Below are 57,671 nucleotides of genomic sequence, written 5' to 3'. Positions count from 1 at the left end.
GTCCGTCACCGTCTCCGGCATGGGCTCATAGCGGAACACCTGGATTCCCAGCGGAGCTGCTTTAATGGTAATAGACTGCTCCCGCTCATCTGTCTCTGCCGCCTTGCTCTGCTTTACCCTGGGGTTCACCACGCCGGTTCCGCCGTATTTTTCCGCATCGCTGTTGAAAATTTCTTTATATTTCCCACGGAACGGAACGCCGATCCGGTATGCCTCATGGGCCACCGGAACGAAATTGCAGACTGCCAGGAGCGTATCCTCCGGATTTCTGCCCTTTCGCAGGAACACCACCATGTTCTCCTCCGCGTTGGTGCAGTTGATCCACTCAAAGCCATCACTTTCATCGTCCAGCTCCCAGAGTGCCCGGTTCTCCTGATAAAAATGATTCAGATCCTTCACATACTCCTGCATATGACTGTGGATCTTATATTTTAACAGATACCACTGAAGCTCCTCCTTCTCATTCCACTCATCCATCTGGGCAAATTCCTGGCCCATGAATAACAGCTTCCTCCCCGGATGGAGCATCATGAAGCCGTAGGCCGCCCGCAGGTTGGCAAACTTCTGCTCGAAGGTCTCACCCGGCATCTTTCCGACCATGGAGCCCTTCCCATGGACCACCTCATCATGCGACAGCACCAGAATAAAGCGCTCACTGTAGGCATAGACCATGCTGAAGGTCAGCTCTCCGTAATGATACGTCCGATACAACGGATCGCACTGCATATAGCCAAGAAAATCGTTCATCCAGCCCATGTTCCATTTATAATCAAAGCCGACTGCCCCATCGTCCACATCGCCGGTGATCCGCGGCCATGCCGTTGATTCCTCGGCAATGAGCACCGTTCCGATCTTCTTCTTTTTAAAGATCGAATTCAGATGCTTCAAAAGCTCCAGCGCTTCCAGATTTTCGTTACCGCCGTAAATATTCGGGAGCCATTCCCCGTCATTTTTTCCGTAATCCAGATATAACATGGAAGCCACCGCATCCATGCGGATTCCGTCGGCATGATACTCCCTTGCCCAGTAAAGGGCGTTGGCAATCAGGAAATTGGAAACCTGCGGACGGCCGTAATCAAAGATCAGGGTGCCCCAGTGGGGATGCGCGCCCCGTCTCGGATCTCCATGCTCATAAAGAGGCTCCCCGTCAAAAGCCGCCAGTCCGAAGGCATCTCTGGGGAAATGGGCCGGAACCCAGTCCAGGATCACGCCGATCCCCGCCTGATGCATCATATCCATAAAGGCCTTGAAATCCTCCGGCGAGCCGTAACGGCTGGTGGGCGCATAATATCCGGTCACCTGATAGCCCCAGGATTCATCGAGGGGGTGTTCCATGACCGGCATAAGCTCCACATGGGTATAACCCATCTCCTTCGCATAAGCCGCCAGCTCCGGCGCGATCTGTCGGTAATTCAGGAATTCTTCTTCCGGTTTCGTATCATGATCTGAGCCGGAGGCTGTTTTGTTCGTCCCGTCCTTTTCGGCTTCCGTTGTTTTCTCCGCCTTTTCCGGCTTTCTCCATGAACCTAAATGGACCTCATAAATATTCATGGGACCGCTTGTCAGGGTTCCGTGCTCCAGCCGTTTTTCCTTATCCTCCTCCCAGTCCTTATCCTGCCAGGAATAGCCGGAGACATCGCAAACCACCGATGCATTGGCCGGACGGACCTCGGAAGAAGATCCATAAGGATCTGCCTTCAGGAAGGGCAGCCCGTTTTTCCCCTTAATCTCATATTTATACAGCGCCCCGGCTTCCACACCCGGAACAAACAGTTCAAATATCCCGGAATCTCCCAGCTTTTCCATCTGGTGACGTCTGCCGTCCCAAAGATTGAAATCGCCGACCACGCTCACGCGCATGGCGTTCGGCGCCCAGACCGAGAAGGAAACGCCGGACACGCCATCCAGGGTCATGGGGTGCGCCCCCATTTTCTCGTAAATCTCATAATGGATTCCTGCCGCAAACCGCTTCAGATCCTGCTCCGTATATACCGATGGAAACCGGTACGGATCCTCCTCACTCCGGCGCGTGCCGTCCGCCCAGAGCACCTCATAATGATAGGACGGAAGCTTTGTTCCCGGGATCAGCGCCGCAAAAAAGCCTGCCTCGTCCACCTGCTCCATGGAAATATGCTTCTTTTTATTCGTCACAATCTCCACGGTTTCTGCCTCCGGGAAAAAGGCCTGAACCAGAATCCCGTGTTCTGTTCTATGAGCGCCGAGAAGCTCCTTTGGCCTCTGGCTTTCCGAATATACAACGGCCTCGATTTCCGGCCAGTCCATCAGTTCATATAATTGTTTCTCCATAATCTGCCCTCCTGCCGCCTCCCGCTGTGAGACAGCCCCTCGTCCAGTCCGATCCATACAATTTGTGATATGTTTACTTCTCTTTTCAGTATACGTTTTTTTTCGGACAAACACAAGGTGAACATGATCCGGTTAAACTCAAAAACACCCATTCCTCTCTCATGCTCCATCAGGAAACACTGAAAAAAGATCAGGTGTTTTTTGTATTATGACACTTCCAGAACACTGTTTATGAGGTGTCTGGTATAGGAATTCTCAGGATCATTAAGCACTTTTTTTGTTTCTCCCGCTTCAATGATCTTTCCGTCTTTCATGATCATAAGCCGTTCACACAATCCCTGCACCAGTGCCAGATCATGGGAAATAAACAGCATAGCCAGTCCGTATTCTTCACGAAGTCCGTACAGAAGCTCCACGATCTGAGCCTGCACACTCACATCAAGTGCACTTGTTACTTCATCGCAGATCAGAAGTTTCGGTTGTACCGAAAGAGCCCTTGCAATGGCCGCTCTTTGGCACTCTCCTCCGCTCATTTCTCCCGGATACCGATTCATAAAATTTTCTTCCAGCCCGACTCGTTTTAAAAGTGAGACTGCTGTTTTGGCCGCCTGCTGTCTGGAAATCCCAAAATTTTTCTGCATGGCGATCATACTGTTCCCGATGGTCTTTCTCGGATCAAACGAATCGGACGGAAGCTGAAAGATCATCTGAATGGTCTGATAAACAGCTCGCGGAAACGGATAGGCGACTTTTTTCCCATCAAGCATGATCCGGCCGCGATCCGGTTTTTTCAATCCCAGAAGCAGCCTGGCAAGGGTACTTTTCCCGCAGCCGCTTTCTCCTGCCAGTCCGAGGAACATTCCCTCTTCCATGGAAAACGAAACCGTATCGACCGCATGGACCATTCTTCCTGCTTTTCCGGAATAAAAACAAAGATCCAGATCATTGACTTCCAACAGCTTCATATCATGCCTCCTCACTCAGCTTTGCTGCACCGCACAAAATGTCCGGGCTTTATTTCTGCCAATTCCGGCATTTCCGTAAAACAATGTGTTTCTGCACACGGACAACTTCTCTGATACGGACAGCCCTGCAGTTCTTTTTCTCCCTCTGTGATCCGAATTCCTCTCGGTGCTTTTCTTTTCATCGAAGGAACCGCCAGAATCAGATTTTTTGTATATGGATGAATCGGATCCCGGATCACCTCTTCTTTCTTTCCATATTCCAGCACAAGTCCGTGATACATGACCGCGATCCGGTCCGCCATGTAAGAAATCACTCCCATATTATGAGATACAAGAAAAATTGCTGTCCCGGATTCCCTGCGGATTGCCAGCAGTTCATCTGCCACTTGTTTCTGGATCGCCGCGTCCAGTGCGCTGGTCGGTTCATCTGCGAATAAAAGCTGCGGACGAAATACCGTCGCCATGGCAATGGACACACGCTGGCTCATTCCACCAGACAATTCAAACGGATAACTTTTTAAAAGCTTTTTTCCGTCACGAAGATTCATTTTCTCCATGGCTGAAAGCATCCGTTCCTCTGCCTCCCGATAGGACAGCCCTCCATGGCTCTTTACCAGATCTTTTAACTGGCTTCCGATCTTTCTCACCGGATAAAAAGCTTCCTGTGGATTCTGCGCGATCAGTGCCATTTCTTTTCCGCGCAGTCCGCGAAGAGCCTCTTTTTTCTGTTCCATAAGATCACTCTGCTTATAGCAGATAGTTCCGTTTTCTATTTTCCCTCCGCTTCCGAGAATTCCCAAAGCGGCATAGATTGTGGTACTCTTTCCGCTTCCGGACTCACCGACCACACCGAGGATCTCACCACTGTCCACAGACAGGGAAACACCCCGGAGGACCGGGGTACTTCCATAACTCACACAAAGATTATCAATCGTCAGTATTCTACTCATCTTTTTTATCAAACTGCCATAACAGCATACTGTTTCCATTATCGCTTCCAAACATAGGAGTCATTCCCTCTACATTGGAGCGTACCACATTGTAACGGTTAATATGAAGCAGGAATACATGCTGATCCGCAGCAAATACTTTTTCCTGGATCTGTTTTGCCAGCTCCGCTCTCTTGTCAGTATCCGATGTTTCTTTCATCTCGTCCAGAAGTGCATCCACATCCGGATTGGAAAATCCGGTAAAGTTCGCAGTTCCGCCGGTGTGGAAAACCGGATTCAGGAAATTATAGCAGTCTCCCAATGTCTGGGTATTATAGCCATAGGTAGCGATATTGTATTCTCCTTTATTACAGTCGTCAACAATCGCATCCGAAACGGTAATCTCCGAATCAATTCCGATTTCCTTCAGCTCAGCCTGAAGCACTTCACTCAGCGTCGGAAAATTGTTTGCGGAATAACAAAGAATCTTTAAATGGACCTTTTCACCATCCTTCTCAAGGAATCCATCAGCATCTGTATCTGTATATCCAGCATCCGCAAGAATCTGTTTCGCCTGATCGATATTGTAATCGATTCCGCCTGCCTGTGCCGTATAATAAGCAGAATCCTCCGGGAAAATTCCCTTTGTAGCCGTTCCTCTTCCGCTGTAAATGCCATTCAGAATCGCTTCCCGGTCAAACGCACAGGTCAGTGCCTTCCGCAGTACATCATCTTCTGTAAACGTATATCCGGGATTCAGATAGAGATAATACACACGGCCGGGGTTATAGGTAAGTACTTCGTACTCCGGATTATTTTCAAACAGCGGAAGATCCGAGGTCTGAATTCCTGCCCAGTCGATCTCCTTGGACTGAAGTGCCAGAGTCAGCGCAGACGCATCCAGATTTGATTTCGTATGGATTCTGGAAGCCACCGGTTTTCCCTGCCAGTATGTTTCGTTTCTCACCAGTTCACAGTTTCCATCACCATCAACGCTCTCCAGAATATACGGTCCGGTACCGATCACACCTTTTGAATAATCATCTGAAGCTTCTGTATCAAAAATTACGGTATTCTGCTCCGTTAAGATTCTGGGCATGATTGCCACGATTCCGTTAGTCTTTATGGTCAGAATCTGTCCGTCCGCTTCCATAGACGCACAGTCAGCCATCGTTCCGATCCGGGTATTGTTGGTAAAAATATAATCCAGTGCCTGTTTCACGGCTTCCGCATCCAATACTTTTCCGTTACTGAATGTGATGCCGTCCCGGATTTTGATCTCCCAGGTCGTATCATCCTTCTGTTCAATGCTTTCTGCCAGATGAGGGCATACCTCTTTTGTCTCATCATCCAGCACAAACAAGGTTTCCCCGATTCCCATGGTTACTGTTTTCTGACTCTGATAATCTACTGCAGGATCAAAGGAAAATCCGGCAGTTGTATTGCTGTTTCCTTGTGCAAACGTGAATTCCACATCATTTGTTTTTGTGTCACCGGCACTTTTGGTTTCTGCCGATCCTGCTTCTGCTTTTCCTGTTCCGCTTTCTGCCGCCTGTTTTGTTCCTCCGCAGCCTGCGAGTACTCCAAGCACCATGACTGCCGCACAGAGAAGCGCTGTTCCTTTTCTTTTCACGTTCATTCTTCTTTTCACGTTCATTCTCCTTTTCTCTTTCATGTTTCTGATTGTCTTTTTTTCTTCCGGATCAGGGCATTGACACTGTCCCCAAACATTCCCATGATCACGACCACCAAAAAGATTGCCAGTCCTGGATACAAGACTGTCCAAGGCGCTGTCTGGAAGCTCTGTTTTCCGTCATTTAACATGGTTCCCCACTCCGGATAGGGCGGAGCAGTTCCCAAGCCTAAAAATGACAGTCCGGAAAACCCAAGAATGGCGTTTCCGATGTGCATACTGGCCTCCACGATCAATGGTGTCAGACTGTTCGGCAGAATCGTCCGAAACAGGATCTTTGTTCTTCCGGCTCCTGAAATTCTGGCAAAACTAACATACGTTTTTTCCTTGATCTGTAGCACCTTGCTTCTTGCCAGTCTTGCATAGCTGGTCCAGCCGACTGCCGACATGGCAATGATACAGTTTCCTATTCCGGTTCCCAGCATGGCTGCCACCGAAATCGTAAACACAAGCTGCGGAAACGCCTGAACGGCATCCACAAACCGCATGACCAGCGTATCAAACATACCGCCGATATAACCGCAGATGCTTCCTACTGCTGTTCCGATCACAAACGTGATCAATACAACTGCCAGCGCTGCAAAGATCGAACGTGCAGCTCCCTTTAACAGCCGGCAGAAAATACATCGTCCCAGATAATCGGTTCCCATAAGGTATCCGTTTCCCGGCGCCTTGTTTACCTGAAGAAGATTTACCTCGAACGGATCATGTCTGAGAAAATACGGTGCCATGCATGCTGCCAGAAACAGCAGCAGCACAAGGATCAGCCAGAACCAAAACCGTATACGCGAGGTATTATACTGCCTTTTTTTCTTTTTCATTTGTTCCTCGCTTTCGATTTTCTTCCGTCAGTTTCTGTCTGATCCGCGGATCGGCCCAGGCATGAAGAAGATCCGTGATCAGATTTACCAGCACATAGATCACCGCCATCGCCAATACAAAGCCCTGCATCAGTGGATAATCCCGATTGGTGATTGAATTGACCGCCAGCCGCCCAAGTCCCTGATAGGTACAGACTATTTCAATGATTGCCGTTCCTCCCAAAAGCCGTCCGACTCCCATACCGACGATTGTGATCAGCGACGGACCGACACTGCGCAGCACTCCCCTGTACAGGATCAGCCGCTCCCGGATTCCTCTCGCTCGGGCCATGCGGACATATGGTTCCTCCAGTTCCTGAAGCACCGCTCCGCGGATCTGCCGGATATACCCCGGTGACAGCGTAAGCATTAAGGTAAGTGCCGGAATCCAGATTCCCCGGGGTGAGCCGCTGCTTACAGTCGGAAGCCAGCGAAGCTTCACTCCAAGAACATAAATCAAAAGAAACGCTGCAAAAAAACCGGGAAGCGATCCAAACAAAAAGCAGATTCCCCGAATCAGATGATCCAGAATTCCATTTTCCCTCACGGCCAGAAAAATACCGACCGGAATTGATATCATAAGCGTAAGAAAAATTCCCAGGACGGTCAGCCGCAGCGTATTGGGAAAATACGTGGTAATCTCCTGGAGCACCGGATTTCCCGTGAAGATCGAGGTTCCAAGATTCCCATGGAGCACATTGACCAGCCAGCTTCCATACTGTTCCCAGACCGGTTTATTCAGTCCCAGTTTTTCCGAAAGCTCTGCCACGGCTTCTGCCGTCGGCACATCACCGCCCTGGGATAAAAAAATCCTGGCCGGATCTCCCGGTGACAGATACATCAGGAAAAATGTGACAAACGAGATCAGAAGCAATACCGGAATCAGCCAAAGCAGACGTTTTACCACATACCGTCCCATATTCAGTCCGCTTCCTTTCCATTTTTCGCTGCAATAAAGAATTCGGTATAATATCCTTCCGCAATTCCGTATTTCAAAAGATTCTGAGGTCTCCGGATTTCTTCTGCAATCAGGTCAAATCCCATTCTGGGAAGTACCTTTTCATCCCAGGCTGCCGGTCTGTCAAATTTTGACAGAGGAAGTTCCGGTGCTGTGCTGTCACACAGGCTGTAATCCACCTGTTTTCCTGCATCATCTCCATGAACGGTTCCTACAAGCTCCTGTAATTTTTTTCGGTTGATCCGGTCTTCCTCATTAAACAGATAGTAATAATGATTTGCATCCCAATAGATCAGATAACCGCCCGGCTTTAACACTCTCTGCCACTGTTTTAATACTGCCTCCGGATCCGGAAGTGCCCAGGTCACATTTCTGGAGATCACAACATCAAAGGTATTATCCGGAAACGGGAGTTCTCCCGCCGGCGTGCAGATAAATTCCGCAGAAAGCCCCATGGATTTCAGATTTTCCTCTGCACGCTCAATCATGTGGGAACACAGATCCACACCAGTCACCTCATGTCCCAGAAGTGCCATGGACGCCGCGATGATCCCGGTTCCTGTTCCGGCATCAAGCACCTTTAACGGCTTTTCCGGCACATAACGGGCAACTGCTGCGCCCAGTGCGGCAAAGCTTTCGGAATCTCTGCGGAATCCAAAAGTCTCCGCCCGCTTCTGCCAGTAAGTTTTCATATTCTTCTGTGCATGATCTGCCTGTTTTTTCACCGCACAGACCTCAAACAGTGGTGATTCTCCATACAGCTGTTTTTCCCACTCTTCGTATACCTCACGCCCGATATCCTCCCGGATTGAAACCTCCATTCCCAGTCTCCCGGAAAGCATTTCCATGTCCCATGCCGGACGCTCAATTTTTGTCAGCGGCGCCGTAGCGTAATATTCCAGGTCGCCGGAAGACACAACTTCTCTCGTTCCGTATTTTTCAAAATGATGCTGTTCCCGCTCCCGTACCCGTTTTAATTTTTCCGGATCAAAGAAGTGCATCTGCCAGTTTGCATCATAGATCAGAAGTTTTCCTCCCGGTTTTAAAATACGTTTGAATTCGGTATAAACCAACTCCGGCTGCTCCAGTGTCCAGGTCACATTTCTCATGACCAGTGCATCGAAGGTATCATCCGAAAACTCCAACTGGTTCACATCCATCTTTTTAAACTCCGGGTTAACCCCTAGCTTTTCTGCATTTTTCCTTGCATGTGCCAGCATCCCTTCCGAACTGTCGATTGCCGTCACCAGCTGTCCCTCTTCCGACAGAATACAAGCAAAAAATCCGGGACCGGTTCCGACATCCAGAATCTTAAGTCCTGCTCCGGGCTCCAGATGATATGCCAGCTGTTTTTTCCATGCGTTCTTACGAAACGAATGAAACTCTTCCGTAATGTATCGATTATAGCCATCTCCGCCGGCCCAGCGTTTTTCTCGTTCAAGCTTCTCCATTGGTTTTCTCCTTTTGTTTAAAACTGCGAAATACCCTCAGATAATATATACTCATACAGATTGCCGTAAGCGCCCAGGTGATCGGATAGGTCACCGCTACTCCGCGGATATCATTGACCCTCGGCACGATCAGGAACAGAAGTCCCGTCCGGATCAGGCAGATATTTATCAGAATGATATACATCGGCTGCTTTACCTTCCCGGCTCCGCGCAGGCTGTCCCCCAGTACCTGTAAGATACAGTAGATAAAATAGAACGGAAAGGTAATTCCGATCAGACGGCATCCAATTGCAATCACTGATTCCTCTTTATTAAAAATCCGGAATAATTCCCGGCCAAATACCAACGCCAGCATACTGGTTACTGCCGCAGTAATGATGCTCATAAGAAGACATACTCTGGTTCCCTCCCGCATCCTCTCATACTTCTTTGCGCCCATATTCTGGCCTGAAAATGCCATGATCGCCTGTCCAAAGGCCACAATCGGAAGATAAATGATCAGCTCCACTTTAAAATAAGCCGTAAATGCAGCAATGGAGTCCTCCCCAAAGGAATTGATATGATACTGCGCCATCACATTGGAAAGGGTGATCACAAGAGACTGGGCACCTGCCGGTATTCCAACCCGAAGAACCTCTTTCAGAATCGGAATATCAAACGAAAGTTTCTTCAGTCTGAACCGGTATTCCGGCTCCAGCCTCGTAAGAAAATACAATACCATCACAGCTGCCATTGTCTGTGAGATCAGCGTTGCCCAGGCTACTCCGTTGATCCCGTTTGAACATAACCGGATAAACAGATAATCCATCACGACATTGACAAGTCCGCCGACTGCCTGTGCATATAACGGTGATCTGGAATCCCCCATGGCCCGAAGGACTCCGGAGCCAAGATTATAAATGAACATGGACACCAGCGAACACAGATAGATCCGGAGATAGGATACCGCCATTGGCTGAAGCGTTCCGGGCGTATTGACCAGATGAAGATATACCGGAGCCAGAAAATATCCTCCCACACAGAGAAAGATCCCGCCGACAAGACTGAGTGCCATGGCATTATGAACTGCTCTGGAAAGGCCGGATTTATCTCTTGCTCCGAAAATATGGGAAACAACCACACCGGATCCAACCGACATTCCACCGAAAAATCCCACCAGACAGGTGATCAGAAGACTGCTTGCTCCAATGGCCGCCGATGCGGATTTGTCAATAAAATTCCCGACAAAAATCAGATCAACCGTATTATATAATTGCTGAACCAGACTGCTTAACAGCAGCGGTATTGCAAATAAGATAAGATTTTTCCAGAGTTTTCCTGTTGTCAGATCCGTTGTCCTAGCCATAGCCGTTTCCTCTCTGTCATTTTTCGCACTTACTATAACAGACTCGATCTGAGTTTGTAAGCCCTGGGGGGGGATTTTTTCTTTCATGACAGCTGTTTTCATCTTTCAATTTTGTTTTTCATTCATTTTATAACCCCCCTGGGAGCTTGTCGGAAGTTTTTTCTTCTGTTATGATACAGACATGACCGCGGCAAGCATACCACAATAACACAAAATGATTCCCTGGAAACGGCTGCCGTTTCCTTGCCGGATCGGCGGAAAGGAGCGCTGGTACATGACAGAAGAAACGAATCACCGTCATCATGGCCACGTTCATGATCCGGCAGAAAAACGACGGCAGATCAACCGTCTGGCCCGGATCATCGGCCATCTGGAATATGTAAAACGGATGTTAAATAACGATGAGGACTGTTCTGCAGTTCTCATGCAGATAGCTGCATCCAGATCTGCTCTGAACGGTCTTGGAAAAGAGATCATCAATGATCATATTTCCCACTGCATTGCCCATGCACTGGAGGATGGCGATACCAGTGCCATTGAAGAATTTCAGAAAGCAATCCAGAAATATATTTAAGGAGGATCCCCGATGCCGTCAGAACCGTTTAATCCATGGAAAAACTTCGATGAATTTGATCCGACACAGTTTTCGGAGCAAAGCAGTGAGTTGATACAGTGGCCGATCAAGCTCTGGAAAGCACCGATCGTGTCTCCATATTATCACGGTGCCCACCTGCTGATTGCCGCCGACTGTACGGCTTTTGCCTGTCCGGATTTTCACGAACATTACAGCCGTGGAAAGCTTACGCTGATCTGCTGTCCCGAGGCGGACTTTGATATTATGACGAATCTGAGCCACATTCTCGAGCATAACGATATCAAGAGCATCACCATCGTCAAAACCGAAAAAAGCTGCTGCAAAGACCTTCTGGAATATGTCCGGCAGGCTGTTTCTTCCAGCAGGCTTCCTGTTCCGATCCAGGTTTCTACCGTTTTTATTGACGCTGAAGATGTTACGGAATCCTTTTAATTTTTACAGGCTGCTTCTTTATCTATTCACTTATATACCTCCGGAAAACGGAAATCACAGTATTTTGGGGAAAGCTGCTGTGATTTCCGTTTTTCCTGCATTTTCGTGATTCTGCCTGTTTTTATCTTATCTGCTTTTATCTTATCTGTTTTTATCTTATTTTTTTATCCCGTTTATCGTACCTTTTCTGCCGATCAGCAGCAGCTCATGAGCCAGAAGGGGCATCGCGGAGAGCGTCAATAGCATTCCCCACTCTCTTCCTTCCAGATGCACAGTTCCGAACAGTCCGATAAATACCGGAATCTCGGTCACCAGAAGCTGCATCAGGATTCCCAGTCCGAAGGAAAGGAGCATCAGCCGGTTTGCCAGATGGTTCATGCAAAAGACCGAGGTTTCGGTATCGCGCATGCCGACTGCATGAAACAGCTGGGACATACCGAGTACCGTAAAGGCATAGGTCTGGCTTTTTGTCAGAAGCTGTGGATCGGAAAGAGCCACCCGGATCTGTTCCGTGGAAAGCGGCTGTCCCGCCGCGAGAAGCTGCCCGATGGGGATCTGCAAAAACGCCGTCAGACTGATCAGCGCTATCAGGATTCCGTAAAAAATCGTGCAGGAGCCCCCGCCTCCGGCAAACAGGCTTTCCGATTCCGGCCTGGGCGGCCGCTCCATATAGCGCTGCTTCCGGTTCACATCAACTCCGAGAGCCAGGGCCGGGAGGGAATCCGTGATCAGATTGATCCACAGGATATGACTTGGCTTCAGCGGGGACGGAAGGATCAGAAGAAAGGCGGCCATCATGGTCAGGATCTCCCCAAAATTGGAGGACAGAAGAAAAATAACAGACTTTCGGATATTTTCATAAATTCCCCTGCCCAGGGCAATCGCTTTCTCAATGGTCGAGAAGTTGTCGTCTGTCAGAACCAGGTCTGCCGCATTCCTTGCCACATCCGTTCCGCCGCGCCCCATGGCGACTCCCACATCGGCTGCCTGCAGCGAGGGGGCATCATTCACGCCATCACCGGTCATGGCCACCGTTTCGCCGCTTTTCTTCAGTGCCTTTACGATCCGGACCTTATGCTCCGGCGACACATGAGCAAAAACCCGGATCCCCGGAAGCGCCCGCAGAAAAGCTTCCTCATCCATGAGCGACAACGCTTCCCCCGAAAGGCACTCCCGCCGCTCTCCGGCGATTCCCAGTTTCTTTGCGAGGGCAAAGGCCGTATCCTCTCTGTCACCGGTGATCATCACTGTCCGCACGCCGGCATTCCGAAAGGTTTCCACGGCCGGAGCCGCCTCCGGGCGGAGCGGATCCTCCATACCGGCAAAGCCTAAAAAGGTCAGTTCCCGTTCTGCAAAAACAGTCCCGTTATTCGTACTGTTTCCCATTTCCTTTAAGGCGCTGTTTTCTTTCATGGCCAGTGCCAGAACACGCAGTCCAGCCCCGGTAAATACCTGCAGCTCCTTTTTTAACCGGATCCGTTCTGCTTCCCGAAGCGGCAGCCTCCGTCCGTCCCGCAGGATTCCGGTACAGCAGGCCAGCACCTCGTCCGGCGATCCTTTTGTATAAGCGATCAATGTTTCGCCCCGCCTGTGAATGGTCGTCATGCACTTTCTTCCGGAATCAAAGGCAATTTCCCCGCACCTTGGATACCGCCGCTCCAGTTCATGACGGTACAGTCCGAAGCCGGCCGCCAGATCAAGAAGCGCCAGCTCCGTCGGATCTCCGATTCTGGACGCTTTCGTCAATTCCCCGTCATTACATAAGGCAATACACTGCAGGAATTCCCGGTTTTCTCCTCTGGAAAGCTGCTCAGGCTCCATGCACCTTCCGTCCGTAAAGCAGCGCACCACCGTCATTTTATTCTCTGTCAAAGTTCCCGTCTTATCTGAACAGACCACACTCACACACCCCAGCGTCTCCACACTGGGAAGCCGACGCACAATGGCTCCGGCCTTTGCCATGCGCGACACGCTGAGTGCCAGCACCATGGTTACCACTGCCGGAAGTCCCTCCGGAACCACCGCCACAGCTAACGATATGGCAGTCAGAAACATTTCCGGAAGGTTCCGTCTCTGGAGCACTGCCAGAAGAAACAACAGTGCACAAAGCCCCAGAGATGCCAGACTCAGATATGTCCCAAGCTCTGCCAGCCGCTTTTGAAGCGGCGTCTGTGGTGCCGATCCCGTCCGAAGCATTCCGGCGATCCGGCCGATCCGCGTATTCATGCCGATAGCTGTCACCACGCCAAGACCGCGTCCGGCCGTCACCGTTGTGGACATATAGGCCCGGTTTTCACGGTTCCGATCCTTTTCCACCGGAACAGATTCTCCCGTAAGGGCAGATTCCTCAATTTTTAATCCCACTGCCTCCAAAAGCTCCAGGTCCGCCGGAACCCTGCATCCGGCCTCCAGAACTACCACATCGCCCGGGATCAGCTCTGCCGCATCCATTTCCCGGATTTCTTCCCCGACCTTCACCAGCGCACGTGGACTGGCCATCTGCTTCAGCGCTTCCAGGGCACGGGCCGCTTTTCCTTCCTGGATCACACCGACCACCGCATTGACTCCAATCACCGCCGCAATGATTGCCGTGTCGCCATACTCCCCCAGAAAAAACGAAACCGCCGCCGCGCCCATCAGGACATACAGAAGCGGATCACAGACCTGCCGAAACAGCCGCAAAGCAAGCGGCTTTCGTTTTTCCTCCCGAAGTACATTCTCCCCTCTCTGTTCCACAGCCGTATCCTCCTCCCTGCCAGCCCATCGCCGCCCCTAAAGAATATGAGGACAGGAGAAGATTTATGTGTTATACTACAAGCAGTGCCATACGAAGTTGCATTATTCAAAACAATAGATTTCCAGAAGGGAGTTGTTTTTATGCCGAGCATTCTCAGTAACCTTTCCTATCAATATAAACTTCGTACCAACGCGAAGGATGATTTAAAGACTCAGCTTTCCCGCTCCAATCACGGTGATCCCCGCTACATGACACCGCCGGAAGCTTTCCGTAAAAGATATACGGTCGAAGCAGATTCCTGTCTGGAACGTCCCGTCTACTATCTTGATTTTTCCAGGGCTGCCGATGCGCCCTGCGTTCTTTATTTTCATGGCGGAGCTTTTTTGACCAGCCTCATTAAAAAGCACTGGAAGCTCTGCGATTCCATCTTAAAGGGTACCGCCTGTCCGGTGGTTGTTCCCGATTATCCCCTGATCCCGGAGCATACCTGCCTCCAGACCCTGCGGTTCTGCATGACCCTGTATGAAGATCTGATCCGTCGCTGTCCCCGCGGTGTGATCCTCATGGGCGATTCCGCCGGTGCCAACCTGGCTCTGGCTGTTGCCCAGAACGCAAAGAAGGCGGGGCTTCCCGCTCCGAAAAAATTGTTATTTCTCTCGCCCTTCCTCGATGCCACCGGGGATAATCCGGTAAAAAATGTCCTTTCCCGCCGGGATCCCATTCTGGAACCGGACGGAGGACGGGAAGCAGCGCTTCTCTATGCAGGCAGCCTGCCGCTTTCTGATCCGCGGGTCAGCCCGCTGTTCGGACCCATGCGCGGTCTGCCGCCTGTTTCCATCTGGACCGGCGACAATGATATGCTCTACGCCGACGCACTCCAGCTTCGCCAGAAGCTCCATAACGCCCACGTACCCTACCATCTCTACACCTACCCCGGTATGGTCCACGACTGGATGCTGGAAGCTCTTCCTGAGGCTAAAAAGGCTGTAAAACAGATCCTGTCCGAAATCCGGCTGGTTTATGAGATTTGATCATACCTGATTCATTTTCTCCAGTACCAGCCCGCCGAAGATTCCTGCCACCAGAAAGCCTCCGTTCACCAGTGCGGCGCTCATGCTTTCCAAAAATACTTCATACGGAACGGTCATGAGTGTCGCTGCCAGAACAATTCCGAAAATTCCGTAACGGAATAGCGATTCATGGCGGTTCATCAGCTCTGTAATAACTCCGGAAAAACCGAACACGGTCGCTGCGGCCCCCAGTCCGGCCGGAATCAGAATCGATCCATCGAAATTTCCGATTCCGTCAATAAACGGCAGATACAATCCCAGCGGCATAAGCAGCGTGGAAAAGCTCAGCCCCGGGACGATGACACTCAGCGCCGCACAGACACCGCAGAACAGATTCCAAAACCAGTTTGGCGTGATCACTGCATTCGCGGTCCGCAGCCAGACAAGAAGCAGCAACAGCCCGAAAAATGCAGCTCCAAAACTGAACCACTCTCCCGCTATCACCTTTTTCCCTGCTCCCACCGCTTCCTGATATAAGGACGGCAGCATTCCGATGATCAGCCCCACAAACAGACAAACCAACTGGGTTTCATATATGCTCAGGAAGAATCCAAGAATCTTTGACACCCCGAAAAATCCTGCGACTCCTCCGATGCAGACCGGAATGAGCAGTCCCGCATGGACTTTCAATGCATGCCTCGGAGCAGAAAGCAGTTCCATGACCGGCTGGTAAATTCCAAACATCACACATAACACACCACCGGAAATTCCCGGAAGCACCGCGCCGATGCCGATCAGAATTCCCTGAAAAATCCGTATAAGCCAAGAAACTGAATGTCCTTTTTGATTCCAAACCGTCATATCCCCACCTCACCGGAATAAGTTTCCATGCATGAAATGACAACGCTTCCATGAGTATATGCGGGAATCCAACAGATTATGTGGTTCTCGCGCCGCTCGCCCTGCCGCCTTCGGCTCCTGTCTGGGACTTTCGGGCGTTCCGCCCATAAAAATACAGCCAGTCCGCTCCGGGCAGATAAATCTGCCCTTAACGTTCTGGCTGTATTTCTGCGTGCAGAATTGTTTAATTAGTTTTCTGCGTGCTGAATTGTTTATTTTGAACTTTTACTTAAAGTATTCAACGCCGGATTCGAATACCTTCAGATCCTGTTCGCCGCAGATATTGATGGCGACGGACTGGCCCTGGCGTTCGATGTGAGCCATCTTGCCGAAGATTCTTCCATCGGGGCTGGTAATGCCCTCGATGGCCTGGTAGGATCCGTTGGGATTCCAGGTCTCCTCCATGGTGGGATTGCCGTCCAGGTCAACGTACTGAGTTGCTACCTGTCCGTTCTCAAACAGCTTCTTCAGCCATTCCTCGCTTGCTACGAAGCGGCCCTCACCGTGGGAAACCGGCGTACAGTACACACCTCCCAGCTTGGCCTGCTGCAGCCAGGGGGACTTATTGGACACGACCTTGGTATATGCCATCTTGGATACATGACGGCCGATGGTATTGTAGGTCAGGGTCGGAGAATCCTCTGTCTGCTGACGGATCTCGCCGTAAGGCACAAGACCAAGCTTGATCAGGGCCTGGAAGCCGTTGCAAATACCAAGCATGAGGCCGTCCCGCTCATTTAAGAGCTTCTCCACGGCTTCTTTCATGCGGGCATTGCGGAATGCCGTCGCGAAGAACTTCGCGGAGCCCTCCGGCTCATCACCTGCGGAAAAGCCGCCGGGGAACATGATGATCTGTGACTGGGCAATGGCCTTCTCGAAAATCTCCACCGAATCACGGATATCCTCTGCCGTGATGTTTTTCAGTACCTTTGTAATAACAGTTGCACCAGCCTTTTCAAAGACCCTGGCGCTGTCATACTCGCAGTTGGTTCCGGGAAATACCGGAATAAATACGGTAGGCTTTGCCACCTTGTGTTTACATACATAAATCTGATCGGCCTTGTAAAGCTTATCCGTCACCGGAGTCTGCTCCACGCCGGAGGAAGTCGGGAATACCTTCTCCAGAGGCTTCTCCCATGCCGCCTGCGCGTCCATGAGATCAATCTTCATATTCTGATATTCAATGGCACCAGTATCGGTCACTTCACCGATTACCGTATAGCAGCCGGACAGGTTCTGTACCTTGTCGGCAGGAACCTCAGCGATCACATTGCCCCAGCCTGCCGCAAACAGATCTTCGGGAGCGATGTTATGCTCGATCTTCACGCCCATACGGTTACCAAACGCCATCTTGGATACCGCCTCCGCGATTCCGTGACGCTCCACCTCATACGCAGAAACAATGGTTCCTGCCTTGATATCCGCGAAGATCTTTCCGTACTGATCCATAAGCTGCTCATAAACCGGAAGATCGTATTCATCCTTTTCAATGGCAAACAGCACCAGCTTGTTTCCGGCCTTCTTTAACTCCGGTGTGATAATCGTCTGCTCCTTCGCCACATCCACAGCAAAGGAAACGAGAGTCGGAGGTACATCTAATTCATTGAAGGAACCGGACATACTGTCCTTTCCGCCGATGGACGGAAGCCCGAAGCCCAGCTGTGCATTATACGCGCCGAGAAGCGCCGCAAAGGGCTCGCCCCAGCGGGTGGGATCCTCGGTCATTCTCCGGAAATACTCCTGGAAGGTAAAACGGATCTTCTTATAATCACCGCCTGCGGCCACGATCTTTGCCACTGAAGAAACCACTGCATAAACGGCCCCGTGATACGGGCTCCAGGAGGACAGATACGGATCAAAGCCGTAGCTCATCATGGTCACCACATCGGTCTTTCCGTTCAGAACGGGAAGCTTCGCCACCATGGCCTGGGTCTCCGTCATCTGATACTTTCCGCCGTAAGGCATGTAAACCGAACCGGCGCCGATGGAGCTGTCGAACATCTCCACAAGGCCCTTCTGGGAGCATACGTTGAGATCCTTCATGGTCTCCAGCCACTTTGCCTTCACATCGCTTACCGACTCTTTATCGAAGAGATTTCCCTTCTTTCCGGGCACCGTCACAGCCACATCCGTCTCCTGATGCGCACCGTTTGTATCCAGGAATGCACGGCTGATGTCCACGATGGTCCTGCCGCGCCAGAACATTTTCAGTCTCGGCTCCTCGGTCACAACTGCAACCGGAACAGCCTCCAGATTTTCCTCATTGGCATAAGCCAGGAACTGATCCACATCCTTTTTATCCACAACAACGGCCATACGCTCCTGGGACTCGGAGATGGCAATCTCCGTTCCGTCCAGACCGGCATACTTCTTCGGCACCTTATCCAGATCGATCTCCAGGCCGGCTGCCAGCTCACCGATGGCAACGGATACGCCGCCTGCTCCAAAGTCGTTGCACTTCTTGATCATGTGGCTTACTTCTTCCCGGCGGAACAGTCTCTGGATCTTCCGCTCGGTGGGCGCATTACCCTTCTGTACCTCCGCACCGCAGGTCTCGATGGAGGACTCGGTATGCACCTTGGAGGAACCGGTCGCACCGCCGATTCCGTCACGGCCTGTCCGTCCGCCCAGCAGGATAATGATATCACCGGGATCGGAATTTTCGCGGATCACGGCACGTCTGGGTGCTGCGCCCATAACCGCACCGATCTCCATTCTCTTTGCCGCATAATTCGGGTGATAAATTTCTTTTACATAGCCCGTAGCAAGACCGATCTGGTTGCCGTAGGAGCTGTAGCCATGGGCTGCGCTGCGGACCAGCTTTTTCTGGGGCAGCTTGCCCTTCATGGTCTCCGATACGGGAACCGTCGGATCTGCCGCACCGGTCACACGCATAGCCTGATATACATAGGTACGTCCTGAAAGGGGATCGCGGATCGCACCGCCGAGGCAGGTTGCCGCACCGCCGAACGGCTCGATCTCGGTCGGGTGGTTGTGGGTCTCATTCTTGAAGTTCACCAGCCATTCCTCAACCTTGCCGTCAACCTCCACCGGCACCACAATACTGCAGGCGTTGATCTCGTCCGATTCCTCCTGGTCGTCTAATTTTCCTTCCTTTTTCAGCTTTCTCATGGCCATGAGCGCCAGATCCATCAGGCAGACAAACTTGTCGTCACGTCCCTTAAAGATCTCTTTGCGGTCTTCCACATACTGCTCATAGGTCTTCTCAATAGGCACCTTGTAATCGCCGTCTGTGAATGTCACATTCTTTAACTCCGTCTGGAAGGTAGTATGACGGCAGTGATCTGACCAGTAGGTATCCAGCACGCGGATCTCGGTCATGGTCGGCTCCCGGTGCGCTTCATTCTTATAATAATCCTGAATATACAGAAAATCCTTGAAGGTCATCGCCAGATTTAAGGAATCATACAGCTTCTTTAATTCCGCCTCCGGCATTTCCGCAAAATTCTCGAACACTGCTACATCCGCAGGCTCCGCGAATTTTGTGATCAGTGTCTCCGGAATAGCCGCCGATGCTTCACGACTGTCCACCGGGTTAATGCAGTGCTCCTTGACCGCTTCCTTCTGCTCCGCCGTCATGGTTCCCTCGATCACATAGGTAGTCGCGCTCCGGATCACCGGCTCCTCATTCTCATTAAGCAACTTCACGCACTGCTCTGCGGAGTCGGCTCTCTGGTCGAACTGGCCGGGCAGATATTCCACGGAAAACACGGTGTCTTCCGGGTTGTGCTGAAAATCATCCTCATAGAGAATATCAACGGGAGGCTCCGAAAAAATCGTGCCCTTGGACTTTTCATAGGTCTCATCAGACAGATTTTCAATATCATAGCGGATCAGCACGCGCACGCCGGTCACCGTACTGATTCCAAGATAGCTTAAAAGCTCCTCCCTCAGTTCCTTTGCCTGAACTGCATAAGGCTTTTTCTTCTCCACATAGATTCGTCTTACGCTCATAAGTACCTCCATGGATTTTATGTATGACATACAGATATAATTTTCCCTACTATCATATTTCATTTTCCTCCTTCTGTCAATTGAACTGCCCGGATTTTCCTTGACAGGATCCGTACACATCCGATATGATAGAAAAAACCGGGGGTATTATTATGTCAAATTCCATAGTGTCACTGATGAAGAAAGCCATTGCATTCCTGAGCTTTCTGGTTCTTCCTGTTTTTTTTTACGAACAGGTTGTTTTTGTGTGCGCCGCACTTGTTCAGGCGCTCGCTTCCGCTTCTCACCAGCCGTTTCTTTCGGGAAATCTGCCGCTTCTTTATACAAGCACCGCAGCAGCTGTTTCCGGTCTGATCCTGCTTCCCGTCTATTTCTATTTAAAAAAGAAATCCTCTGCATCGAAGGTCATCGATCCAGGGGCTTCTGTGCATCATGATCCCGCTCCGGAACTTTCCCGAAAGGCTCCGGTATTTTCCGCGCGCTCCTATATTTTTCCGGCATTGTTCGGTGCTTCCGGCGCTGTCTTTTTCAATCTGCTCCTTGCCTTTTCCCGGCTGCCGGAGCTGTTCCCCACTGTCTCCACCCTGGAGCCCACCGCCGCGCAGTCAAGTGTTCTCCTTGGCGCCCTGGTGACCTGTCTCATCACGCCGCTCATCGAGGAGCTGGTGTTCCGCGGCTACGGATTTTTCCTGCTCCGCCGGGAGTTTGGCTTCCCCGGCGCTGCCCTTTTAAGCGCCGCTGCCTTCGGCCTGTTCCACGGCGATGTCTCTCAGAGCCTTTATGGCTTCTGCATGGGACTTCTTCTGGCCCACACCGCCGAACTGTACCGTTCTCTCCATGCCTGTATCCTGTTCCATATCTGCGCCAACATAACCTCCTTCTTCCTGCTCACCGACCTCTCCAGAGAACGGCTCATCATCTCCATGCCCGTTCTTGGCCTGTCCGGAATCCTGTGCGCATGGAGCTATCATAAGATAAAGGAAGTGGGGAAAATTGAAAAAACAGACTGATCGTACTTCTGGTTTTCTGAAAAAGAATCCTGCTCGCAGGATTCGCCGCCTGCGGCGGGCTGCAAAGCGGCAATCTTCCGCTCCGCCGCAGTGCGATCCACGCGGAGCGTTTTTCATTTCATAGGACGAACTTTCCTATGAAATGAAAAAGCAGGACTATCAAATTTGACAGCCCTGCTTTTCTGTTAGATTCTGCTCATTTTCGTGCGATATTGGCTCAGCCAGATATCTTTCGCTTACCGATCTTAAAAGATTGTCTTATACCTGCCAGAACATTTCTTTTTTAGTATTTTTACAAAACCATCACATTTTCTAAGAAACTCATATCTCAGCTTAATCTTCCTTTTGTCTGTATAAATGGTAAGTATTTCTGAACCTATTTTTACAAACGACACCTCCTCATACTGAAATACATATCGCCTTCCCCATATTGAGCGATATTGAAAGCCTTCTTCCTTGTATACGACACGTATGTTTGATGAATACAAAATAAAGCACATGGCCATAAAAGCACATGGTACTATTAAAAAAATCAGGTACGCCGCATCCATTGCTACATTTAGACTATATCCGAATACAAGAGTTCCTACAGAAGTCAATCCACCCAAAAATTGTATAACCCCCGCCGGATATACATTCCCAGGTTGTTTTTCTTTCCTATTAAACCAGACATAATCTGAAAACATTTTTACAACTCCGAAAATTCCAATTCCGATACTCAAATAATAAATATAGTATATCATCTTTTTTTCCTTATTCGTTTATTCTTTGCCATAGCCGCTAACGCATTCGCTGCCGCAGCATATCCGGCGCCTGCTATAAATCGTCCAATTGCCATATTCGCAGCATTTTTTATAGATTGTATTGACGTTCTTATTATAGTTCTTCTGGATATTACTCCGGCTATTTTGCAAATACTCCTTGCTGTGGAACGAGAAGTCACACGTGTTACATTTGACTGAAAGCTCTGATCATATAATCCACTTCCTCCAATCATTCCAGCCGTTGCTCCCAGAGCTAAACTTTCCAATGCTCCCTCTAATGTAACTTTTTCTTTATTCTTGGACTGAGTCAAACCATATGCACCTAATGAAATGGCTGCATTTCCGATCACCTGTCCAACTAATCCAACCCCGCTTGCAGCTAATGAACCTGATACTCCTCCAGTTATCGCATCTATCGCAACTTGTTTTCCATCAATTGTGCCTGTTGTATTTGCTTGTACGACACATGAATTTAGCCCCGATATAATAGCCCCTGCTATAAATCCAATTCCAAGAGCTAACAGTAACCCTTCGCCTTCTTCATCCTGATACTTCACCGGGTTATTCGCGCAGTACGCATACAGATTTCCTTTTAACAGCCCGGCGTTGTCATCCATCTGCCAGTCTGCATTCAAAAACCGTCCGGTCTCCGGATCGTAGTACCGGCTGTTCAGGTAGTACAGCCCGCTCTCGCTGTCATAGTAGTACCCGCGGTACCGTAAGGGATTGACTGCCCCTATACTGTCCGCCATCTCCCCGGTGCAGGAAAGGAGCTTTCCCCAGGAATCATACCGGTAGCTCACCACCTGGGTTCCTTCGCTGTCCAGGATTCCGACAACATCGCCCTGAAGGTTCAGGATATAATAGTAGACGGTTCCGTTCTTCTTGAAACCCAGCGGCAGGCCGTTGGCATCATAGAAGAAGTCCAGGCGCGTGCTCCCCTTCTTCTGGGTCAGCAGGGTGGTCCCGTTCCGGTAATACCGGGTCACTCCGCTCTCATCCGCTTTTGTCATCCGGTAGCCGTCTTCATCATAGGTGTAGGTGGTCGTTTTCAAGCCTGCCGTAACCGTAATGCTTTTCAGTTCCCGGCCATGCTGCCAGCCAAAGATCATGTTGTCCCGGTAGGCGATGGGATTTCCGATGGCATCATAGGTGATCGTCTGGCCGTCATACTCTGTCAGCTGATCCTTCCAGCCCTCAGCCCCGTATCCGTAGGAAATCGTCTTTTCCGGCTCTCCGAGCGTCCCCGTGGTATACGGATAGATCCGTTCCTCCGTCCGGTTCCCGCCTGCGTCATAGGAAAACCGTTAAACGGCCCCGTCCGAGTTCTTTGCCTCCGTCAGGTTGTTCCAGCTGTCGTAGGTATAGGAAAAATCCGTCCCGTCCGGGCTCACCATCCCCGACAGGTTTCCATTCCCGTCATACCGGAACTTACTCTGTTCCGCCGCGCTCTTCACATCCGTCAGGTTCCCGTCATTGTCGTAGACGTAAGTCTCTCCTTCATCCTTCGTGAGCTGGACCCCGTCAAACCAGGCCGCATTGCACTGGTCATCATAAACGATCCGGATATGGATGGCATAATAACTGTTTTGGGTTCCCGCATCCCCGTCATCGGTGGTGACCCCCCCCCGCCGCCGTACTGCCAACCCTTCACATAAGGGGCAAAGTCGAACCGGTGGGATCTTGTCGTCCCGTTACTGTAGCAGACCTGGGCCTCCAGATAAAAATCCTTTTCCGAGACTGCATCCGCATACGCCCATGCCGAAAGGCTGTAGCAGTCGCCCTCCGGCATAAATTTGAACGGATTACTTTTCTACTCACTCCGGCATTTCCAGTTCCACGCCCCATTCTTCCATCTTCTGAAAAACTTCTTCTTTATCCACTTCAGAATATCCCGTCAATCGCATAGGTTTTTTTACATTTCATTATAAAAGTAAACCCACACCGTCATGTTCACTAGCTTTCTATATAAATTGACAATCACCTATAACCATTTTTTCAACTTCTATTGTTTCACATACAATTTTGACCTTATCACCGGAAGAAATTTCTATTGTTGTGTTCAATATATGCTCTATATTTTCAATCCTATATTTCAAATTATCAAATTTGTCTTCATTTATAATCTTTTTTACAAAATCTTCCTCAGCACCAGATACCGTTTCCCAATCATACACATGCGGTGTTGGTCCCCAAAAATCTCCTGCCAACACTTCAATTCCCAATGTATTTAAAAAAGTAAAACGATATCGTCTGTCATAACTTTCCGTCTTCGGTCCCCATGCCACCATTTCAATTATAACTTGTTTTTTTTCATAGTTATAATTGAATCCTTCAAATACCGCATCATGAAGATATATTTCATTAAGTTCCTCTACATTTCTATAATTTATTTTCATTCTGCACCTCCACTAAAATATTGGGTATTCCAAGGCTCTGGGACAGGCATTCCGCCACGCCAATGATCATTCAATAAATGTTTATTATCCCATTCAATTAACATAACATGATAATGCGATCCCTCTCTATAATCCTCATTCCATTCAAAAATAGCACATTTTGTTCCTGGAATCTCCCATTTTATTGTTCCTCCATTTTTCCTTGTTCCTATTGCTACATATTCTTTCATTTTTAGTCCTATTGGATGAAAATCATATGGACTTTCCGGAAAAAATGCCTGTTTCTTAGATTTAGTCGTGGCTACTGTATCACTTTTGCTCTCTTCTTTTCCTTTTGCCATCTTAGCAGATATAGCAATCGATACTACTGCACTTACCAACCTTTTCTGAGCATTCAAACGCCGATTCGCAGTTCCCACATAATACGATCTACAAGAAGACGACCTCGTTCTGCTTCCAATTGTAGCTGTTGCCGCTAATCCAATCACAGCAATTATAATGGCAATCGCATCATCAACTCCAGCTATCGTTCCCTTTGCATCCTTTTTATTAACAGGATTATTCAGGCAATACGTAAACATGTTATGCCCTAAAATGCCCTGTCCTGTAGAAATATAACTATCTGCGTTCAAAAACCGTCCGGTCTCCGGATCGTAGTACCGGCTGTTCAGGTAGTACAGCCCGCTCTCGCTGTCATAGTAGTACCCGCGGTACCGTAAGGGGTTGATCGCTCCAATGCTGTCTGCCAGCTCTCCGGTGCAGGAAAGGAGCTTTCCCCAGGGATCATACCGGTAGCCCACAACCTGGGTTCCTTCGCGGTCCAGGATCCCGACAACATCCCCCTGAAGGTTCAGGATATAATAGTAGACCGTCCCATTCTTCTTGAAGCCCAGCGGCAGGCCATTGGCATCATAGAAGAAGTCCAGGCGCGTGCTCCCCTTCTTCTGGGTCAGCAGGGTCGTCCCGTTCCGGTAGTACCGGGTCACTCCGCTCTCATCCGCTTTTGTCATCCGGTATCCGTCTTCATCGTAGGTGTAGGTGGTCGTTCTTCCGCCTGCCGTAAGGCTTTTCAGTTCCCGGCCATGCTGCCAGCCAAAGACCATGCCGTCCCGGTAGGATAAGGGATTTCCGATGGCATCATAGGTGATCGTCTGGCCGTCATACTCTGTCAGCTGATCCTTCCAGCCCTCAGCCCCGTATCCGTAGGAAATCGTCTTTTCCGGCTCTCCGAGCGTCCCCGTGGTATACGGATAGATCCGTTCCTCCGTCCGGTTCCCGCCTGCGTCATAGCTCCAGGCATGGCTCTTTCCCTCGGTCCGGTCATCGGCCCGCAGAAGCTCTCCCAGCTCATCATACGTATAGGTAAGGACCTCTGTCCCGCCTTCGGAAACTCTGGTGATGTTCCCCCGGGTGTCGTATTCATAAGAGGTCTTCGTCCCGCCTGCTTCCATCCAGGCTGCCCGGGTCGTATCGGTCCCATCCGGGTTCTGGTAAAAGCCGTACGATGTCCTATAAGGAGTCCCGGCCTGCACCGTCCTGGAGGTGGTCCTCCCATATCCGTCATAGGCATAGGTGACCGTCTCTTTTCCGTCGATCCGCACCCCGTAGACCAGGCTGGGCTGTTCCCCGCTCCCTGCCCCGTACCGGTAGCCGGTCGTTGTCTTTTCCCCGTCGATCAGGCTCACCAGCCGGTCGGTCCGTGCCCTGGTGTCATACCCTAACTCCAGGGACTGCCCGCGGCTGGTCGCCATCCGCACGACCCGCCCCAGGGAATCGTAGTCAAAGAAATACCTGGTCTGGTCCAGGAGGTCTTCATGGAAGATCTCATTCCCGGCACTGTCATACTGATACGTAAAGGCCTTTGTCCCGTTATGGGAAATGCTTTCCAGCTCCTCACGGGCATTGTACGCATACGAGACCGTATCCCCGTTTGCATATGCCTGGCCTGTAACAGACCCGTTCGCCGGCTGGTACGTTTCCGTAAGGATCGTGTTTCCGCCGGCCGCTGTCCCGGTCTTTTTCCCATACGCATCATACGTGAACGTATAGAAAAATCCGTTATGGCCGATGGCGGACAGGCGGTCCTTCTCATACTGATACGTGATGGACGCCTCATGGCTGCCGCCGTTCCCGTCCGTGACGGTTTCTGTAGTCTTTGTGGTCCGGTCCCGGTTATCATACGCATAGGTGACCGTCCGCCCTTCCGCATCCGTGGTCCCGGTGAGCAGCCGCCCGGTGCTGTCATACTGATACGTGGTGGTGTTCTGGAGCTCATCCGTCACCGTAAGGACCTGCTTCCCGGACGGGTCATACGTCTGGGAGGAGTGGATCCCTTTTCCGGTCCCTTCCGCGTTTATGGAAGAGCTTACCGGGTTTCCGCATGCGTCATAGGAAAACCGGTAAACAGCCCCGTCGGAGTTCTTTGCCTCCGTCAGGTTGTTCCGGCTGTCGTAGGTATAGGAAAAATCCGTCCCGTCCGGGCTCACCATCCCCGACAGGTTCCCGTTCCCATCATACCGGAACTTACTCTGTTCCGCCGCGCTCTTCACATCCGTCAGGTTCCCGTCCTTATCGTAGACGTAAGTCTCCCCCTCATCCTTCGTGAGCTGGACCCCGTCAAACCAGGCCGCATTGCACTGGTCATCATACACGATCCGGACATGGATGGCATAATAACTGTTTTGGGTTCCCGCATCCCCGTCATCGGTGGTGAACACCCCGCCGCCGTACTGCCAGCCTTTTACATAAGGGTCAAAGTCGAACCGGTGGGATTTTGTCGTCCCGTTGCTGTAGCAGACCTGGGCCTCCAGGTAAAAATCCTTTTCCGGGACTGCATCCGCATACGCCCATGCCGAAAGGCTGTAGCAGTCGCCCTCCGCCCCTCCGGCATAAACGAGCTGGCTCAGGTTCCGGTACGTTCCGGGATCCCCGCTCAGCCGTCCGGCAGAGCTTCCGTTCCAGTGTGCATCGGAAGAAGCTCCGTCCCAGCCGGATTCGGAATAAACACTCCACACGTTGGGGACATTCCCGCTCTGGCTCCCGCCCTCAAAGCTTCCGTTCTGGATCAGGTTATATCCTTCGCAGGTCTCTCCCTCTTCCAGCTGGGCATCGTCAAACCAGGCCGTCCCGCTGGCATCATTAAGGCCGCACCAGGCGCGGATCCAGGTATTGTCCTCCGGCACGGTAAAGGTCACAAAGAGCCTCTGCCATCCGTCCCCGATCTCCGGATCGGAAGTCCCCGTGAGGGCGCGGCTGGCATTGGTCCGGTTTGCCAGGCTTCCTCCCAGGTAGTCGATCCCGATGATCGCCCCCTGGTTCCCCTGTCCCTTTAAGGATACCACATCGGACGTCCTTGCGAAAGCAGAAAAGGTATAGGTTCCCGCAGAAAGCAGGACATTCTGGGCCGTCACCGGCCGCCCGGCTTCCAGCTTCGTATGGACCACGCGGACAGAGTTGGTCGTCCAGTGGCTGAGATCCCCCACCCGGTCCACGCTCGCCATCAGCGCGGCTTCATAGGCATACGTGTACCAGCTGTCCCACTCCTGACATTTCCCCGGCGCAAAGCCCGGATTGGATAAGTAATTCCGGACGGTCTTCCGGAGATGCCCGCTCTCTTTTAACAGGTGTGCACCCTTTTCCTGTCCATAATACTTCCAGGCAGAAGCGTTTCCTTCTTTGTCATGAACGGACAGCGGCTGTCCTGCCGAATCAAAGTCATACTGGTAAACGGGATCATCTGCAGTCCCTAACTGCCGGTCCAGGCCCAGGTACTGGAACCAGGTCCGGTTTCCGTCGGCATAGGTGCTCCAGACCACGTTTCCTCTGGAACCGTCCTCTCCCTCCTCCTGGCGGTACAGCACCCGCGGCACCTTCTGGTCCAGGAGGTATCCGTAGGCCACCGCAGAGCCGTTCGGTTCCTTCGCCCGCACAAGACGTCCCTGGTCATAGGAATAGGTGCTCTTGGCCCCGTCCGGGTAAGTAATGGAAGTCAGGTTTCCGTCCCCATCATATCCATAAGAGGTTTTCCGTCCGGTGGCGCGGTCCGTGATGGAGACCAGGCGGTCTTTATAGGTTCCCTCATACGCAAAGTCAATGGCCTGCCCGGCCCCGTCCACCACCGTTCCCAGGTAGTTGTCCAGGCCGCTTCCGTCGGAATCATAATAATACTGGATGCTGTTTCCGTTGGGATCCTCTTTCTTTTTTAAATATCCCCATACATCAAAGGTCCGGACACTCTTGTCCTTTCCGGTAAGAAGCCGGTATTCATGGACGTTTGCCTGGTTTTCTTCCCTGGTGATGACAAACCCAAGGCCGTCCTCGTCCTTTAACTTGTTTCCATCTTTTTCGTCCCGGTAGAAGAAATGCCTGGTCCCGTCCCCGTCGGTATAGACATAAGGGGACTTCGGGATCCCGGTGGGAAGGAGCCGCTCCTGGACATTCAGGCGCCAGCCGTTCCCGATCTTGGAGTTCTTTCCCGTATCGCAGAGGTTATAGACATGGCTTACCGTGACCGGAAGCCGGGAGCCGGACGTTGCGGCATCGGAATGGACAAAGACCAGGTTTCCGTTGAAATCATTGGTATAGCCGTATCCGGCCCGGCCGGCATCCTGCTCATGGTAGCTCCAGTATTCTTCCAGCCCCGCTGCATTTTTATAATAGAAGTATGCACAGGGATGTGCGCTCTCTCCATAGTTATTATTGGAGGTGATAACATACGCTTCTGCCCGCTGGGTCTCGTTCCGGGACCGCAGCTCGATCCCGTAGTTGTTCCCCGTATTGTACCAGCTCCGCACCAGCTTCGTGACATCAAATTCGAGCAGATTCGTCTGATCTCCAATGGGCTTCGCCGTCTTGAAATCCAGGACCGTATCGGAACAGGACGGCTGGCTGTTCCAGGTGACCGTCTGATCCCAGTCGGATAACGGCTCATGGACCGTTACCGGAAAGCTTTGGGCCGCACTGGCATCGTATTTATACTGGTGCGCTGCAAAGACCCCTTTATAGATCACATCCCCCGCATCCAGCGCCGGAAGCTCCTTGAACTTTACCAACATCCGGCACCGCCCATAAGAGGGCACATAGCCGACTGCCGCAGATCCCCAGCCGGAGGCCGTCTCGCCGGGCTGTTTTTCCCGGATAAACGTATCGATGATCATGCGGCTTTCCCGTTTGGTTGCCGTGTTCGGATCGATCGTCACCGGATAGGTGCGGCTTTCCGCTAAGAGCCATTCCTAATCCGCCGAAACCGTCAGGATCGTTTCGTCTTCCCCGTCCTCCAAAAGCTCATACGACACAGCATTGCTGGTCTCTCCTGCCGCATCATACATGTAAGGGCGCAGAAAGGTATATGCCTCTCCCTCTCCTTCCCCGGTCACAAGCTGGACTTCTCCCTCCCCGGACAACACCATCCGCATCCCCGGATGATGGATCCGAAAGCGGATCGTCTGGCCGGCTGCGTCCCGGTCGTTCAGGAAGATATTTTCCTTTAAGGTCACGCTGTCGATCCGGTACTGAAGATCGATCCCCGGGAAGACCTCCTGATAGATCCCGCCAGAGGAAAGGTTCGGGACACCGGCCACCTGAGCATTATACCGGTCTGCCGCCAGGCCGTCCCGCTCTTTTGTCACTTTCTTCCACTCGTCCGGGACCGGGATCTCCGGCCACCCTTCCGGGATCTCCGGAAGAATGCTGCCGGCGGGAGAAACGGCTGTATCATCCTCTCCAGCCTCATCCGAAACACCGGCTCCATGACTGGAAGACTCTCCGCCCTCCTCCGTTTCATAGAGCGGCGTCTGGGGAAGGAACTCCCGTCTGGCCGGTTTTACGGCCTGCCCGGAGGACTGGCTGCGGGATCCCGGTCCTGGTATCTCCGGCTTCTGCGTTTCCGCCGGTTTTCCTGCCGGTTCGTCTGCCGGTTCTCCCTGTTCCTCCGATTCTTTCACCGTTTCCCCCTGCTCCGGTTCCGTGGTTTCTTTCACGGTTTCTTCCGCAGGCTCTCCATGCTTTGATCCTGCGGTTTCTGCTGCCGCTTCCTCTTTTTCTCCGGGTTCCTCTGCTGCCGCTTCCGTTTTTTCTTTCTGCCTGGAAGGTTTCTCTGCCGCAGTTTCCGCGTTTTCTTTCTGCCCGGAAGGTTCTTCTGCCGCAGTTTCCCCGGAAGGCTCTGTCTCTTCCCCGTTTTCATCCTCCTCCGGTTCTGTCACAAGGCTCCAGGAGATCCTTCTCCCGTCCCATTCTAACGATACTAACTCCTCCGCATCGGAATAGCGGGCCAGGGACACCTTCACATCGGAGGCCGCATTTTCATAAGCCTCTTCGCCGGTCCCTGCATCCTCTGTGAGCACCAGACGGTTATCGATCTCTTCCCAGCCGTCGTCTGTCTGGTAATGGACCGGCTCCGGATACAAAACCGCCACATGGCCGTTTCGTTCCGTCAGGAAATATTTCATCCCGGCTTCCCGCTTTTTCACCTCTTCCGCGATGATATATTCCGCTTCCGGATCCTCTGCGGTTCCATAAGGAAGATCCTGATCCATTCCATGGACCACTTTTTCTTCCTCCGCTCCGGTTTCCTCCTGTGCTTCCGTCTCCGCCCCATACTCCGTTCCGGTATAAGGCGCCGCCAGAGCCTCTGCCGTCCCGTACTCTAAGAGCATCACCAGGGCCAAAAGCCCCGCCGTCAGTTGTCGGAACATTCGTTTTTTCATACCGTTCCCCTTTCTTCGTTTGTATATGTGTAAAACACCGGCCTGTCCTCCGGTGCAGTTACTGTGGAAAAAGAATTCGGTTTCCTTTCTTTGTTATCTTTTATTCATGCCTTGGGGTTTCGTTCAGACTTACCTTAGATGTCGGTTTGCATTGTTTGTAATACGAAGAGTTACTTTCTTCCAGAATAGCACACATCTGTTTTTAATTCAACCTGTTAGTAGAACTTTTTACTTTCTGTCCGTTCAAATTGCCATAGCCGTTCGGCTATATTATAATCATGTCATAAAAATATGGCCGCTCGACTATATTTTTAACATAACATCACATTGTTGTCGTTCAACTAAATCAAGGAGGAGCCTACCTGGCTCCTCCTTCTTCTCCAAAGGTTTCTCCGCCTCCGTTTGCTTCCACAACCGAAAGGGCATCCATGGATATTTTCATAATGTCTCTTGTCATTTCTTCGCTCAGCTTCATGCGCTCTGCCACTTCGGAAAGCGTCGCTTCGCGTCCCAGCTCTTCCACCAGCTCCTCGGTTGCCTTCATCATGGCATTGGCCTGGGAAGCCAGGTAGTTTCCGGTGTTTTCCTGTCCGTTCTGCTCAGCCACGGCCGCGTCCAGGGCGCTGCAGATTTCTTTTGTGAGATGAAGCCCGAACTCGCCGCCTGTAAAGGTTTCCATGGCCATGAGAAGCGCCATGTTGCCCTCCTGGATCAGATCCGCCATGAGCACGCCCTGTCCGGCGTATTCCCTTGCCAGCTCCACCACGCGGCCCAGATGCCCTTCCGTCAGCCGGTTTCTGGCCGCCTTATCGCCCGCCAGCGCCAGCTCCAGGAGACGCTCCGACTCGGCTTCCTCCAGAGCTTCCACCTCCGCCAGTTCCTCCAGATACATCTTATAGCACTTGGAATCCTCGCCGGTCAGCTTCTTTCCCGCCGGTTTCTTCTCCGACTTTTTCTCCTGCGCGTCTGCGCCCTTCAGATAAGAAAGGCTCTCTGCATCCGCTTCATGTCCCTCGACCCGGATCTGATTCAGTTCCAGATAGCTGTAGATCAGATTTTTCTGTTCCTCGGTAAACTGCCACTCCGAAAAGGTCCGGGAAAGCAGCTCCTCCGGCACTACGCCGCCATGCTCCTTCGCCGCAGTCAGAAGCATTCCGAGGGCCTCCTTAAACTGTTCCTGATTATCCATAATTCTGCCTCACTTTCTCCGAAACCTTTCCTTCACCAGCGCTTCCGTCGCCCGTATTTCCTGCTCCAGCCATTCCTTTCGTCCGTCTGCTGCCGCCAGCAGATACTGATACTCGTCCATAAGCCCCTTTACATGGGGGACGGTGACGGCTCCGGCATCGCTGCCCAGAGCCACAGAAACGCCAATGGCAAAGGCTTTTCGAATATGTTCCATCTGCATGGCAGTGATCCGTTCGAGAGACTCCTCGTCAAAACGGCCCAGTCCCCGCAGGTTTGCCACAGGAGAAATGGTAGGCGTCCAGACCGTTCCCGTCTCCGCCATCATGGAAAGCTCCTCGTCGGTAATATAGGCGCCGTGCTCCACGCTGTCCACGCCACTCTCAATGGCATGGTGAACATTCTCCCTGCCGTTGACGTGAACCATGACCGAAAAGCCCTCCTCATGACAGATATGAACCAGCTCCTTCGTTTCTTCTTCAGGAAGTCCGGTTCCGGTAATTTTTCCGTAAACATTAAAATCCAGAATCCCGGAGAACATGATCTTGATAAAATCAGCGCCCTGTGCCGCAGCTCTTTTTACCAGCGCCGCAAACTCCGGAAGCGTCTCATATTCCAGACCGACAATTCCGCCGTAATGCCCCTTTTTATGAATGGCAAAGGCCGGGGACCGGTAATCGATACCGTAATCCCCGGCGATCTCCGCCGCATAGGCACAGACCCCAAAGGGATCACCGCCCTCACGGAAAAAGGTGATCCCCGCCGCCCGGTATGCCGCCAGCGTCTCTTCCACATCCTTCCGGTTTACACCGCTCCGATGAAGGTCCGCAGCCTCTTTATAATTTCTTCCGTTCATGAAGATATGTCCATGACACTCTCCGAACATCCTTCCCGCTCCCTTTCCAGGCTGTTATTTTGTACCGAAGATCCGGTCACCGGCATCGCCCAGCCCGGGGCAGATATACGCATTTTCGTTCAGCTCCCGATCCAGATGTCCGCAGTAGATCTCCACATCGGGGTGTGCCTTATGAAGACGCTCCAGGCCCTCCGGTGCAGCGATGATACAGAGAAATTTGATCTGCTTTCCGCCTCTTGCCTTGATGAAATCGATGGCTGCCTCTGCGGAACCGCCGGTTGCCAGCATGGGATCAACCACCAGTGCCAGTCTCTGATCGATGGATTCCGGCAGCTTGCAGTAATATTCCTTGGGTTCATGGGTTTCCGGATCGCGATACAGGCCAACGTGTCCAACCTTTGCGGAGGGAACCAGCGTCAGAATTCCTTCTACCATACCAAGACCGGCACGAAGAATCGGCACAACAGCCAGCTTCTTCCCGGCAATCATAGGGGTCATACACGATTCAATAGGAGTCTCCACCGGAACATCCTCCATCGGCAGATCACGAAACGCCTCATAGCCCATGAGAACACCGATTTCCTCCACCAGCTTCCGGAATTCATTCGTTCCGGTATTCTTATCTCTTAACATACTGATCTTATGCTGGATCAGCGGATGATCCATAATGTGTACGTTTTCTGTTTCAAGAATGCTTCCCATTGTTTTTCCTCCTGTTGGTTGGTTTTTACATTTGTTTTCTTACTATCTTGTACTCATCATAAAGCTGAAAATACGGACAGTCTGTCAAACTGCTGCGCAGGAACCGCTCCATCTCATCCTCATCCAGATCGGCATCACAGATATAATATCCGTACTCCTCATCGTAGGTATAATTGACACAGTATTCACAGCCGCCAGTCTGCGCCATGATACTTCCTCCTTTTTACTCAGAATGCTTCCGGCGTTCACACTCCGGCTTCCGTGAGCTGCTGCCAGATCAGGCTCCCCGCCTGCTGCGGTTATTCCGCCTCCAGCGCCTCCACCTCAGAAAGCCACAGTCCGGCACAGGCATCGCTGGGCATACGCAGATCGCCTCTGGGTGATACCGCAACGCTTCCCACCTTCGGTCCATCCGGAAGACAGGAGCGCTTGAACTGCTGCGAAAAATACCGGCGGTAAAATGTTTTCAGCCACTTTAAAATCGTCTCGTTCCCGTAAACGCCGTCAAACGCCTTTTTCGCCAGACGATAGATCTTCGCCGGGTGATAACCAAAGCGAAGAATATAGTATAAGAAGAAATCATGAAGCTCATAAGGCCCCACAATATCCTCTGTTTTCTGAGAGATCTTTCCCTCCTCCGGCGGAAGAAGCTCCGGACTCACCGGCGTATCGAGAATGTCATACAGGATCGCCGCCAGCCGCTCATTTCCGCAGGTTTCCGCATAATAGCGGACCAGATGGCGCACCAGCGTCTTCGGTACGGAAGCATTGACTCCGTACATGGACATATGATCGCCGTTGTAGGTTGCCCAGCCCAGTGCCAGCTCCGACATATCACCTGTTCCGATGACCATGCCGCCGCCCTTATTGGCAATGTCCATAAGAACCTGGGTACGTTCTCTCGCCTGGCTGTTTTCATAGGTCACCGAATGATCTGCCGGATCATGACCGATGTCCGCAAAATGCTGGTTCACCGCCGCACGGATATCGACCTCCTTCAGATTTGCTCCCAGGATCCTGGTCAGCTCGCAGGCATTCGTATACGTTCGGTCTGTAGTTCCAAAGCAGGGCATAGTCACAGCTGTAATGCAGGTTCTTTCCAGCGAAAGAAGATCAAACGCTCTTGCTGTTACCAATAACGCCAGGGTAGAATCCAGCCCGCCGGAAATTCCAACCACCGCATTTTTGCAGCCTGTATGGGCAAGCCGTTTCTTTAATCCCATGGCCTGGATCAGTAAAATCTCCTCACACCGACGGTCCCGGTCTGCCTTGTTTCCCGGTACAAAGGGTGCGGGATCTACAAACCGTTCCAGAGAAAGCGGTGCTTTTCTCACGGTAAAGGCCACCCTCTGATAGCCTTCAGAATCCAAAGGCCCAAAAGTTGTCATTCTTCTCCGCTCATTGCGCAGCCGCTCCAGATCCAGATCGGCGGTAATGAGTCCCGTGGTAAACCGCTCTGATTCCCTTAAAAGCGTCCCGTTCTCGCAGATCAGGTTATGACCGGCAAACACCAGATCTGTGGTAGATTCCCCCTCTCCGGCGTCCGCATATATATAGCCGCAGACCAGTCTGGCCGACTGATTTTCCACCAGACTTCTCCGATACAAATCCTTTCCGGTGTTTTCATCACTGGCCGAAGCATTGACGATCAGTGTTGCCCCCGCCAGGGCGTGACGGTTGCTGGGAGGATTCGGCACCCAGACATCCTCACAGATCTCCGCACCAATGACCAGCCCCTCCATATTTGCACAGGCAAACAGAAGATCCGTTCCCATAGGGACATAATCGGTGACCCCGCTTTTCATGACCACCGCCTCCATGACCGGTTTCCGGTTTCCCTTATGAAAATGGCGTGCTTCATAAAACTCGGAATAGTTGGGAATATTCGTTTTTGGAACAAGCCCCAGAATCTGGCCGTCCTTTATGGCCGCCATGACATTGTAAAGCTGTCCGTCCCGCAGCCAGGGAAGTCCGACAAATACCAGAAGATCCAGATCTTTTCCCATATCTGCCAGCTCCGCCAGCTCCCGCTTCGCTGCATCCAGAAGCGGATCCTGCAGAAAAAGGTCGCTGCAGGTATATCCGGTCAGACAAAGCTCCGGAAATACCAGAACCTTTACTCCTCCGGCAGCCGCCTCCCGGCAAAGCTCCTCCATCTGCATTCGGTTATAGGCCGGATCTGCCACGCGGATCCGGGGCGTGGCAGCTGCCACGCGGATAAATCCCTGATTCATGTTTTGTTCTCCCTTCCACTGCCTCTGTCCATTATAGAATAACCGGCAGTAAAAAGCAATTATATCCTACGGATCCAGATCCACCTGCCGTTTCAGATACCTTCCGACCACATTGGAAAAATTTTCGATCTCCCGGATATAGGCAAAATCCCGTCCAAAGATCTTTTTTTCTGCATCCAGATCCTCTTCCCGTCCCGCAAATACGCCAAGAACGGATATTCCTAAATTTCGGGCACGCCGCACCTCTGATGCCGTGTCACGAACCGCATACTCACCGCCGTAAGGCTTTGGATTTTTGCTGCCGGGCCGATTGATAACCATATCATTGGGACGCCCGTCACTCAGTACGATCAGAATCCGGTTTTCCTCCTGTCTGGAGAGTAGCCCGTCCGCTGCCGCACGGATTGCCAGCCCGTCCCGGTTGTTCGACGATGTAGAATACTCCAGAATGTTGTCATCCGCCGACTTGTCATCCTCGTAGTCACGAAACCGGTGCATCACCGTATAATCCCAGAAGGTACAAAAGCTCATGACCCGGTGAAAAATCCCTGCCTCGCTGAGCGCACAGCTGATCAGATATCCCTGAAATGCGACCCGCGGCGAACGCACCTGCTGGGAGCCGCTGGCGTCCATGAGCACATCCACAACGAACTCTGAAGATGCGCGCTGAAACTGTCTGGAAAACAGCCGTCTGTCCTCACAGCGTCCCACCCTCCACAGAAGCGCCGGAACCACCTGTCCGTGATCGTCCCGACGGTATTCCGGCTCACTGCGTTTCTGAAGCGCCCGCTTTAAAATCTGGGAAAGCTCCAGAATATGCTTTTTTGCCAGATTGGCATGCTGGCGCAGATAGCGGCGGTTTTCCTCCGCCTGCCGCTTCGCATACTGATACTGATAATTATTCTTTACCGGATTCCGTAAAATTCCCTCCGTATAATAAAGACTGCAGTCCACATGTGCGCCACGGCAAAGCTTCTGATCCGTCCGCGCCTGCTCCAGCGGTGTCAGATAGGATTTTCCGAAGTTCAGTTCCACATAGGAATAGACCTTTTTCAGATCCTCCTCCGAAACCTTCACCACCCTGGTCACTGCCGGCATTTCCTCTTTCGGCTCCTCGTCCTCTCCAGTCTGAAGTATCCTCTGTGACACTCTCCGCATATACTCCTCAAAGCTTTCTTCCACCGCAAGATCCTTCAGAAAATCCTTCCAGCCAAACTCTGCCAGTTCCTCCGGTGTTACCGAAAGAACCTCCTCCAGATCTCCCTGTCTCCTTTCAAAGGTCTGATCGAAGAGCTGATTATACAGATGATCCACTGCCCGGATAATGTCCATGGTTGTCCTGGCATACTCCAGTCCATGAAGCTCCTCTGCCGCTTCTGTAAGCTTTTTTGTCGTCGTATAGCCCGGCTCCAAAGCCTGCTTCATAACGGTATATTTAACACGTCCTGCCATAGACTCGCTGAAAGCCCGGAAATCCCCCAGCTCAATGACATCATGAAATGCACGCAGGCGCAGATCCGCCACGCCGCTTCGCTCTGCTTCCGCCCGTTTATGAACCGCCATATCCACCGCCGTCTGTGCCAGAGTCATTAACGGCCCTGCCTCTGCTCCCAGGAACTGTTTTTTTACCACATAAAGGGCGAGGGCATTTTTGTCAAAATATTTGGCAAACGCCCCCTGCTTCACTGCATCATACAGAGAAATATATTTGGACCGTTCAAAGGAATCCATATCCAGCTTTGTGTCCAGACTGTAATTCCCGCTTACGGTCCACATCAGATTCCGAACCCGGTTTTCCGCCTCCAGCTTCCAGGTTTCCTCTGTCATCACTGCTTCCTCCGTCTTTTATGAATCAAACACATCAGCTGCAGTCCAGCTCTCCGGTATCCGTGTCATGACCACATCGCTGATGATCTCCTTTTCAAAACTGTCAAAGGTCTTGTTGGTGATTCCCATACGGACCGCCAGATATGGTGCAAGGCCGCTTCTCACGATTCGCACCGCTGCCAGGAGCCCGCGCAGATCCAGTGCCCTGGTTGTGATCTCGCCATTGGCAGCCTTGATCTGAAGATCCAGGAACAAACCGGCCAGCTGCTCCATGGCCTTTTTGTTTCCGTCCGGAAAGGTTGTCTGTAAAATTTTCATCAGCATCGCCTCGTCCACCGGAGACATATCGATCACCAGGAACCGGGACACCAGCGCCTCATTCAGCTCCTTTGTTCCGGCATAGCCGTAGTTCATGGTTCCGATAAACCGTGCAGCCGGGTGGAGCGTAATTTTCTCATATCCGGGAATGTCAATGATACGGCGATGATCCAGTGTTGCATGAAGCACTGAAACAGCATCATTTTTCGCCATATTGATCTCATCCAGAATGCCGAAGCCGCCATACTGCGCACACTGAGTTACAGGTCCGCGCCGCAGAGTCACTTCGTTATTCTGAAAGGTATCCGTTCCGATGAGGGAGCTGCTGTCGGTATTCACATGGAAGGAAATATTATAGACCGGACGTCCGAATAATACCGCCAGATTCTCCGCCAGAACATTTTTTCCCGTGGCCTTGGAACCGCTTAGTAACAGGTTTTCCCCCTGTAATAACGCAGCAATCGCCTGCTCTAAAACTTCTTTTCCGTAAAAGGGAATCACGGGCTTCGCCATGCGGCTTTTCTGGCTTTCATCCACTGAAAATCTGTCCCGAAAAACGGACAGTTCGTGAATCAGTCCTTCATCCACGCCCTGTTCTCTTAATGTCTCTTCTGTCACTCCTTTTCTCCTCCTGCCAAAATCAGCCGGTTAATCTGTGCGCCCAGATATCCGGCTCCGAATCCATTATCAATATTGACCACTGCCATGCCCTCCGCACAGGAATTAAGCATTCCGAGAAGGGGCGCCAGCCCGTCAAAGCCGGCTCCGTAGCCGACGGATGTCGGAACTGCGATCACCGGCTTATCCACCAGTCCGGTGATGACACCGCCGAGTGCTCCCTCCATACCGGCTACAGCCACGATGCAGTTTGCCTTCCGGATCTCCTCAATTCTGGAAAACAGCCGGTGGATCCCGGCCACTCCCACATCAAAGACCCGAAGCACCCGGCTTCCGTGAAACTCTGCTGTCTGTGCTGCCTCCTCCGCAAAGGGAATATCCGCCGTACCGCCGGTACAGACTGCCACCAGCCCCTGCTGCTCTGCCGGCTTCGGCTCATATTTTAAAATCCGGGAGCTCTCATCATAATACACCTCCGGAACCGCGCGGAACACTGCCTCATATTGCTCCTTCGTGGCTCTCGTTCCCATGACATTCACACCTCTGTCCCGAAAGGTTTCATAGATATGAACCAGATGGGACAGCTCCTTCCCCTGGCAGAAAATAACCTCGCCGGTTCCGCGGCGTCTGCTTCTGTGGAAATCGATCTTGGCACAGCCGATATCCTTATACTCCTGTCCGCCCAGCATGATCTCCGCTTCTTCCATGGGCAGTGTCCCGTTTTTTACCTGTTCCAGTATCTCGCGTACTTCCATGATACCTCCTGTCTGCCTGTTCTTTTTCCTGCCTTTCAGACTCCGGTCTGCTTCCCATCTTTCCGAAGCAGCTTCGAGAAATTGTCCCTTTAATCTACCAGATCCATACTTCCCGAACGGAAGCCCTCCAGATCCAGCGTCACATAGACAAACCCCAGCTCCTTTAACCGGTTTACAATATCCTCCCGCATATTTACAAACACCGGAATCTGAGATTTTTCCACCTCGATCCGGGTGACAGGATCATAAAAGCGGATCCGCACCGAGCGAAAGCCCATGCTCTTTAAGTAAGCTTCCCCGGCCGCGATCTTTTCCAGTATCGGTGTCTCCAGCCTTGCTCCATAGGGCAGTCTGGTTGCCAGACAGGAATTAGACGGCTTCGATGCCACAGAAATGTCATATTTCTCCGCCAGAGCCCGCACCTGCGCCTTGGAAATTCCAAGAGTCTTTAAGGGGCTCATGACTCCCAGCTCCTCCAGCGCCTTCAGGCCCGGACGGTACGCCTTGATATCATCCGCATTTGTCCCATCCATGACCAGGCTGCACCCATGAGCATTCGCAAAGGCCTTAAGATTGGAAAACAGAAAATGCTTGCAGTGATAGCAGCGATCCTTAGGATTGTTCAGAATCGCCGGATTGTCCAGCTCATTGACATGGATCACCGCAAAATCCGCGCCGCACTCCAATGCCAGTTTTCTTGCCTCCGCTTCCTCTCCCTTCTCATGAAGAAACGTATCAAACATGACACCGTAAACCGTTCCGCCAAATTGTTTCTGCTGTCTGCTGGCCACAGTCAGAAGAAGCGTGCTGTCCACGCCGCCGGAAAAGGCAATACAAACCCCCTGTTTCACCGCGTCTCCTACACATTCTTCCAAATCCTGTTTTTTTCTGCGAAGTTCCTCTTTATTCTGTCCGTGTTCTTCCATACTTATCCCTTTCGGTTATCTTGCCTGAAGTTCTTCCGCCTGTCTCTGGATTCTTGCATAAGCCTCCTGGAAGGAAATTCCAGACTTCCCGGCATACTTCGTCACATCCTCATATTCCGGATAACAAAAGCTCCGCTCTCCTCTTGTCACAATCTTGACCTGCGCCGTTCCGGCGTCCGTTTCCACTGTCAGGATCTGACGCGGCAGAACCGTCCGCTCTACCGGATAACGGCGGATTCCAATGGTCGTTGTATGAAGGAACAGCAACTCCTCCAGCTCCTCCCGCTTCGCCTCGGTACAGATCACCTTGACGAGATAAGCCGGACGGTTTTTCTTCATAAAGGCCGGCAGATAGCACACATCTCTGGCTCCTGCCGCCAGAAGCTGTTCCATCACAAATCCAAGCGCCTCTCCGGTGGTATCGTCCACATTCGTCTCCAGCGTCCAGAGCGTCTCATTCTTTTCCACAGTTTTTTCTTCGTTTCCGGAAGCTTCTCTGCCCGGAGCTTCCATCCTTGTTTCAATCAAGCTTGCCCGCAGCAGATTGGCACGCGGAAAGTCCTTTTTTCCGGCACCCATACCGGTCTTTACGATCCGGTACACCTCCGGAAGTGCCTCCTGCGTCCGGATGCCTGCCGCAATGGCTGCTCCTGTGGGGGTTACCATCTCCCCCCGGTTTCCGGTCTGCCGCAGATATAATCCGTATGCCTCCGCAATGGCCGTCACCGCCGGAACCGGAACCGGAAGGATCCCATGCTGGCAATGTACATGACCACTGCCCTCATAAAGCTCCGAAATGACTGCCTCCTTAATTCCGAGATCATCGAGACAGATCGACACAGCTGCAATATCCACAATGGAATCCACCGCGCCCACCTCATGGAAATGGACCTGATCAATGGGCTTTCCGTGAACCTTCGCCTCTGCCTGCGCCACAATACCGAAAATCCTGAGCGCCGTTTTTTTCGCATCAGCTGTCATGGCCGACTGCTCAATGATTCCCGTAATATCTGCCAGATTCCGATGCGTGTGAGGGTGTGCATGATGCTCGTGGCCGTGCTTGTGCTCTTCATGGTCATGGGTTCCGTGGCCGTGGTCATGCTCGTGATCTTCGTGGGCATGAGCCCCGTGATCGTGGCCATGCCCGTAATCTTCGTGGTCATGCCCATGATCTTCGTGGGTGTGACAAGGCACGTATTCCTCATGACTGTGCACAGGATCTCCCTCCAGGTCATCATGACTTCCACCGTCCTCCGGTCCATCCAGGATCACCTCAAAGCTGCATGCCTCGATGCCGCATTTTACCCGGCGGCCGATCTCGATGCGGTATCCGTCCACATCGAGACTTTCAAGACCTGCCAGCAGTTTTTCCCGGCTGGCTCCCAGATCCAGGAGTGCCGCCACCATCATATCTCCGCTGATGCCGGAGTAACATTCCAGATAAAGCATGTGTTCTACCTCAATTTTTCCGTCTCAATCTTCCTGTCCTAAATTTCCTGTCCTAATTTTCCTGTCCTAATTTTCCGCTTCCATCATACTTATACTTCAATCAGTTCGTATTCACTGTTTCCAAGTCCGATTTTTACTCCATGCTCAATTCCGACCTTCCAGTTGGTATTGGGGCTTACCTGTCCGAAATAGTCCCGGTTCTCATGGCCACGGCTCTCACCGAGGATACTGTCCATGATGATAGGCTGCGCATTGACCGCATCGGCACATGCCACATCCAGCGCCACCGGATCAAAGGACGCAAACATTCCCACATTAGGAACAATGGCGCGGTCGTTTTCTCCGTGACAGTCACAGTAAGGGGACACATCGACTACCAGGCTGATATGGAAATTCGGACGTCCCTGAACCACCGCCAGGCTGTATTCGGCAATCTTCTTATTGATGATATCATGAGTCGCATCCTTGGCTGCCAGTACTGCGTCCTTGGGACAGACACCGATACAGCGTCCGCAGCCGACACACTTATCATGATTGATGGATGCCTTTCCATCTGTGAATTCCGGTGCACCGTGAGCACAGATCTTCTCGCACTGATGACAGCCGATACAGCGGCTCTGATCCACATAAGGCTTTCCGGTGCTGTGCATATCCATCTTTCCGGCACGCGATCCGCAGCCCATGCCGAGATTCTTCAGGGTGCCGCCAAAGCCGGTCATCTCATGTCCCTTGAAATGAGTCAGGGAAATGATCACATCGGCATCCATGACAGCCCGTCCGATCTTTGCAGCCTTCACATACTCCCCGTTTACCGGAACATCCACATCATCGGTTCCCTTTAATCCGTCGCCAATGATCACATGGCAGCCTGTGGAGAACGGAGAAAAGCCATTGACATAAGCCGTATCGATATGATCCAGCGCATTCTTTCTTCCGCCCACATAAAGCGTATTGCAATCCGTTAAGAATGGGCGTCCACCAAGCTCCCGCACCAGATCTACCACAGTTTTTGCGTAATTAGGTCTTAAATAGGACAGATTTCCGCGTTCTCCGAAATGCATTTTAATGGCCACATATTTATCCTGAAAATCAATGGTTTCCATTCCGGCCTTCTTCATGAGGCGGTTCAGCTTCATCTGCAGATTCTCGCCGATTTTTGCTTTCATGTTAGTAAAATAAACCTTGGACTTTTCCATTTTCCTTCTCCCTTCCTGATGGACTGCGTTCTGCGCATGCATGCGTTTCACAGTCTGTTTCCTGTTCCAATTCTGATCTCACACCTGCTTCTGTTCCTGCAAATCTGCGTTTTTTGCAGTCTCCTGCCAACTTCTTCTGATCAGTGGATCCGATCGGCTCCGGTCATAAGATCCCTGGCCTCCTCGATCTGCCTGCTGATCATCTGCTGCCGCTCGGCAAACAGCAGACCCTTATTATACTGATAATACCGGTCGCAGCCGTTCTCCCGGATAAACCAGGCACTGTAATATCCAGCCGTCAGTTCCGTGACAAAGAGCACCAGCTCCTGTCCCTTTCCGAAGGCCGCCTCCAGAAAATCAAAAGCATATTCCAGCTTTTCACCTGCTCCGTCCACCATGGTCTGGCGCTGATCCGCTGCCGCCGCAAAATCCTTCCTGACTTTCTCAAAGCTTCCTGCATTCAGATGCTGTTCCATCCAGGAAAGGACCCGTCTGCCCGTAAGCAGCCCCGCCTTGTCAAGCTGCGCTCCGGCGTTTGCCTTTTCAAAGGCCTCCAGTGCTTCCTGATACCGCTCCGAAAGGGAGCAGTCCTCCCGCTGAACCGCTTTTAAATGACCGAACAGCTCCGTCACGAACCGATCCTCCAGATAGCAGTTCCAGAACTCCTCCTCCAGTCTGGAAAGCAGCAGTCCCATAACGCTCAGCCTCTCATCGAAATCAGCGAACTTCAGTCTGGAAACAGCCGACGGGTCGATGACACCTGCAAGCACCTCATCCACCCTGTAATCCTCATGATACTTCTTATATAACTCCAGATAGTTGGCAAAATCCCTGGCAATCTTCGGATACTGGATGTACTGTCCCACCACCTGGGCATCTACATCCTTTCCCAGCTTCTCATAAACGTACAGCAACTGGGACAGATCCTCCCAGCCTCGCGCCGTGGCAAACAGCTGGCCGTCCACGGTTGTCTCCATTCGATAGAAATTGTTTTTCCGAAGCTCCAGATAAGAAATTACCGCACCGTGAAGCTTCTGCTTATATGCATATTCCTTCCAGACGCCAAAATCTGCCTCCACGTCCAGACGCTTCACACGATCCAGCGTCACCACATCAAAATCCCGGACCGATTTGTTGTATTCCGGCGGATTTCCCGCTGCCACAATGACCCAGCCCTCCGGCACCTTCTGATTTCCAAAGGTTTTGCATTGCAGGAACTGCAGCATCATAGGCGCCATGGTTTCAGACACGCAGTTGATCTCATCGATGAAAAGAATCCCCTCTTTTAAGCCGGTTTCCTCCATTTTTTCATACACCGAAGCGATGATCTCGCTCATGGTATATTCCGTCACGGAATAGGTCTGTCCGTCAAACTCCCGTTCCTTGATAAAAGGAAGTCCCACCGCACTCTGACGGGTATGGTGGGTGATGGTATAGGACACCAGCCCCACATGGCACTCCCTGGCGATCTGCTCCATGATCTGTGTCTTTCCCACCCCGGGCGGGCCCATGAGCAGCACCGGGCGCTGACGGATCGACGGAATCTCGTAGGCACCGTAGGCATCCTTCATCAGATAAGCCTCTATGGTATTTTTGATTTCCTCTTTTGCTCGTTTAATATTCAATGTTCCGGTTTCCTTTATCTTTTTTCTTCTTTAATTTTAAACAAATTTAATATTTTTGTCCAGCCGTTTCCCTGCTTCTTCCAGATCCGGTGCGGACAGGATCAGCCTCATGGCCCAGGGCGGAACAGCCACATCGGTATAGTCCTCCTGCATGAAAAGAAAAGCCACATCATAATCGGGGCGTTTTTTCGGATACCTTCCTTTTCCATCCGTGAAATACAAAAGTCCCTTTAAGCCACGAAGCTCTCCCTGCTCTCGAAGCTCTTCCACATGGGAGAACACCGGGCGAAAGTCCGTTCCTCCTCCGCCCTTTAGTTCAAAATGCTCCATATAATCCTTCAGTTCCTCAACGGAACCGATCCTCGCATCATGCTGGATCTTTTCGTCGCACTGAATAATATGGATCCCCACTTTCTTAAAAAAGCTTTCCGTTTCCAGCAGGATTCCGCAGGTCTCCGACAGAAAGGTTTTCACCAGCTCGCCGGAGCAGGACATGGAGGTGTCAATGGCAATGACAAAATCCTGGATCTTTTTGACCTCCTTATATTCCTGCGGCTCAACCAGGGGCATATTTCCGTAAAGGCGCAGCCCGTAGCTGTAAAATCCATAATCAAAGGAATCCGTATCCACCTGCATCTCCTCCCGCCAGACCGAAAATTTCCGAAGGAAACCGCGGTAATCCTGGCGGCGTCTGTTCTGGAGCTTCAGCTGATCCGTCAGGCTTCCATCTCCGTCTGTCTCCTCCTGCCCAAAGATGTCTGCTTCCGTCTCCGTCCGCTCTGCGATATCCTGCCAGCGGTTTTCCAGTGCCTCCATGGCCTCCGGCGGCGTGTCGGAATCCGGGTGCGGCCAGAACTGATGATCGTCCACCAGAAATAATTCCTTTAGCTTCTGAAGCTGCTCATCCTTCAGTCCCTTTTTCACCAGCACATGGTACACACCTTCCGCCGTCAGAACCGCCAGCGTTTCCCGCAGCTCCCGGTAAACCACCTGCCGTTCCGGCGAAACAGCCCGCCGCACACTGCGTTTTTCCAGCCCGTCGATCAGCGATTCCACTGCGATATCCGCCGCCAGATTCCAGTAGTCCTCCTGCCGGTCCCCCCGTCTGGTCAAGTGACGGAACAGACAGTGAAATACCATATGAAGATACAGGCGGTTCAACCCCTTCCGGCTTCTCTGATACAGTTCTGAAAGCCCATACGGCTCAAAATAGATCCGATATCCGTCGGTTCCGGCCGTCTGAGCTGCCGTGTCCATCTGATACCTCAGGCTGCAGAGTGCCAGATCCAGATACCGCATATTGAGATACAGCTCATTCCTGGCTGTCCCTAAAATTTCCTTTCCAATATAGTCCCATTTTTCGGACAGTTTCTGTGACATTCCACACTCCTATTCCTACAGCTCAAACATTTTTTTCTTTTTTGTCCCACCCTGTTTTTTATACTGGTAGTCCATCAGACAGCTTACGATCTCGGTCTTCCCCTGCTTTCCGGCCAGCTCCAGAAGCACCTCCAGCGCCGGCCTCCGTTCCTGTACCTTCTGATTTTCCGCCTCGCTCCCGGCCTCCGGCTGCGCCACCAGATCCTCTCCCATGGCCGCCATATAAAAATCTCCGCCGTTGTCCTCCAGAATCTCCGGCTTTGTTTCCGGTTCCCGCTCCGGCTCTGCCAGACCGTCAAAGGCTCCGACACCAGCTAGGAATGCCATTTTCTCCGGATCATTTTCCTTTAAAAGCACCGCTGCCGCGTCCCGGATCTTCTCGCTGAACCAGGCCTTATACTCTGCTGTGGCTTCCCCAGAGGATCCTTCCGGAAACCGCAGTCGGTCATAAGCAAGCTCCGTTAAAACAGCCGCCGGTTCCTGACGGATCGCCAGCTTAAAGAGGCTGTCATAATCCTTATAATTCATGATACCGTCCCGAAAGCACTGGCGGTAACGATAACCGGTGCCCTGAAAATGCATCTCAATGATCCGTGCCGGTACATTTTCCACCGATGACTCATAATATTCCGGAAACATGAGCGCATATCGTTCTCCGTTCTGCCATATATTCACCGAAATAGCATAACGAAGCTCCGACAGCATCAGTGCCAGACCTTTTAAGGGCATCGTCTCCTCCGTCACCCGATATTCCAGATGACGCATGCTGCCGCAGCCCATGAACGCACCGCTTCCGATCCGCCGGATATTCCCTGCAAAACGGATTTCCGAAAGCGCCGTACAGCCATAAAAAGCATAATCCCCGATAGCCTTTACGGTTTCCGGAACAGTAACTGCCCGAACCCGCCCACCGGCGATCCGCACGGAAAAATCCTCTTCAAACAGCGAGTCTCCCGTTTCTGTTCGCTTTATGCCATCCACCCGAAACCGTCTCGGCAGCTCTGACTCTGAAAACGCATAGGGACCGATCTCTGTCACCGGAAGTCCCTCAATACACTCCGGCACCTGCGGCGCCGGATCGGTTCCCCACGCCCTGCAGATCTTTACACCGCTGTTTTTTATGACATAGTCCCATGCTGTTTTCATGACTTTTTTGCTCCTGACTCTGTTTTTCACACAATTAATCGTTTCTCTCTACTATATACCTGTGAACCCGTGTTTTGTCAATGCTGTATTTCGTCATTTTACCCATTGTTTTTGCATAATGTTCCGCTTACAATATTCGAAGAAGCTCCCGGCAAGAAAGACACTCTTTTCTCCTGTAACCGTTCTTTTGCCGGCAGTAGACGGAGGTTTTTATGCTTAAACGACTTTTTACCTATTTAAAGCCTTATCGGCGCGCTACGATCCTTGCCGTTGCCTGCATCTGGCTGGAAACGATCTTTGAGCTGGTGATCCCCATGATCATGGCCGACATCATCGACGTAGGTGTTCCCAACGGGGATAAGGCTCTGATCTTCAGCCGCGGCGTCCTGATGATCGTCTGCGCCCTGATTTCTATGGTTTTCGGTGCCGGAAGTGCCCGCTACTCCGCCCTCTGCGGACAGGGCCTGGGGGCGGAGCTGCGAAAAGCCGAGTACGAAAAGCTCCAGAGCTTTTCCTTTTCCAACATCGACCATTTCCGGACTTCTTCCCTGGTAACCAGACTTACCAGCGATGTGACTGCCATCCAGAATTCCGTCTCCACCGGTATGCGTCCCGGCTGCCGTGCTCCCTTTATGATGATCTCCGCTCTGATCATGTCCTTTTCCATGAACTGGAAGCTGGCGCTGATCTTCTGCGTGGCATCACCGATCCTGGGGATCCTGCTCTTTTTCATCATTAAAAACGTCCGCCCGCTTTACGGGATCATGCAGGGCGCCGTGGATACGTTAAACCGGATCGTTCAGGAAAATTTAACGGCCATCCGCGTGGTAAAGGCTTATGTCCGGAAAGATTATGAAACTGCCAAATTCGAGGAGGCCAACCTGGAATTAAAGGATGCTTCCCAGCGATCCTTCGGACTGGCAGCCCTCAATATGCCTGCCATGCAGCTCGTCATGTACGCCACGATCCTCTGTATCCTCTGGATTGGCGGCCGGCTGATCCAGGGTGGCAGCATGCAGGTCGGCGAGCTCACCGGATTTTTAAGCTATGTGCTTCTGGTTCTCAACTCCCTCATGATGATCTCCAATGTGTTCATGATGCTCACCCGCTCTCTTGCCTCCTGCCGGCGGATCGTAGAGGTTCTGGACGAGCCCGTGGATATGACCGACGACGATGCCCGGGACATTCAGGTTACCAGCGGAGCGGTTCAGTTCGACCATGTATATTTCAAATATCAGGAATCTGCCCCGGAGTACGTACTTTCCGACATCACTCTTTCTATTAAGGCCGGTCAGACCGTCGGAATCCTTGGCGGTACCGGTTCCGCAAAAAGCACTCTGGTGCAGCTGATCCCCCGTCTGTATGATATTACATCCGGCTCTCTTACCATCGACGGCCATTCCGTCCGGGAATATCCCATGGAGCATCTGCGGGACGCCGTCGGCATGGTTCTGCAGAAAAACACCTTGTTTTCCGGAACCATCACCGACAACCTGCGCTGGGGCAAGGAGGATGCTTCAACGGAAGAAATCGAAGAGGCCTGTGCCGTTGCCTGCGTGGACGAATTCATCGGGAATCTGCCCCATGGCTATGAAACCGAACTGGGGCAGGGCGGTGCCGGTCTCTCCGGCGGTCAAAAGCAACGCCTCTGCATTGCCCGTGCGCTGCTTCGTCATCCGAAGATCCTGATTCTGGATGACTCCACCAGCGCCGTAGACACCGCCACCGAGGCCAGAATCCGCGAGGGACTTTCTACTTATTTGAAAGGTACCACAAAAATCATCATCGCCCAGCGGATCACCTCCGTTATGCATGCCGATCAGATTGTGATCCTGGACCGCGGACACATTCAGGCTGTCGGTACCCATGAGTCCCTTTTAAAGGACAATTTCATCTATCAGGAATTATATCATTCTCAGCAGGAAGGAGTTGGTTTATAATGGCACGCTATGTTGGATATAAAAAGCCGAAAAACACAAAGAAAACCATTGGCCGCCTGTTCCATTACCTTGGCGGACATAAGATCCTTCTTCTTCTCGTCTCCGTCCTTACCGCCATCGGCGCCTTAACCGGAATCACCGGCACCTACCTGTTAAAGCCGGTCATCAACCAATACATCCTCCCCGGCGATGTAAACGGTCTGTTTCGCATGGTTCTCCTCATGGGGCTCATGTACTTATCCGGTGTTCTGGCCACCTGGGGGTATAACCAGCTCATGGTTCGTATGTCCCAGAAGGTAGTCAGCGAGATCCGTCATGATCTCTTTGTCCGCACACAGGATCTGCCGCTTTCCTACTTCGATGCCCATACCCATGGCGAGCTGATGAGCCGCTTCACCGGCGATGTGGACACGATCAGTGAAGCTCTCAACGGCAGCTTTACCATGATCATTCAGAGTGCTATCGTGGTCATTGGCACCATCACCATGCTGCTGGTCCTCAACTGGCGGCTTTCCCTGATCGTGCTGTTTTTCATGGCTCTCATGTTCCTGTTTATCCAGTACAGCGGAAAACGGAGCCGCCGTTATTTCTCCGAACAACAGACATATCTCGGTTCTCTCACCGGCTTTACAGAGGAAATGGTCTCCGGTCAGAAGGTGGAAAAGGTTTTTCATCATGAAAAAAAGGACTTTGATGAATTCTGCCGCCGTAACGAAGCACTGCGGAAAGCATCCACCAAGGCTCTTACCTATTCTGGCATGATGATCCCCACCATCGTAAGCCTTTCCTATTTTAATTACGCAGTCTCCGCCTGTGTGGGCGGTCTCTTTGCCCTCTCCGGTCTCATTGATCTGGGAAGCCTGGCCTCCTATCTGGTTTATGTACGCCAGACGGCCATGCCCATGAACCAGTTCACCCAGCAGGTCAACTTTCTGCTGGCAGCACTGGCCGGTGCCGAACGAATCTTCGATATGATGGACGGAACACCTGAGCTTGATGAAGGAACCATTACGCTCTGCCGGGCAAAGGAGGTAAACGGAATTCTGACCGAGTGCGGCGCAGATGACGGCTTCTATGCCTGGAAATGTCCGACGGACAGACTTCCTGAGGACTTAAGGCCAGCCTATGAATCTGCTGTCCAAAACGGCTTCTGCCTGATCCCTTTAAAGGGCGATGTGCGGTTTCATGATGTCAGCTTCGGCTACACACCGGAGAAGAAGATTTTAAGCCATATTGATCTGTATGCCAAGCCCGGCCAGAAGATTGCTTTTGTCGGCTCCACCGGAGCCGGAAAGACTACCATTATCAATCTGATCAACCGCTTCTATGAGATTGACGGCGGTTCCATCACCTACGATGGCCTCAATATCCACGACATGAAAAAGAGCGACCTGCGCCGCTCCCTTTCCATGGTTATTCAGGATACGCACCTGTTCACCGGAACCATCGCCGACAATATCCGCTACGGCCGTCTGGATGCTGCCGATGAGGAGGTTGTGGCCGCCGCCAGGCTGGCCGGAGCCGATTCCTTCATCTGTCGTCTGCCCCAGGGGTATGACACCATTCTCCACAGCGACGGTGCCAACTTATCTCAGGGCCAGCGTCAGCTTCTTGCCATCGCCCGCGCGGCAGTCTCCGACCCGCCGGTTCTGATCCTGGACGAAGCCACCAGCTCTGTGGACACTGCAACCGAACGCCTTATCGAACGCGGCATGGATTCCCTCATGGAAGGCCACACGGTCTTCGTCATTGCCCACCGCCTCTCCACTGTACGGAACGCCAAGGCTATCATGGTTCTGGAGCACGGTCAGATCATCGAACGCGGCAGCCACGAAGAACTGCTGGCACAAAAAGGACGGTATTACAGGCTGTATACCGGACAGTTTGAGCTGGAGTAAACGATCAAGATACAAAAGACGGATCCCCTGATCCCAAGTGACTGACTTCCGATTGGAAGGAGTCTGGGATCAGGGGATCCGTCTTTCTGTCTGATTGAAACTATAATGAAGTCTATAACCTTTAGCCTCGGATCTCCTGCACGTCTTTTACGATGGTGTGACGGATCGGAACCCAGGTAACTTTTTTAAACAGTGCCGCTATGGAAATTGGAATGTACGTGAAAATGAAAATCGGGAATGTAAACAGGTACTGTATCTTTTTCCTTGTTTCACAATGGATCCGCTTCCACTCAGTAATGGTTGTCACCAGTCCGAAGAAAAACAGTGACATATAAATTCCCAGCAGACATCCGCCGATAGCTTCTGCCGATGCCTCAACCCAGAACAGCTTCCCGCTCAGCAATCCCATGATCCAGACTGCTCCGTTTACAAACATGGTAAACAGTGTCAGCAGTGTTGCCGGCGCCAGCGTCATCATCATATCATAGCACTGAAAATGATACCCGGCTCCGCTCTGATGCCTGCCGCCTTCTTTTTCATCACGGTAAATGTTTCCCTGCCTCCAGGGTATCATGCCGCCTAACAGTGCTTTTCCATAATGAAGAAATACCTGATAAAAACCTTTCGTCCAGCGCAGACGCTGATTCCAGGATTCCTTAAACCGGATCGGCTGTTCATCATAAAGCACCGCATCCTCACTATATCCAATAACACGTCCCTGAATCATGCTGTCCGTGGAAAACTCAATATCCTCCGTCAGCAGATGATGCTTCCAGCCATTGTTTTCCTGAATGATCTCGCTGGATACCAGAAATCCCGTTCCGGAGACAGCACAGCTGGTTCCGCACTGCATTCTCGCTCCATTCAGATATTTGGATTCCCGAAGGAACCACAATGCATAGCCTGCCGAAATCCAGTTGGAGCCGTAATTTTTAGAATTCCGATAGCTGGTCACAACGGCATATCCGTTATCAAATACCTTATTCATTTCCCGGATATAGTTTTCATCCAGCACATTATCGGCATCAAAAACCAGATATCCATCATAACTCTCCAGACCGACCGTCGTCTCGATCTGTCCAAACAAATAATTCAGGGCATATCCCTTTCCCACCTGAAACCGGTTAAACCTCTCATATACAATCGCCCGATGCGCCCGTGCCACCTGTGCCGTATCATCGGTACAGTTATCTGCCACCACATAGACGTCGATCAGATTCGACGGATAATTCTGGGAAGCAATGCTATCCAGCAGGCCTCCGATGACTGCTGCCTCGTTTCTTGCCGAAACAACCACCGCATACTTATGAAGTGTCTTCGCTTCCAGCTGCTTTCTCCGTCCCAACAATCGCAGGAACACAAACACCATCTGGTACAGATACAGCAGGCTGAACAGCACCAGGATCAGGAAATTAAAATTCTGAATCGTTTTAATCATAGGTCATCATTCCTCGTCTTTTTACTGGTTTTCAGCAGAGAATCCCCTGCTTTTCTCGTCAGCCTAGTATAACGGTAAAACTGTGACCATTCTGTGATGAAAGCATGAATATTTCCTTGTTTTTTCTAATAATTCTTCTGATGAATGTCTTCTTATTTTTTCCGCATTCTAACTCCGCTATCCACAGCTTCCCGCATTTTTCGAAAAATGATCCCCACAGTCTGCTTTCCTATTCCCTAAAACGGTTCCTGCTCCCAGCTGCTTTCGATAATCTATTGTTTCCTTCTCAACATTTTCCCTCTCTCTTCAGATATTCCAGAAATGCCCGGCACCCCTCTTCCACATCCCGATAGGTACTCCGGAAATCTCCCGTATACCACGGATCGCTGATGGCCCGCGGCTTTCCGGTATACGACAGCAGAAGCGAAATCTTCCCGCCGCGGTGCCCCGTCATCCGTTCCATATTGCGAATATTATTCTCATCCATACCGATCAGGTAATCATATTCCTCATAATCTGCCGCGGTCAGCTGGCGCGCCCGCTTTCCCGCGCAGGAAATCCCATGCTTTTCCAACTCCGCCCTTGCAGGCGGATAAACCGGATTCCCGACACCATTCCAGATCTCCTCCGATGACGTTGCCGCCGAAGCGATCACAAACTGATCCGAAAGACCCGCCTCCCGGACCATTGATTTAAACACAAATTCCGCCATAGGGGAACGACAAATATTGCCATGGCAAACAAATAAAATCTTGATTTTTCTCATATTTCCAGTATTTTCGGGCTTTTCAAGCCTTTTTACCTTTCTTCATTTTTCACTTATTCTGGCATATTTTGGCATATCTTTGCATATTTTTGTCATCAATTTTGGTAAAAACTTTGGTAAATTTCAAGTCTGTACCAAAGGCAAATCTGCCATTGGGAATCGACAGGTAAGAAATTGGGGATTAAGATAAATACTGGCATTCAGCCATTTTTCTCTCATTTTCATCAGGTCATTATGAATTAATTGCTTTTTGAAAATCTTCCTGTGCATCCTGAAATTTAACATGAGTATAGGTATTCATCGTAACACTGATATCCGAGTGTCCCATAATATACTGAAGCATCTTCGGATTCATTCCCGACTTAGCCATATTAGAACAAAATGTATGGCGACACACATGTGGTGTAATCGGCGGCATCTGAACCTTATATATGCTATTGTACTTTTCCCGAATATGTTGGAAATACTTTTCCCAATGTAATGCCACCATAGGCATATCATTCTTATCAAGGAATAAAAATCCTGTCATTCCATCAACCATCGGTTCAACTTTGGGATTGACCCTGTCCTTAAGTATTCTCTTGAAACAAGCCACCACCTCATCAGACATTGGAACATATCTCTCGCCACTTTCTGTCTTAGGCTTTTCAATGATATACTGCATCTGACTTGTTCTCTGTAATTGATGATTTACCCGTATTCTTTTGTTTTTAAAATCCAAATCTGATTTTGTAAGCCCACAGAACTCTGATATACGAAGTCCTGTGTTAAAGAGAATAAATATTGCATCATAGTACTTGCAAAAATGCGCATCTTCTTTTATGAATCTTAGAAATTCCCGCTCCTGCTTTCTTGTGACAGCTTCTCTTCTCACACTATCATTCACAATAACATTGACCAGTTCAAAGCCAAATGGATTTTTGCGAATCAAGTCATCTTCTTCCGCCATCTGAAATGCCGGTCTTAATACTCCCCGGATAGTATGAATTGAACTATAACCTTTTCCATCTACCCTCTGAAGCTTGATCAACCAGGCTTTCGCATCCGATAATTTCACTTTGTCGATTCTTTTTTTGCCAAAATCATCTTTTTTCAGCAGATTAATTACCGTCTTATAACCAGCATAAGTACTCTGTCTGACCCCTATTTTAAGACTTACATATTTCTCCACTAATTCAAGAACTGTAAGTCCTCCACCTCCTGGAACAAGTCCGTTAAACATATCCTGTTCCAGCTGTTTTTCCTTTTCTCTTAAAGAAAGCTCCATTTTCTTTCCTTTAGGTATAGGATCATTATGGTCCAAACGCCAACTATATAAATTCCCTTCATTTCCATGAATATCTACATATCTAAAACGATAACGTCCATCTGCTCTCTGGTACTCTCCTTCGTGAAGAATTCTATTGCGATTATCTCGTCTTTTCTCACTCATAGCTTTGTCTCCTTTCAAAAAAGAGAGCCCTAGCATGGTTATTGTACCACATTTGTGCCCCCTTTTCTACTACTTTACATATTAAATTGCAGTTGACTCTGCCAGAAATTGCTCAAATTTCTCTTTCTTAAACAAAACTTTGTTTCCTACTAACAGATAAAACTCCCCATTTGGATGGATATCTACAATTTGTCTAAGTCTCTTTTCACCAATGTGATAAAACTGTGCCGCTTCAGTTACAGAAAGCAAATATCGCTTCCATATAGGAATATCTATACTCTGATTCTCTAATTCATTTTCATCATCCATCATATTCTCCAATCTGCAGCTGTCTGACTAACATCGCATCAACCTTTTTTATTGCATCTGTGCTGACAATCATCCCGGCAGTCTGTATTATCTGTTCCTCATTTATTGTGACAAGCTGCTCCGGTAAAAACATTGTTGTATGTCTTAAAAATCCTCTAATTTCTGAAGGCTCAATATTGAAATGTACTGGAATATAATCCTTTTTCAACTTAGTTGTCCCCGGAACAACTGTGTATACAGGTGATTTTCCGTTTGCTTTGTCGCAGCTTATTACAATACATGGTCTCCTTCCAGCTTGTATATGCCTGAGTCCACTTTTTAATTCAGCCCACACAATCATATTTCTCTTTATCTTCACTGCAGATCACCTCTCTTTGGTGGAATATACAAGTCAACCTTGGGTTCCTTCTCATCTACACTGAATAATCTATACCCAGCTTCCCTTACTGCTCCTATTTTTAAATAAGAATCTGCTATTCCGTCTGAAATAGCATCGAGATTTGTTACGATAAGCGCATCTGCCTTTCCTGCTCTCATATATCTTATTGCCTTATAAAACACTTCATCCCTTAATCGTCGTCCAAAAATTCCTCTTCGGAATACTTTCATAGGAATAAGATTGTTATTGTCAGCAAATTCCATGATTCGTTTCAACTGCTTATTTTCCTTTTTCTCTGCTGCAATACAGTCATTCTCCTCATCAGAAGACAACATCACAACACACTTTATCGGCTGTATGGTCAGTGGCTTTTTCTTTCTTCCTGCTCTTCTCATTTCAAACCACTTCCTTTCTTGCCTCTAAGCCTTCAATAAAAATCAAACATGTAGACATTGCATATTCTCTATCATTTGGTTTAAGCATCTGCAATTTATCTTCCAATACAGACAAATCTTTATTCTCATGTTTTTCCCTGCTTTCAATTCCAAACAATGTATTAGGATCTACTCCATACTTTGTTACAATCTTCAGCATAAGTTCCAGACTCATCCGATGTCTTCCCTGCTCAATTTGCGAATAATGAATATAACTTACATCAAGGCTCTCCGCCATATCATTCTGTGTATATCCATATTTATTTCTAATACTTCTCAAAGTATTACCAACTGCATAAATATCATATATCATCCTGAATAACCTCACTCTCTAACCGATTCATGATGTATTCCACTGCCTCAGCCTCTGTTGGGCATTTGATGACTGGCTTCCCATAGTCATCAAATACCACTGTTTCAGAAGCAAATACAATGTAGGAATACCTGCCTGAATTCCTAACACTCAATCGCATAATTGTTGTACCTCGCACTCATAGTACCAAGGTCAAATATTGTCACACCCAAATCATTTATGCGATCCATCATTGACTTTAAATCTTCCGGATTTCTTGTAATCTCATAAATATCTTCTACGACAAGTACCTTGTAATCTGAAATCTCAAGAATTTCCATCAGCTGACGCATCTGAGGTCTGTCAACCGATGTAGATGCTCCATCATCTACAACAGTCTGATCACACTCAATTCCCACACTTAAAGCATATGTCTGATCAAGTTCTTTCTGTCGGTTCACATTATTCATACTCATCATTGACTTTATAAACAAAAGTCCTTTGTAAAGTTCTTTTCCGTTATACTTTTTCATGGCTATTACCTTCCTTAATTGAAATATTAAAGAAAGCATTGTGCACGCCGCTTTCAAACTCTGTGCTGTATCTCAAGCACAAGTATATTGTAATCTGCCACACCTTAATTGCCGACCGTGTACAGGCGACAATTATGTCGTGTAAACACGACAATCACTTTTCAACTGACACGCTTTTCATTGCTTTCATCATTGCAAGACACTGTCTTATCTGCAATTCATCCATATCTGAAAGAACATCCATTGCCTCAGATAATAGTTCTGAATTTTCTTCATTCTTTCCATACATTATGAAATCAACAGATACACCAAGTACGATTGCCAGATTATCTAATGTCTGTGTCTTAAAATCTCCACCATTTTCAATCGCAGATAATGCTTGTCTGCCTATACCTACTCTATGAGCTAACTCATCCTGTGATAATCCTATCGCCTTTCTCCTGTCAGCAATTCGTATTCCTCTCTCATAATCCTTTTCTCTTGTCTGTGCTTTACTGCTCATAAATCCTCCTTGCCGCCCTTGGAAACGAACAAGTCGGATTACCCTTTACATCACAAAAAAGACGCACGAGGAAACCAGTATCATAAATACTGTTCGTTTCCCCTGCGTCTCTGGTGCTTCCATCTTTCGATGTGCCCTTATCAGGTGGGCTGTAATTTAATTTTCAATCATTATATTCTGAAAGTCCCATTCTCAGAATGTTCCTTCATCATTCCCTCGGAATACTTCTTAAGTATCATCACTCGCTTGCATCTGTCACACTTAATTCCAATATTCTGAAGTGCCACAGCGAAATCATCACCGCATACAAAGTATTCCATCATTAACTTGTTGCATTTTTTACATCTAATTTCTATAACATTTCCTTTGTTCAATTCAGTTCGCTCTGATGTTAGCATCTAATTAGTACAAAACAAAAATGAGATATTCCCTTGATACAAATAAAATGTATAATAACAAGAGGAGGAACTCATCATGTCATGTAAGAAAACTCAACA

Annotated in this window: 46 protein-coding genes (1 of these 46 running past the window's edge); 6 read left to right on the top strand and 40 right to left on the bottom strand. The window is 50.5% G+C overall.

Annotation, left to right across the window (positions count from 1 at the left end):
* The 8 genes from glgB to ACTQ3K_RS08490 form a co-directional block, all read right to left on the bottom strand.
* Window positions 1-2,307 carry the 5' portion of a 1,4-alpha-glucan branching protein GlgB gene (glgB, locus tag ACTQ3K_RS08525; RefSeq protein ID WP_441567787.1) on the bottom strand. Its footprint begins 96 nt before the window's first position, so only the first 2,307 of its 2,403 coding nucleotides appear in the window; the start codon lies at window positions 2,305-2,307; its stop codon lies beyond the left edge, outside the window.
* 206 nt (window positions 2,308-2,513) lie between these two features.
* Complete coding sequence (locus tag ACTQ3K_RS08520; protein ID WP_441567789.1) at window positions 2,514-3,272, bottom strand: ABC transporter ATP-binding protein; 759 nt, start codon at window positions 3,270-3,272, stop codon at window positions 2,514-2,516.
* Window positions 3,273-3,283: 11 nt separating this feature from the next.
* Window positions 3,284-4,222, bottom strand: a complete 939-nt coding sequence (locus ACTQ3K_RS08515; RefSeq protein WP_441567791.1) for an ABC transporter ATP-binding protein — start codon at window positions 4,220-4,222, stop codon at window positions 3,284-3,286.
* Window positions 4,215-5,852, bottom strand: a complete 1,638-nt coding sequence (locus ACTQ3K_RS08510; protein WP_441567793.1) for an ABC transporter substrate-binding protein — start codon at window positions 5,850-5,852, stop codon at window positions 4,215-4,217. The genes ACTQ3K_RS08515 and ACTQ3K_RS08510 overlap by 8 nt, the downstream gene beginning before the upstream one ends.
* Window positions 5,853-5,872: 20 nt before the next feature.
* Complete coding sequence (locus ACTQ3K_RS08505; RefSeq protein ID WP_441567795.1) at window positions 5,873-6,715, bottom strand: ABC transporter permease; 843 nt, start codon at window positions 6,713-6,715, stop codon at window positions 5,873-5,875.
* Entirely contained in the window at window positions 6,690-7,673 is a 984-nt protein-coding gene (locus ACTQ3K_RS08500) for an ABC transporter permease (protein WP_441567797.1), read from the bottom strand. The genes ACTQ3K_RS08505 and ACTQ3K_RS08500 overlap by 26 nt, the downstream gene beginning before the upstream one ends.
* A 2-nt stretch (window positions 7,674-7,675) precedes the next feature.
* Window positions 7,676-9,163 (bottom strand): class I SAM-dependent methyltransferase, encoded by a 1,488-nt coding sequence (locus ACTQ3K_RS08495; RefSeq protein ID WP_441567798.1) that lies wholly within the window; start codon window positions 9,161-9,163, stop codon window positions 7,676-7,678.
* Window positions 9,150-10,508 carry an MATE family efflux transporter gene (locus ACTQ3K_RS08490; protein ID WP_441567799.1) on the bottom strand — a complete coding sequence of 453 codons (1,359 nt, stop codon included), beginning with the start codon at window positions 10,506-10,508 and terminating at the stop codon, window positions 9,150-9,152. Before ACTQ3K_RS08490 ends, ACTQ3K_RS08495 begins: the two co-directional genes overlap by 14 nt.
* Before the next feature lie 274 nt (window positions 10,509-10,782).
* On the opposite strand from ACTQ3K_RS08490, the gene ACTQ3K_RS08485 reads away from it, so the two are divergent.
* Both ACTQ3K_RS08485 and ACTQ3K_RS08480 read left to right on the top strand, forming a co-directional pair.
* Window positions 10,783-11,082 carry a metal-sensing transcriptional repressor gene (locus tag ACTQ3K_RS08485; RefSeq protein ID WP_441567800.1) on the top strand — a complete coding sequence of 100 codons (300 nt, stop codon included), beginning with the start codon at window positions 10,783-10,785 and terminating at the stop codon, window positions 11,080-11,082.
* 12 nt (window positions 11,083-11,094) lie between these two features.
* A complete protein-coding gene (locus ACTQ3K_RS08480) occupies window positions 11,095-11,535 on the top strand; it encodes a hypothetical protein (protein ID WP_441567801.1) in 441 nt (146 codons plus the stop codon).
* Between the two features lie 156 nt (window positions 11,536-11,691).
* Here the strand turns inward: ACTQ3K_RS08480 and ACTQ3K_RS08475 are convergent, their stop codons facing one another.
* Window positions 11,692-14,271 (bottom strand): cation-translocating P-type ATPase, encoded by a 2,580-nt coding sequence (locus ACTQ3K_RS08475; protein ID WP_441567802.1) that lies wholly within the window; start codon window positions 14,269-14,271, stop codon window positions 11,692-11,694.
* A 141-nt stretch (window positions 14,272-14,412) separates the two neighbouring features.
* On the opposite strand from ACTQ3K_RS08475, the gene ACTQ3K_RS08470 reads away from it, so the two are divergent.
* Window positions 14,413-15,303, top strand: a complete 891-nt coding sequence (locus ACTQ3K_RS08470) for an alpha/beta hydrolase (protein ID WP_441567803.1) — start codon at window positions 14,413-14,415, stop codon at window positions 15,301-15,303.
* Here ACTQ3K_RS08470 and ACTQ3K_RS08465 read toward each other — a convergent pair whose 3' ends face one another.
* A complete protein-coding gene (locus ACTQ3K_RS08465) occupies window positions 15,304-16,143 on the bottom strand; it encodes a DUF368 domain-containing protein (RefSeq protein WP_441567804.1) in 840 nt (279 codons plus the stop codon).
* A gap of 264 nt (window positions 16,144-16,407) precedes the next feature.
* Window positions 16,408-20,157, bottom strand: a complete 3,750-nt coding sequence (locus ACTQ3K_RS08460; RefSeq protein ID WP_441567805.1) for a phosphoribosylformylglycinamidine synthase — start codon at window positions 20,155-20,157, stop codon at window positions 16,408-16,410.
* 152 nt (window positions 20,158-20,309) lie between these two features.
* Between ACTQ3K_RS08460 and ACTQ3K_RS08455 the strand changes: the two genes are divergently transcribed.
* On the top strand, window positions 20,310-21,167 hold the full coding sequence (locus ACTQ3K_RS08455) for a CPBP family intramembrane glutamic endopeptidase (protein ID WP_441567806.1): 858 nt from the start codon (window positions 20,310-20,312) through the stop codon (window positions 21,165-21,167).
* A 245-nt stretch (window positions 21,168-21,412) separates the two neighbouring features.
* Here ACTQ3K_RS08455 and ACTQ3K_RS08450 read toward each other — a convergent pair whose 3' ends face one another.
* The 20 genes from ACTQ3K_RS08450 to ACTQ3K_RS08355 all read right to left on the bottom strand — a co-directional run bounded on the left by ACTQ3K_RS08450 (window position 21,413) and on the right by ACTQ3K_RS08355 (window position 47,251).
* Window positions 21,413-21,910, bottom strand: a complete 498-nt coding sequence (locus ACTQ3K_RS08450) for a hypothetical protein (RefSeq protein WP_441567807.1) — start codon at window positions 21,908-21,910, stop codon at window positions 21,413-21,415.
* The gene (locus tag ACTQ3K_RS08445; protein WP_441578596.1) at window positions 21,907-22,944 is read right to left on the bottom strand and encodes an RHS repeat-associated core domain-containing protein; all 1,038 of its coding nucleotides are present in this window, start codon (window positions 22,942-22,944) and stop codon (window positions 21,907-21,909) included. The genes ACTQ3K_RS08450 and ACTQ3K_RS08445 overlap by 4 nt, the downstream gene beginning before the upstream one ends.
* 294 nt (window positions 22,945-23,238) lie before the next feature.
* Window positions 23,239-23,577, bottom strand: a complete 339-nt coding sequence (locus tag ACTQ3K_RS08440; protein WP_441567809.1) for a hypothetical protein — start codon at window positions 23,575-23,577, stop codon at window positions 23,239-23,241.
* 318 nt (window positions 23,578-23,895) lie between these two features.
* Complete coding sequence (locus tag ACTQ3K_RS08435) at window positions 23,896-24,330, bottom strand: hypothetical protein (protein WP_441567810.1); 435 nt, start codon at window positions 24,328-24,330, stop codon at window positions 23,896-23,898.
* On the bottom strand, window positions 24,327-29,528 hold the full coding sequence (locus ACTQ3K_RS08430) for a DNRLRE domain-containing protein (protein ID WP_441578595.1): 5,202 nt from the start codon (window positions 29,526-29,528) through the stop codon (window positions 24,327-24,329). The genes ACTQ3K_RS08435 and ACTQ3K_RS08430 overlap by 4 nt, the downstream gene beginning before the upstream one ends.
* Before the next feature lie 33 nt (window positions 29,529-29,561).
* Entirely contained in the window at window positions 29,562-31,034 is a 1,473-nt protein-coding gene (locus ACTQ3K_RS08425; protein ID WP_441568075.1) for a hypothetical protein, read from the bottom strand.
* Window positions 31,035-31,392: 358 nt separating this feature from the next.
* A complete protein-coding gene (locus ACTQ3K_RS08420; protein ID WP_441568074.1) occupies window positions 31,393-32,223 on the bottom strand; it encodes a sigma-70 domain-containing protein in 831 nt (276 codons plus the stop codon).
* Between the two features lie 9 nt (window positions 32,224-32,232).
* Window positions 32,233-33,075, bottom strand: a complete 843-nt coding sequence (locus ACTQ3K_RS08415; RefSeq protein ID WP_441568073.1) for an amidohydrolase family protein — start codon at window positions 33,073-33,075, stop codon at window positions 32,233-32,235.
* 54 nt (window positions 33,076-33,129) lie between these two features.
* A complete protein-coding gene (gene upp / locus ACTQ3K_RS08410; protein WP_441568072.1) occupies window positions 33,130-33,777 on the bottom strand; it encodes a uracil phosphoribosyltransferase in 648 nt (215 codons plus the stop codon).
* A 25-nt stretch (window positions 33,778-33,802) separates the two neighbouring features.
* Window positions 33,803-33,985 (bottom strand): DUF6472 family protein, encoded by a 183-nt coding sequence (locus ACTQ3K_RS08405; RefSeq protein ID WP_441568071.1) that lies wholly within the window; start codon window positions 33,983-33,985, stop codon window positions 33,803-33,805.
* Between the two features lie 91 nt (window positions 33,986-34,076).
* Complete coding sequence (locus ACTQ3K_RS08400; protein ID WP_441568070.1) at window positions 34,077-36,011, bottom strand: NAD(+) synthase; 1,935 nt, start codon at window positions 36,009-36,011, stop codon at window positions 34,077-34,079.
* A 66-nt stretch (window positions 36,012-36,077) separates the two neighbouring features.
* On the bottom strand, window positions 36,078-37,838 hold the full coding sequence (locus tag ACTQ3K_RS08395) for a cobaltochelatase CobT-related protein (protein ID WP_441568069.1): 1,761 nt from the start codon (window positions 37,836-37,838) through the stop codon (window positions 36,078-36,080).
* Window positions 37,839-37,856: 18 nt separating this feature from the next.
* Window positions 37,857-38,774: an AAA family ATPase gene (locus ACTQ3K_RS08390; RefSeq protein ID WP_441568068.1), complete on the bottom strand. Its 918-nt coding sequence runs from the start codon at window positions 38,772-38,774 to the stop codon at window positions 37,857-37,859.
* Window positions 38,771-39,529 (bottom strand): nickel pincer cofactor biosynthesis protein LarB, encoded by a 759-nt coding sequence (gene larB, locus ACTQ3K_RS08385; protein WP_441568067.1) that lies wholly within the window; start codon window positions 39,527-39,529, stop codon window positions 38,771-38,773. Before larB ends, ACTQ3K_RS08390 begins: the two co-directional genes overlap by 4 nt.
* 89 nt (window positions 39,530-39,618) lie before the next feature.
* Complete coding sequence (larE, locus tag ACTQ3K_RS08380; protein WP_441568066.1) at window positions 39,619-40,455, bottom strand: ATP-dependent sacrificial sulfur transferase LarE; 837 nt, start codon at window positions 40,453-40,455, stop codon at window positions 39,619-39,621.
* A 15-nt stretch (window positions 40,456-40,470) separates the two neighbouring features.
* The gene (gene larC / locus ACTQ3K_RS08375; RefSeq protein WP_441568065.1) at window positions 40,471-41,904 is read right to left on the bottom strand and encodes a nickel pincer cofactor biosynthesis protein LarC; all 1,434 of its coding nucleotides are present in this window, start codon (window positions 41,902-41,904) and stop codon (window positions 40,471-40,473) included.
* Window positions 41,905-41,993: 89 nt separating this feature from the next.
* Entirely contained in the window at window positions 41,994-43,100 is a 1,107-nt protein-coding gene (locus ACTQ3K_RS08370; protein WP_441568064.1) for a DUF362 domain-containing protein, read from the bottom strand.
* Window positions 43,101-43,240: 140 nt separating this feature from the next.
* Complete coding sequence (locus ACTQ3K_RS08365; RefSeq protein WP_441568063.1) at window positions 43,241-44,725, bottom strand: ATP-binding protein; 1,485 nt, start codon at window positions 44,723-44,725, stop codon at window positions 43,241-43,243.
* 36 nt (window positions 44,726-44,761) lie between these two features.
* Window positions 44,762-46,105, bottom strand: coding sequence for a vWA domain-containing protein (locus ACTQ3K_RS08360; RefSeq protein ID WP_441568062.1), 1,344 nt, complete (start codon window positions 46,103-46,105; stop codon window positions 44,762-44,764).
* Window positions 46,106-46,120: 15 nt separating this feature from the next.
* Window positions 46,121-47,251, bottom strand: a complete 1,131-nt coding sequence (locus tag ACTQ3K_RS08355; RefSeq protein WP_441568061.1) for a leucine-rich repeat protein — start codon at window positions 47,249-47,251, stop codon at window positions 46,121-46,123.
* A gap of 212 nt (window positions 47,252-47,463) precedes the next feature.
* Here ACTQ3K_RS08355 and ACTQ3K_RS08350 point away from each other — a divergent pair, with 212 nt between their 5' ends.
* Together ACTQ3K_RS08350 and ACTQ3K_RS08345 are read left to right on the top strand one after the other, a co-directional pair.
* Complete coding sequence (locus ACTQ3K_RS08350) at window positions 47,464-49,191, top strand: ABC transporter ATP-binding protein (RefSeq protein ID WP_441568060.1); 1,728 nt, start codon at window positions 47,464-47,466, stop codon at window positions 49,189-49,191.
* The gene (locus ACTQ3K_RS08345; protein ID WP_441568059.1) at window positions 49,191-51,089 is read left to right on the top strand and encodes an ABC transporter ATP-binding protein; all 1,899 of its coding nucleotides are present in this window, start codon (window positions 49,191-49,193) and stop codon (window positions 51,087-51,089) included. The genes ACTQ3K_RS08350 and ACTQ3K_RS08345 overlap by 1 nt, the downstream gene beginning before the upstream one ends.
* 121 nt (window positions 51,090-51,210) lie before the next feature.
* Here ACTQ3K_RS08345 and ACTQ3K_RS08340 read toward each other — a convergent pair whose 3' ends face one another.
* The 9 genes from ACTQ3K_RS08340 to ACTQ3K_RS08300 all read right to left on the bottom strand — a co-directional run bounded on the left by ACTQ3K_RS08340 (window position 51,211) and on the right by ACTQ3K_RS08300 (window position 57,174).
* A complete protein-coding gene (locus ACTQ3K_RS08340; protein ID WP_441568058.1) occupies window positions 51,211-52,527 on the bottom strand; it encodes a glycosyltransferase family 2 protein in 1,317 nt (438 codons plus the stop codon).
* Between the two features lie 286 nt (window positions 52,528-52,813).
* Window positions 52,814-53,293: a low molecular weight protein-tyrosine-phosphatase gene (locus ACTQ3K_RS08335; RefSeq protein WP_441568057.1), complete on the bottom strand. Its 480-nt coding sequence runs from the start codon at window positions 53,291-53,293 to the stop codon at window positions 52,814-52,816.
* A 232-nt stretch (window positions 53,294-53,525) separates the two neighbouring features.
* Window positions 53,526-54,725, bottom strand: a complete 1,200-nt coding sequence (locus ACTQ3K_RS08330; protein WP_117918736.1) for a site-specific integrase — start codon at window positions 54,723-54,725, stop codon at window positions 53,526-53,528.
* A gap of 81 nt (window positions 54,726-54,806) precedes the next feature.
* The gene (locus ACTQ3K_RS08325) at window positions 54,807-55,037 is read right to left on the bottom strand and encodes an excisionase (protein WP_117918738.1); all 231 of its coding nucleotides are present in this window, start codon (window positions 55,035-55,037) and stop codon (window positions 54,807-54,809) included.
* Window positions 55,027-55,392, bottom strand: coding sequence for a type II toxin-antitoxin system PemK/MazF family toxin (locus tag ACTQ3K_RS08320; RefSeq protein ID WP_117918740.1), 366 nt, complete (start codon window positions 55,390-55,392; stop codon window positions 55,027-55,029). Before ACTQ3K_RS08320 ends, ACTQ3K_RS08325 begins: the two co-directional genes overlap by 11 nt.
* Window positions 55,389-55,808, bottom strand: a complete 420-nt coding sequence (locus ACTQ3K_RS08315) for a recombinase family protein (RefSeq protein ID WP_117918743.1) — start codon at window positions 55,806-55,808, stop codon at window positions 55,389-55,391. The genes ACTQ3K_RS08320 and ACTQ3K_RS08315 overlap by 4 nt, the downstream gene beginning before the upstream one ends.
* Window position 55,809: 1 nt before the next feature.
* The gene (locus ACTQ3K_RS08310; protein ID WP_117918745.1) at window positions 55,810-56,160 is read right to left on the bottom strand and encodes a helix-turn-helix transcriptional regulator; all 351 of its coding nucleotides are present in this window, start codon (window positions 56,158-56,160) and stop codon (window positions 55,810-55,812) included.
* Between the two features lie 143 nt (window positions 56,161-56,303).
* Window positions 56,304-56,672 (bottom strand): recombinase family protein, encoded by a 369-nt coding sequence (locus ACTQ3K_RS08305; RefSeq protein ID WP_117918747.1) that lies wholly within the window; start codon window positions 56,670-56,672, stop codon window positions 56,304-56,306.
* A 154-nt stretch (window positions 56,673-56,826) separates the two neighbouring features.
* Complete coding sequence (locus tag ACTQ3K_RS08300) at window positions 56,827-57,174, bottom strand: helix-turn-helix domain-containing protein (protein WP_117918749.1); 348 nt, start codon at window positions 57,172-57,174, stop codon at window positions 56,827-56,829.
* Window positions 57,175-57,671: the final 497 nt, after the last annotated feature.

This window comes from Candidatus Paralachnospira sp. LCP21S3_A2, from assembly GCF_052118925.1.
Taxonomy (GTDB): Bacteria; Bacillota; Clostridia; order Lachnospirales; family Lachnospiraceae; genus Lientehia.
This window is presented reverse-complemented; position numbering and strand designations above follow the sequence as displayed.

Excerpts from the sequence above, each read along its gene's own strand:
- ACTQ3K_RS08520 (WP_441567789.1), bottom strand. The coding sequence starts at position 3,272 with ATGAAGCTGTTGGAAGTCAATGATCTGGATCTTTGTTTTTATTCCGGA.
- ACTQ3K_RS08515 (WP_441567791.1), bottom strand. The coding sequence starts at position 4,222 with ATGAGTAGAATACTGACGATTGATAATCTTTGTGTGAGTTATGGAAGT.
- ACTQ3K_RS08505 (WP_441567795.1), bottom strand. The coding sequence starts at position 6,715 with ATGAAAAAGAAAAAAAGGCAGTATAATACCTCGCGTATACGGTTTTGG.
- ACTQ3K_RS08500 (WP_441567797.1), bottom strand. The coding sequence starts at position 7,673 with ATGGGACGGTATGTGGTAAAACGTCTGCTTTGGCTGATTCCGGTATTG.
- ACTQ3K_RS08495 (WP_441567798.1), bottom strand. The coding sequence starts at position 9,163 with ATGGAGAAGCTTGAACGAGAAAAACGCTGGGCCGGCGGAGATGGCTAT.
- ACTQ3K_RS08490 (WP_441567799.1), bottom strand. The coding sequence starts at position 10,508 with ATGGCTAGGACAACGGATCTGACAACAGGAAAACTCTGGAAAAATCTT.
- ACTQ3K_RS08485 (WP_441567800.1), top strand. The coding sequence starts at position 10,783 with ATGACAGAAGAAACGAATCACCGTCATCATGGCCACGTTCATGATCCG.
- ACTQ3K_RS08480 (WP_441567801.1), top strand. The coding sequence starts at position 11,095 with ATGCCGTCAGAACCGTTTAATCCATGGAAAAACTTCGATGAATTTGAT.
- ACTQ3K_RS08470 (WP_441567803.1), top strand. The coding sequence starts at position 14,413 with ATGCCGAGCATTCTCAGTAACCTTTCCTATCAATATAAACTTCGTACC.
- ACTQ3K_RS08465 (WP_441567804.1), bottom strand. The coding sequence starts at position 16,143 with ATGACGGTTTGGAATCAAAAAGGACATTCAGTTTCTTGGCTTATACGG.
- ACTQ3K_RS08460 (WP_441567805.1), bottom strand. The coding sequence starts at position 20,157 with ATGAGCGTAAGACGAATCTATGTGGAGAAGAAAAAGCCTTATGCAGTT.
- ACTQ3K_RS08455 (WP_441567806.1), top strand. The coding sequence starts at position 20,310 with ATGTCAAATTCCATAGTGTCACTGATGAAGAAAGCCATTGCATTCCTG.
- ACTQ3K_RS08450 (WP_441567807.1), bottom strand. The coding sequence starts at position 21,910 with ATGATATACTATATTTATTATTTGAGTATCGGAATTGGAATTTTCGGA.
- ACTQ3K_RS08445 (WP_441578596.1), bottom strand. The coding sequence starts at position 22,944 with ATGACAAAAGCGGATGAGAGCGGAGTGACCCGGTATTACCGGAACGGG.
- ACTQ3K_RS08435 (WP_441567810.1), bottom strand. The coding sequence starts at position 24,330 with ATGAAAATAAATTATAGAAATGTAGAGGAACTTAATGAAATATATCTT.
- ACTQ3K_RS08425 (WP_441568075.1), bottom strand. The coding sequence starts at position 31,034 with ATGAAAAAACGAATGTTCCGACAACTGACGGCGGGGCTTTTGGCCCTG.
- ACTQ3K_RS08420 (WP_441568074.1), bottom strand. The coding sequence starts at position 32,223 with ATGGATAATCAGGAACAGTTTAAGGAGGCCCTCGGAATGCTTCTGACT.
- ACTQ3K_RS08415 (WP_441568073.1), bottom strand. The coding sequence starts at position 33,075 with ATGAACGGAAGAAATTATAAAGAGGCTGCGGACCTTCATCGGAGCGGT.
- upp (WP_441568072.1), bottom strand. The coding sequence starts at position 33,777 with ATGGGAAGCATTCTTGAAACAGAAAACGTACACATTATGGATCATCCG.
- ACTQ3K_RS08405 (WP_441568071.1), bottom strand. The coding sequence starts at position 33,985 with ATGGCGCAGACTGGCGGCTGTGAATACTGTGTCAATTATACCTACGAT.
- ACTQ3K_RS08400 (WP_441568070.1), bottom strand. The coding sequence starts at position 36,011 with ATGAATCAGGGATTTATCCGCGTGGCAGCTGCCACGCCCCGGATCCGC.
- ACTQ3K_RS08395 (WP_441568069.1), bottom strand. The coding sequence starts at position 37,838 with ATGACAGAGGAAACCTGGAAGCTGGAGGCGGAAAACCGGGTTCGGAAT.
- larB (WP_441568067.1), bottom strand. The coding sequence starts at position 39,529 with ATGGAAGTACGCGAGATACTGGAACAGGTAAAAAACGGGACACTGCCC.
- larE (WP_441568066.1), bottom strand. The coding sequence starts at position 40,455 with ATGGAAGAACACGGACAGAATAAAGAGGAACTTCGCAGAAAAAAACAG.
- larC (WP_441568065.1), bottom strand. The coding sequence starts at position 41,904 with ATGCTTTATCTGGAATGTTACTCCGGCATCAGCGGAGATATGATGGTG.
- ACTQ3K_RS08370 (WP_441568064.1), bottom strand. The coding sequence starts at position 43,100 with ATGGAAAAGTCCAAGGTTTATTTTACTAACATGAAAGCAAAAATCGGC.
- ACTQ3K_RS08360 (WP_441568062.1), bottom strand. The coding sequence starts at position 46,105 with ATGTCACAGAAACTGTCCGAAAAATGGGACTATATTGGAAAGGAAATT.
- ACTQ3K_RS08355 (WP_441568061.1), bottom strand. The coding sequence starts at position 47,251 with ATGAAAACAGCATGGGACTATGTCATAAAAAACAGCGGTGTAAAGATC.
- ACTQ3K_RS08350 (WP_441568060.1), top strand. The coding sequence starts at position 47,464 with ATGCTTAAACGACTTTTTACCTATTTAAAGCCTTATCGGCGCGCTACG.
- ACTQ3K_RS08345 (WP_441568059.1), top strand. The coding sequence starts at position 49,191 with ATGGCACGCTATGTTGGATATAAAAAGCCGAAAAACACAAAGAAAACC.
- ACTQ3K_RS08340 (WP_441568058.1), bottom strand. The coding sequence starts at position 52,527 with ATGATTAAAACGATTCAGAATTTTAATTTCCTGATCCTGGTGCTGTTC.
- ACTQ3K_RS08335 (WP_441568057.1), bottom strand. The coding sequence starts at position 53,293 with ATGAGAAAAATCAAGATTTTATTTGTTTGCCATGGCAATATTTGTCGT.
- ACTQ3K_RS08330 (WP_117918736.1), bottom strand. The coding sequence starts at position 54,725 with ATGAGTGAGAAAAGACGAGATAATCGCAATAGAATTCTTCACGAAGGA.
- ACTQ3K_RS08325 (WP_117918738.1), bottom strand. The coding sequence starts at position 55,037 with ATGATGGATGATGAAAATGAATTAGAGAATCAGAGTATAGATATTCCT.
- ACTQ3K_RS08315 (WP_117918743.1), bottom strand. The coding sequence starts at position 55,808 with ATGAGAAGAGCAGGAAGAAAGAAAAAGCCACTGACCATACAGCCGATA.
- ACTQ3K_RS08310 (WP_117918745.1), bottom strand. The coding sequence starts at position 56,160 with ATGATATATGATATTTATGCAGTTGGTAATACTTTGAGAAGTATTAGA.
- ACTQ3K_RS08305 (WP_117918747.1), bottom strand. The coding sequence starts at position 56,672 with ATGAAAAAGTATAACGGAAAAGAACTTTACAAAGGACTTTTGTTTATA.
- ACTQ3K_RS08300 (WP_117918749.1), bottom strand. The coding sequence starts at position 57,174 with ATGAGCAGTAAAGCACAGACAAGAGAAAAGGATTATGAGAGAGGAATA.